The sequence below is a fragment of the Streptomyces longisporus genome, assembly GCF_039532765.1.
Classification (GTDB): domain Bacteria; phylum Actinomycetota; class Actinomycetes; order Streptomycetales; family Streptomycetaceae; genus Streptomyces; species Streptomyces longisporus.
Window position 1 is genome coordinate 396,468 of record NZ_BAAASG010000012.1, and the last position, 56,575, is coordinate 453,042.

A 56,575-nucleotide genomic window follows, 5' to 3' on the forward strand; every position below is an offset into this window, starting at 1 on the left:
GCCGTCGAGTCCGAAGGCGATCGTTTCCGCCGCTTCCGAGCCGTCGATGTCGTCAAAGAGAGTGACCACGACCTTCTGCGCCACGAATAATCGGTCCCTTCGTGCGGCACGCTGACAATTCATTTGTACAGTGCCCGACAATGCAATGTGAAGCCCGACTAAATCCTCCCGCGTGTCCGAGCGCAATAGGTTTCGTATGTCGATCCGGGATCTTTCCCGGAAATTTTCTGGAGGGACCCGCCGCCGCGGCGGATCGTGACAGGCGTCACGTAGATTCCTACAAGTCGACGCGCGTAGAAATTTTGTGCAGGTAGTCTGAAACCACTGCAGGAACCTGCTCCGCACCACACCACCGGGAGTGCACGTGGCACGCGTCGTAGTCGACGTCATGCTCAAGCCGGAGATCCTCGACCCCCAGGGCCAGGCGGTGCAGCGCGCACTGCCGCGTCTGGGTTTCGACGGCATCTCCGACGTACGTCAGGGAAAGCGATTCGAACTGGAAGTTGACGGGCCGGTCGACGAGGCCGCCCTCGCCCGCATCCACGATCTTGCGGAATCCTTCCTCGCCAACACCGTGATCGAGGACTTCACCGTCAAGGTGGAGGAAGTCGCGGAGGCCGCGAAGTGACCGCTCGTATTGGCGTCGTCACTTTCCCGGGCAGCCTCGACGACCGGGACACCCAGCGCGCGATCCGTCTCGCGGGCGCGGAACCGGTCGCCCTCTGGCACAAGGACAAGGACCTCCACCAGGTGGACGCGGTCGTCCTCCCCGGCGGTTTTTCCTACGGCGACTATCTGCGGGCCGGCGCCATCTCCCGCTTCTCGCCGGTGATGGAGACAGTCATCGAGCAGGCCAAGGCCGGCCTTCCGGTCCTCGGTATCTGCAACGGCTTCCAGATCCTCACGGAGGCCCACCTCCTCCCGGGCGGCATGCTCGGCAACGACCACCTGCACTTCATCTGCCGCGACCAGAAGCTGCGGGTGGAGAACGCGGACACCGCCTGGACCGTCGACTACGAGCAGGGCCAGGAGATCCACATCCCGCTCAAGAACATGGACGGCCGGTACGTCGCCGACGAGTACACCCTCGACAAGCTCGAGGCCGAGGGCCGTGTCGCCTTCCGGTACGTCGACTTCAACCCCAACGGCTCGCTCCGCGACATCGCCGGCATCACCAACGAGGCCGGCAACGTCGTAGGCCTCATGCCGCACCCCGAGCACGCCGTCGAGCCCCTCATCGGCTCCGGCCGTACCGACGGGCTCCCCTTCTTCACCTCGATCCTCAAGAAGCTGGTCAACGCATGAGCCGGACGCCTCTGGACACGGTCGAGCACGCGGCCGCGACCCCCGACGTCGAGCTGCCCTGGGCCGAACTCGGTCTGAAGAAGGACGAGTACGAGCGCGTGGTCGAGATCCTCGGCCGCCGGCCCACCGGTGCCGAGCTCGCCATGTACTCCGTCATGTGGTCCGAGCACTGCTCGTACAAGAGCAGCAAGGTGCACCTGCGCCAGTTCGGCGAGAAGGCGCCCCAGTCGGACGCCCTTCTCGTCGGCATCGGTGAGAACGCGGGCGTGGTCGACGTCGGCCAGGGCTACGCGGTCACCTTCAAGGTCGAGTCGCACAACCACCCGTCGTACGTCGAGCCCTACCAGGGCGCGGCCACCGGCGTCGGCGGCATCGTGCGCGACATCATCGCGATGGGCGCCCGCCCGGTCGCGGTCGTGGACCCGCTGCGCTTCGGTGCGGCCGACCACCCGGACACCAAGCGCGTCCTGCCGGGCGTGGTCGCCGGTATCGGCGGCTACGGCAACTGCCTGGGTCTGCCGAACATCGGCGGTGAGGTCGTCTTCGACGCCTGCTACCAGGGAAACCCGCTGGTCAACGCCGGTGCCATCGGTGTGATGCGGCACGAGGACATCCATCTGGCGAAGGCGTCCGGCGCGGGCAACAAGGTCATCCTGTACGGGGCCCGTACGGGTGGTGACGGCATCGGCGGTGCGTCGATCCTGGCCTCGGAGACCTTCGACGACGCCAAGCCGTCGAAGCGTCCCGCCGTGCAGGTCGGCGACCCCTTCCAGGAGAAGCTCCTCATCGAGTGCACCCTGGAGGCGTTCAAGGAGAAGCTGGTCGTCGGCATCCAGGACCTGGGCGCGGCGGGTCTGTCCTGCGCCACGTCCGAGCTGGCCTCCAACGGCTCCGGCGGCATGCGCGTCACGCTCGACGACGTACCCCTGCGCGACTCCACGCTCTCGCCCGAGGAAATCCTCATGAGCGAGTCGCAGGAACGCATGTGCGCGGTCGTCGAGCCGGAGAAGGTCGACCGGTTCCTGGAGATCTGCGACAAGTGGGACGTCATCGCCACCGTCATCGGTGAGGTCACGGACGGCGACCGCCTGGAGATCTACTGGCACGGCGGCAAGATCGTCGACGTCGACCCGCGGACCGTGGCGCACGAGGGCCCGACCTACGAGCGGCCGTACGCGCGCCCGGAGTGGCAGGACGCCCTGCAGGCGGACGACGCGGGCAAGCTCGCGCGGCCCGCGACCTCGGCGGAGCTGAAGGACCAGGTCCTGAAGCTGGTGGCCTCCCCCAACCAGGCCTCCAAGAAGTGGATCACCTCGCAGTACGACCACTTCGTGCAGGGCAACACGGTGCTGGCCCAGCCCGAGGACTCGGGCATGATCCGCATCGACGAGGAGTCCGGCCTCGGTGTCGCGATCGCGACGGACGGCAACGGCCGGTACGCCAAGCTCGACCCGTACGCGGGCGCGCAGCTGGCCCTCGCGGAGGCGTACCGCAATGTCGCCACGACCGGCGCCAAGCCCCTCGCGGTCTCCGACTGCCTGAACTTCGGCTCGCCCGAGGACCCGGCCGTCATGTGGCAGTTCGCAGAGGCCATCCGCGGCCTCGCCGACGCCTGCCAGCAGCTGGGCACCCCGGTGACCGGCGGCAACGTCTCGCTCTACAACCAGACGGGCGAGGCGGCCATCCACCCGACTCCCGTGGTCGCGGTACTGGGCGTGATCGACGACGTCGCCCGCCGCACGCCGGTCGCCTTCCAGGAGGAGGGGCAGCTGCTGTACCTCCTCGGCGACACCCGTGAGGAGTTCGGCGGTTCGGCCTGGTCGCAGGTGATCCACGACCACCTCGGCGGTCTGCCCCCGAAGGTCGACCTGGAGCGTGAGCGCCTGCTGGCCGAGATCCTGATCTCCGCCTCCCGCGACGGCATGATCGACTCCGCGCACGACCTGTCCGACGGCGGTCTGATCCAGGCGGTCGTGGAGTCGGCGCTGCTCGGCGGCAAGGGCGCGCGCCTGGTCGTACCCGACGGGCTGGACGCGTTCACCTTCCTCTTCTCCGAGTCGGCGGGGCGCGCGGTCGTCGCCGTGCCGCGCTCCGAGGAGGTCCGCTTCAACGACATGTGCGGTGCGCGGGGTCTGCCCGTCACGCGCATCGGTGTCGTGGACGGCGACAGCGTCGAGCTGCAGGGCGAGTTCGAACTGTCCCTGGAGGAGCTGCGCGAGGCCCACGAGGGGACGATCCCGGCGCTGCTCGCGTAGGCAGTGGTACGACGGTGAAGGCCCCGCCCGGATCATCCGGGCGGGGCCATCTCGGCTGGTCGGGCGTTCAGCGGACGTAGTTCTTGAGGATCTCCGTGTCGAGTTCGATGTCCATGGGGCCGGGTACGGACACCTTCTCGCCGAACTTCGAGGTCTGGATGGTGCGGTAGCCGCCGACCTGCCGGTCCGGGTTGCTGTGCACCGTGACCGTGCAGGAGTCCCTGTCGATCAGGAGGTACAGGGGGATCCCGGCCTGCCCGTACGCGGTCGGCTTCTCGTGCCGGTCCCGCCGGTCGGTGTCCGAGTCGTACGAGGTGACCTCGACGACCATGAGCGCGCCGTCCGGGTCGGCCCACTCACCCTGTCCCGCGAAGTGGGCCTCCGGCACGAGCACCGCATCCGGTTTCACCCTGCCTTCCCGATACGCCTCTACCCTGAGCCCTCGACCCTGGTACAGGTCCAGGTCAGGCCTGGTCTGCATACAGCGCCGGGCCAGCCAGGTGACGATGGTGTCGTGGTCTCCGTCCGCCACCTTCTTGACTCCGATCCGTCCGTTGATGAACTCCAACGTGACGGTCTCGGGGGCGGCGGAAGCGATCGTTTCGAACTCCTCCACCGACATCTGAGACGTGCGCTCGGCCATAACCGTCATGTTGCACCCCCTTCCAGGCGAAGGCGAGCATTGCCCGGTCCCCACGGAGCAGGGGCGGGTATCACCCGGTGATCACTCGCACGGGTGATCGGCTCCCTTTAGGCTCGCTGTCATGCCACCGGCCAAGAAACGCGCCCGTACGTACGACCCCGTCAAGATCCGCAAGGCCGTACTGGCCCAGTTCGGGAACGTACGGGCAGCCGTACGGACGCTGTCCCCCGAACAGCTCGCGCTCCCGACGGGGCTCGGCGAGTGGACGGTACGCGACCTCGCCGCGCACGTGACCATGGCTGTGGAGACCGTGAGCCGCAACCTCGGGCGCGACGAGCCGGCCAAGGCGGAACTCACCCTTGTGGACTGGCCGTTCGCCACGGCCGCCCGTGCCGCCGACATCGCCGACGGCACCCGCGACCTCGCCGGGGCCAACCCCGACCTGGACGCTCTCTACGCCCGCACCGCCGAGCGGTTCACCGAGGCCGTGGCCGGCGCCCCCGACACCCGCCTCCTCGCCGCCCGCACCGGCGTCATGACCCTCGCCGACTACCTGGTCACCCGCACCGTCGAACTCGTCGTCCACACCGACGACCTCAACGCCGCCGTACCGGGACTCGAGGTGCCGTACGACCGCCAGGCCCTCGCCGCCTGCACCCGGCTGCTCGCCGACGCCCTGGCCGCGAAGGCGCCCGGCGGTTCCACCGAGGTGCGGATCCCGCCGTACGCCGTCGTGCAGTGCATCGAGGGCCCCCGGCACACCCGTGGCACCCCGCCGAACGTCGTCGAGACCGACCCGCTGACCTGGATCCGGCTCGCGACCGGGCGGGTGACCTGGGCGGATGCCGTCCAGGAGGCCAAGGTCAGCGCCAGTGGCGAGCGGGCGGACCTGGGCGGGCTGCTGCCGCTGATGAAGTGAACGGGGGGAACCGGTCTTCCGTCCCTTTCGTCCCATCGGCATGGACAAACAGCGACTCACCCTCGCCGTCCTGACCGTCCTTCCGCTGGTCATGGCGTGCGGAAGCGACACGGGCAGCACCTCCGCCGCCTCCCAGGTGTCCGGCGTCCACTGGAAGGTCGACAGCGTCACCGTGGGCGGCACCACCCGGCGCGCGCCCGCCGACGCCGACCTCCGGATCCGCGCGGACGGAACCGCCGTGGGTGACTACGGCTGCAACGAGTTCGGCGCGAAAGCCGCCTTCAAGGACCACCGGGTCGAACTGACGAACGCCCGCCAGACCCTGATGGCCTGCGAGCCCCGGCGCATGGCCTTCGAGCGGGCCCTCGCCGCCACCCTCATCGACCACTCGCTCACGGTCGCGACCAAGGGCGACGGCCTGACGCTCACCACCCACGACGGCGACCGCATCCGGCTGACCAAGGAGAAGGACGCCCCGCTGTACGGGACGAAGTGGACGATCACCGCACTCGGCGACTCCAACGGCACGGCGGCCGGCCTGCCGCGGCAGCAGACGGAGTCCGCGTACCTCACCTTCGACAAGAAGTCCGGCAAGGTCACCGGCCGCCTCGGCTGCAACCACGTCACCGCGAACGCCACGGTCCGCGACGGACATATCACCCTCGGCGCCCCGTCCACCACACGAATGATGTGCGACACCTCACTCATGCATACGGAGAAGGGCCTCCTGCGCCTCTTCGGCGGCACCGTGAGCTACGGGTTGGATCAGCAAACCCTCACGCTGACCAGCGCAAACGGAGAAACCGCCAAGGCGGTCGCCGGGCGGTGATCCATCAGGGGCAGCTGTCCCCAATTCGGACCAGTGGTCGATCTCGCCTACACTCGGTGGCGTGCCACGTGGTGACGGTCGACTCAATCATGATCTGCTCCCCGGTGAGAAGGGCCCCCAGGACGCGTGCGGCGTCTTCGGAGTCTGGGCTCCCGGTGAAGAGGTCGCCAAGCTCACTTACTTCGGGCTCTACGCCCTCCAGCATCGGGGCCAGGAATCCGCGGGAATCGCGGTCAGCAACGGCTCCCAGATCCTCGTCTTCAAGGACATGGGCCTCGTCTCCCAGGTCTTCGACGAGACCTCGCTCGGTTCGCTCCAGGGTCATATCGCGGTCGGTCACGCCCGCTACTCGACCACCGGCGCCTCCGTGTGGGAGAACGCCCAGCCGACGTTCCGCGCCACCGCGCACGGCTCCATCGCGCTCGGCCACAACGGCAACCTGGTCAACACGGCGCAGCTCGCCGAGATGGTCGCCGACCTCCCGAAGAAGGAGGGCGGCCGTACGCCTCGCGTGGCGGCCACCAACGACACCGACCTCCTGACGGCCCTGCTCGCCGCCCAGGAGGACGCCGACGGCAAGCCGCTGACCATCGAGGAGGCCGCCCACACGGTCCTGCCGCAGGTCAAGGGCGCCTTCTCCCTCGTCTTCATGGACGAGCACACCCTGTACGCGGCCCGCGACCCGCAGGGCATCCGCCCGCTGGTCCTCGGCCGCCTGGAGCGCGGCTGGGTGGTCGCCTCCGAGTCCGCCGCCCTCGACATCTGTGGCGCCAGCTACGTCCGCGAGATCGAGCCGGGCGAGTTCGTGGCCATCGACGAGAACGGTCTGCGCACCTCCCGATTCGCGGAAGCGAAGCCCAAGGGCTGTGTCTTCGAGTACGTCTACCTGGCCCGTCCGGACACCGACATCGCCGGCCGGAACGTGTACCTCTCCCGCGTGGAGATGGGCCGCAAGCTCGCCAAGGAAGCCCCGGTCGAGGCCGACCTGGTCATAGCGACCCCGGAGTCCGGCACCCCGGCCGCCATCGGCTACGCGGAGGCCTCCGGCATCCCCTTCGGCGCGGGCCTCGTGAAGAACGCGTACGTCGGCCGGACCTTCATCCAGCCCTCGCAGACGATCCGCCAGCTCGGCATCCGTCTGAAGCTGAACCCGCTGAAGGAAGTCATCAAGGGCAAGCGCCTGGTGGTCGTCGACGACTCGATCGTGCGCGGCAACACCCAGCGGGCCCTGGTGCGCATGCTCCGCGAGGCGGGCGCGGCGGAGGTCCACATCCGGATCTCCTCGCCGCCCGTGAAGTGGCCCTGCTTCTTCGGCATCGACTTCGCCACCCGCGCCGAGCTCATCGCCAACGGCATGACCATCGACGAGATCGGCACCTCGCTGGGCGCCGACTCCCTGGCGTACATCTCCATCGACGGCATGATCGAGGCGACCACCATCGCCAAGCCGAACCTGTGCCGCGCCTGCTTCGACGGCGAGTACCCGATGGAGCTCCCGGACCCCGAGCTGCTCGGCAAGCAGCTCCTGGAGACCGAGCTGGCCGCGGGTCCCGCAGCCACGGCCGCGGCCGACGCGATCCGTCGCCCGTAAAGCCCGTCATACCTGCCGTACGACACGAAAGTTCTCACTAGCCATGTCTGAGACAACTGGTGCCAGCTACGCAGCCGCGGGCGTCGACATCGAAGCGGGCGACCGCGCGGTCGAGCTGATGAAGGAGTGGGTGAAGAAGACGCAGCGCCCCGAGGTCCTCGGCGGCCTCGGCGGTTTCGCCGGCCTCTTCGACGCCTCCGCCCTCAAGCGCTTCGAGCGTCCCCTCCTCGCCTCCGCCACCGACGGCGTGGGCACCAAGGTCGACATCGCGCGCCAGCTCGGTGTGTACGACACCATCGGCCACGACCTGGTCGCGATGGTCATGGACGACATCGTGGTGTGCGGCGCCGAGCCGCTGTTCATGACCGACTACATCTGCGTCGGCAAGGTCCACCCCGAGCGGGTGGCCGCGATCGTCAAGGGCATCGCGGAGGGCTGTGTGCTGGCCGGCTGCGCCCTGGTGGGCGGCGAGACGGCCGAACACCCGGGGCTGCTCGGCCCGGACGACTTCGACGTCGCCGGCGCCGGTACGGGCGCGGTGGAGGCCGACCGGCTGCTGGGCCCGGATCGCATCCGTACGGGTGACACGGTGATCGCCATGGCGGCCTCCGGGCTTCACTCGAACGGGTACTCGCTCGTCCGGCATGTCCTGCTGAACCAGGCGGGCCTGGCGCTGGACGCGCAGATCGAGGAGTTCGGCCGCACCCTCGGCGAGGAACTGCTGGAGCCCACCAAGATCTACTCGCTGGACTGCCTGGCCCTGACCCGTACCACCGAGGTGCACGCGTTCAGCCATGTCACGGGTGGCGGCCTCGCCGCGAACCTCGCCCGTGTCGTCCCCGACGACCTGCACGCGATCGTCGACCGCTCCACCTGGACCCCGGCCCCGGTCTTCGACCTCGTCGGCAGGACGGGCCAGGTCGAGCGCCTGGAGCTGGAGAAGACCCTCAACATGGGCGTGGGCATGATCGCCATCGTCCCCGAGGAGTCCACGGACGTGGCCCTGGCGACGCTGGCCGACCGCGGGGTCGAGGCATGGGTCGCCGGAGAGATCACCGAGCGCGGCGATCACAAGACCGGCGCGGCCCTCGTGGGGGACTACAGCGCCTGACGGTGGCGACAGCAGCGCAAAACCCGGTCCGGTGGTGTGGACCACTCCCGGACCGGGTCAAGCACAGCTCAGTGCGTCAAGCGCCGCGGCGATGTTGCGACGACGGACCGGACTGATCGTCCTCGTCCTCATCGTCGTCGTTGTAGAGATCCGCGTACTGGGCGTACGGGTCGTCTTCGTCTTCGTCGTCCTCGAACGGCTCGCCGTTCGGCGGCTGGCTCGAAGTCGAAGCGCCCAGCTCGCTGGCCAGACGCGACAGGTCAGTCCCGCCGCTGTTGTACTTCAGCTGGCGGGCGACCTTCGTCTGCTTGGCCTTGGCCCGGCCGCGCCCCATGGCTCGACCCCCTCGGTGACGGGGCTCGACGGCCCCAGAGTCTTGACACGCGTTCATGATCTGGAACGGGCTCTCCGCGGAGAGACCGGTCCGTAGGGCTTCCACGGTACCTGAGCCCGCGCCCATACGGTACGTCGCCCGCAGGACGGGCCCGGGTCCAGGACCCTCGGGGCGCCCCGTCCCCGCTGGTCAACCGCGATTTTAACCACTTCTCGGCAGGCGACCCGCCGACGAACGTGAGAGTTCTCTCTAAGTGTGCGCCGACGGGTACCGGCCAAACCTCCCGAAGGTCAGAGGCTGCGTCCTGCGGCCGCCTCGTGCATCCGCTGCTCGGCGATCCGGTCGGCCGCCGCGGCCGGCGGAATCCCGTCCGTCTTCGCACGTGCGAATATGGCCAGCGTGGTGTCGAAGATCTTCGCCGCCTTCGCCTTGCACCGGTCGAAGTCGAAGCCGTGCAGCTCGTCGGCGACCTGGATGACGCCGCCGGCGTTCACCACGTAGTCCGGCGCGTAGAGGATCCCGCGGTCGGCGAGGTCCTTCTCGACGCCCGGGTGGGCGAGCTGGTTGTTGGCGGCACCGCAGACGATCCTCGCGGTCAGCGCGGGCACGGTGTCGTCGTTCAGGGCACCGCCGAGCGCGCAGGGGGCGTAGATGTCCAGGCCCTCGACGCGGATCAGGGTCGCGGTGTCGGCGACGGCGCTCACGCCCTGCGGGTGTGCCGCGAGGATCCGCCCCACGGCCTCCTCGCGCACATCGGTGATGACGACCTCGGCGCCCTCGTCGCGCAGGTGCCGGACCAGGTGGTGGCCGACCTTGCCGACGCCCGCGATGCCCACCTTGCGGCCGCGCAGCGAGGGGTCGCCCCACAGGTGCTGGGCGCTGGCACGCATGCCCTGGTAGACGCCGAAGGCGGTGAGGACGGAGGAATCGCCCGCGCCGCCGTTCTCCGGGGACCGTCCGGTCGTCCAGCGGCACTCCCGGGCCACGACGTCCATGTCGGCGACGTACGTACCGACGTCGCACGCGGTCACGTAGCGGCCGCCGAGGGAGGCGACCATGCGCCCGTAGGCGAGCAGCAGCTCCTCGGTCTTGTCCCTCTCGGGGTCGCCGATGATCACGGCCTTGCCGCCGCCGTGGTCGAGACCGGCCATGGCGTTCTTGTACGACATCCCGCGCGCGAGGTTGAGCGCGTCGGCGACGGCCTCCGCCTCGTTCGCGTACGGGTAGAAGCGGGTACCGCCGAGGGCGGGGCCCAGCGCGGTGTTGTGGATGGCGATGACGGCCTTGAGACCGCTGGCGCGGTCCTGGCAGAGCACGACTTGCTCATGTCCGCCCTGGTCCGAGTGGAACAGGGTGTGCAGTACATCAGCAGGTGCGCCGGTTACGTCGGTCACTGTGGTGACTCCTGAAGTAGCTAGCGGCGGTTGGAGATCAGCTCCCTGGGGGTCCCCCCACGCTTTTGGCTGAGGGGGAGGGTGGCGGGTGCTGTGAGCATGAGATTAGAGCCTGGGCGCCCCCGTCACCGCGCAGTGCTCAGGATCACCCACTCCCGGAGTACGTCCGTGCGACGATTTGCATAGATTTCCCGCCGGTTTGTGAGCGGGTTCCGCAGGTTTTCCCGGTGGTGGGCGGGGGAGGGAGCAGGCGTGCCCAAGGTGTCCTCGGTGATCGTCCCGTACGCGACGTATCTGCGCGTGTACGAGCCACTGGCCGCCTTCCCCGAGCCGGAGCGCAGCCACTGGGCGCGCTACGCCCGGCGCGCCGACCGTCCCTCGTACCAGGACGAACTGCGCCGCTCCCTGGCCGACTTGGTGCCCACCCCGCCGGTCCCGGTGCCGGTGCACGAGAGCAGCGACGCCTTCGTGCTGCAGGCCGACGGGGTGCTGTGCGTGTGCCCCTGGCGGACCCGGCTGCGCGGCTGGCAGGCCCTTCAGGAGCTCCCCGAGGAGCTGCCGAAGCCGGTCCTGGACGCGGTGCTCCCTGAGGTCGTACGACGCCAGGCGACCCAGGACTACGAGCGCTGGCTGGTGCGCAACCCGGACGCCCGCCCCTGGATCCGCACGGCGACCTGGCAGGTGCCGTTGCACTGGTTCGTGCTGGTGGCGGACGAGGAGCGGCGCTTCGACAAGGGCTCCGGCGAGATCCCTCCGATGCTGCGCTACCAGACGCCGATGGTGCAGGCGCGGCGGCGGGTGGCACGGGCGCTGCGGGCCCTGAAGGACGGCATCGACGAGGGGCCGCTGATCGACGGCCTGGTGGACGTGGGGCGCTGGCTGGAGGAGTTCCACCCGCGCTCGACGGTGGAGCTGGACTACGGCGGCCTGGTGCACACGCTGCCGGCCGGCGAGCTCGAGGACGATCACTCCGCGGCGGACGTCGCCGAGGGCATCGAGGCACTGCGGCAGGGCGACGGGGCGGCCGCGGGGACGGCGTACGCGCGGCTGGTGGAGCGCTGGCGGGCGGTCCGGGACCGGCGCTCGGCCAACTGAGAGCCACCTCAGGTAACGAACTGACGTTTGACGAATCGCCCGTTTTGGGGTTTCGTCCTCGCACCGAAGTGTGCTCTGAGTTTCCTGAGGTTTCGTCAACATGGGACGTAGGTCCCGATCCGGGCGTTCATCTCAAGCTGTGCCAAGCGTGACGGACCGCACTTACGCGGCCCTTGCGTCCCTTGCCCCTCCTCGTGCCAAAATAGGACAAGGAGTCCGGGGAGGGCTCTGTCCGTCCCAGTGCGTACCACTGTGGGCGGAATCTCAGCATTGCACGCTTTGGGGGGTCTCGTGGCTCCTGATTGTCCTGTGACTGATCGTCACAGTGACGTGACTGTCCGCTATGGCATGGTCCATCGGCTTCCGTCGCTGATGAACACCTGGAGGGGCAATTCCATCGGTTTGGCCGACGCGGCTGGACAGATGGTGTAGTTGTAGTGCCGAGGACAAGCCGTTCGTCCTATAACCGACTCGACTCGTGTGCGCCATTTCGGGCAACGCGGGTCAAGGTGCAGAATTTAGAGGAAAGAACCGAGAAGGTTCGGTTCTCCCGAGGAGGCCGCTCATGACCGCTCGCACCCCTGATGCCGAGCCGCTGCTGACCCCGGCTGAGGTCGCCACGATGTTCCGCGTGGACCCGAAGACGGTCACGCGGTGGGCGAAGGCCGGCAAGCTCACTTCGATCCGTACGCTCGGCGGGCACCGCCGCTACCGCGAGGCGGAGGTCCGTGCACTGCTCGCGGGCATCCCGCAGCAGCGCAGCGAGGCCTGAACAACTGCATAACCGGGCAAACCGGCAGGTCCCCCACTTGCCGCGGCGCCCGAACCCTGGCTCCAAGCGACGCGGGGTCTGCCCCAACAGGCTCCACGCCCACGCTCTTCAGAGCTTTCCAAGCAAGTAACAGGGTGCGTCGTCGATCGCGCTGGACTCCGCCGGGTCCAGCGCGATCTTTTTTGTGCGTGCGGCGCACCTGGCCGGGTGGCCTGTGAGCGGCCTTGTCGGAGTCTGGGGGCGGGTGTCGGATCGCCTGTGGGGCGCGGCTGGGGGGCGCTGTGCGGCGGCCTCCCGGAGGGGGCCCCGAGTGGTGCAATTGCACATATAAAATTGACCACTTGTAGGCGGGGTGTAAGTACCGCGGTTTCAGAAACTCATGCGGTGACACCCGTCACATGCCGCGGTCCTTGTTGCTGTCGGCGTCCGTGCGTTAAAGGAGCCGTGCGGTCCAGATTCCCTTGGCGGGGCGGGTGTTGGGGCGGTCGGCCGTCATGCGCCGGCGGCGCTTTCGTCCTCGACGACCTCGTCCGGGGTCTCGGCGCCCCTCGGCGAGTCCAGCGCCAGCCGCAGCAGGTGGTGGCATATCGGGCAGTGGCGGGTCAGGTGGCCGTACGAGGAAGCGGCCGACAGATGCGCACGGAGCAGGGCCCGCGTCTCGTGCCTGACCGACGCCGCCATACGCCACCTCCACGGGGCCGAACGGGGAACGGGCCCTGTCTTCTGGGTACCGATGGAATGTGACGCCGTCAAGACGGCATGGGGCTCCGTCGAACGTCTGAGCACGGGGTGACGCACGCCGCCGCGACCGCTCCGCCGGGGGCTGCGCCCCAGACCCCCGCTCCGGCCTGAACGGCCTCGCCCTCAAACGCCGGCCGGCCTGAAATGCCGCGACCGGCAGGAGAAAGGGCCCGCACCTTGCCGGTGCGGGCCCTCTCACTGCGGTCCTGGCGGGATTTGCTGTACCTGATTGCGGCTGCGCCGCGGGCGCGGGCTCCGCCTGGGCAGGGTGGCGGGTGATGGATGTGTTCGGGGACGAAGAGGGGCCCGCACCTTGCCGGTGCGGGTCCTCTCACTGCGGTCCTGGCGGGATTTGCTGTACCTGATTGCGGCTGCGCCGCGGGCGCGGCCTCCGCCTTGGCAGGGTGGCGGGATGGGTGTGTTTGGGCACGAAGAAGGCCCGCACCTTGTCGGTGCGGGCCCCTCTCACTTCACTGCGGTCCTGACGGGATTTGAACCCGCGGCCTCCACCTTGACAGGGTGGCGAGCACTCCAAACTGCTCCACAGGACCAGGTTTCGCGGCGCCATTCGTGCGTTGCGCTGCGAGAAGAGACTGTACAGGAGGGTGAGCCCGCTGGTCGAACTCACCCAGTGTGTGCGGGCGGTTACGGGACGGCCGCGTCGATCGCCTTCACGATCCGCTTGTCGGAGACCGGGTAGGCCGTGCCCAGCGCGTGGGCGAAATAGCTGACCCTCAGCTCCTCGATCATCCAGCGGATGTCCGTGACGGAGGACGGGACCGGGCGGCCCTGCGGCAGCTGCTCCAGCAGCCAGGCGTACTCGTCCTGCATCTCGTGGACCTTCTCCATGCGCGTCGTGTCCCGTTGGACACCCGTCGGCATCTGCTGGAGCCGGCGGTCCGCGGCCACCAGGTAGCGCATCAGGTCCGGCAGGCGGCGAAGGCCCGTCTCCGTCACGAAGCCGGGCTTCACGAGGGCGTCCAGCTGCCCCCGGACGTCCTGGAGGTTCGGGAGCAGCGCGGGGCTGCGTACGGCCTTCAGACGGCGCTCACAGGCCTGCCAGGCGGCCAGCACCTGCTGCACCTGCCCCACCGTACGGACCGTGGTGTCCACGATCTCCGCGCGCACCTTGTCGTACAGCTTCCGGTACGACTCCTCGTCCCACGCCGGGCCCCCGAAGTCCCCGATCAGCCTGTCCGCCGCCGCCATCGCACAGTCGTCGAACAGGCCCTGGATCGAGCCGTGCGGATTGGCGGACAGGGCGAGCTTCTGGGCGTTCGTCAGCTTCTCGGACGCGAACTTCGCGGGGTTGACCGGGATGTTGCGCAGGATCAGCCTGCGCGTGCCCTTCCACATCGCCTCCGCCTGTTCCGCCTCCGTGTCGAAGAGGCGGACCGAGACCGTGTCGCCGTCGTCGACCAGCGCCGGGTACGCCTTCACCGGCTGGCCCGCCCGGCGCGTCTCGAACACGCGGGTCAGCGAGCCGATCGTCCAGTCCGTCAGGCCCTTGCGCTCCAGGGACTGGCCGCCCTCACGCGAGGCGGTGGCCGCAGCGGCCTGGGAAAGGGCCTTGCGGGCCTTCGGCTTCAGCTGGAGCCGAAGCGCCTCCAGGTCCTTGTCCTCGGCGAGCTTGCGCCGCCGCTCGTCGACGATGCGGAAGGTGATGCGCAGATGGTCCGGGACCTTCGACCAGTCGAAGTCGGAGGCTTCGAAGGGGACCCCGACCATGCGCTTCAGCTCACGCGCCATCGTCACCGTCAAGGGCTCCTGCAAGGGGACGGCCGTATCCAGGAAGCGCTTGGCGAAGTTCGGTGCCGGCACGTAGTTGCGGCGGATCGGCTTCGGGAGCGAGCGGATCAGCTCGGTGACGAGCTCCTCCCGCAGGCCCGGGATCTGCCAGTCGAAGCCCTCGTCCGTGACCTGGTTGAGGACCTGGAGCGGCACATGCACCGTCACACCGTCGGCGTCCGCGCCCGGCTCGAACTGGTACGTCACCCGGAACTTCAGCGGCCCCTGCCGCCAGGAGTCCGGATAGTCGGCCTTGGTGACCGCCTCCGCCGACTCCCGGATGAGCATCTCCCGCTCGAAGTCCAGGAACTCCGGCTGCTCCTGCCGCTTCCGCTTCCACCAGGAGTCGAAGTGGGCGCCGGAGACGACGTGTTCGGGCACCTTCTGGTCGTAGAAGTCGAACAGCGTGTCGTCGTCGACGACGATGTCCCGGCGGCGGGCGCGGTGCTCCAGCTCCTCGACCTCGCTGAGGAGTCTGCGGTTGTCGGCGAAGAACTTGTGGTGCGTGCGCCAGTCGCCCTCGACGAGCGCGTTGCGGATGAACAGCTCCCGGCTGACTTCGGGGTCGATCCGGCCGTAGTTCACCTTGCGCTGGGCGACGATCGGGACGCCGTACAGCGTGACCTTCTCGTACGCCATCACGGCCGCCTGGTCCTTCTCCCAGTGCGGTTCGCTGTACGTCCGCTTCAGCAAATGCTCCGCGAGCGGCTCGACCCACTCCGGCTCGATCTTCGCGTTGACGCGGGCCCACAGCCGGGACGTCTCCACCAGCTCCGCGGACATCACGAACCGCGGCGGCTTCTTGAAGAGCGCCGAGCCCGGGAAGATCGCGAACTTGGCGTTGCGGGCGCCCAGATACTCGTTCTTCGCGCCGTCCTTCACGTCCTTCATGCCGATGTGCGAGAGCAGGCCGGCGAGGAGGGACACATGGATGCGGTCGCCGGGGGCGTCCTCCTCGTTGAGGTGGATGCCCATCTGCTTGGCGACCGTCCTCAACTGCGTGTAGATGTCCTGCCATTCGCGAATGCGCAGGAAGTTGAGGTACTCCTGCTTGCACATACGGCGGAAGGCGCTCGAACCCCGCTCCTTCTGCTGCTCGCGGATGTACCGCCACAGGTTCAGATAGGCGAGGAAGTCACTCGTCTCGTCCTTGAAGCGGGCGTGCTGCTGGTCGGCCTGCGCCTGCTTGTCCGCGGGGCGCTCGCGCGGGTCCTGGATGGACAGTGCGGCGGCTATGACCATGACCTCGCGGACACAGCCGTTCTTGTCGGCCTCCAGGACCATGCGGGCCAGGCGAGGGTCGACGGGCAGCTGGGCGAGCCTGCGGCCGGTCGGGGTGAGCCGCTTGCGTACGTCCTTCTCCGCCGGGTCCAGCGCGTGCAGCTCCTGGAGCAGCTGCACGCCGTCGCGGATGTTGCGGTGGTCCGGCGGGTCGATGAAGGGGAACTTCTCGATGTCGCCGAGGCCGGCCGCGGTCATCTGCAGGATGACGGACGCCAGGTTCGTACGGAGGATCTCCGCGTCCGTGAACTCCGGGCGGGCGAGGAAGTCGTCCTCGGAGTAGAGACGGATGCAGATGCCGTCGGACGTACGGCCGCAGCGGCCCTTGCGCTGGTTGGCGCTGGCCTGCGAGATCGGCTCGATGGGCAGGCGCTGGACCTTGGTGCGGTGGCTGTAGCGGCTGATCCGGGCGAAGCCCGGGTCGATGACGTACTTGATGCCCGGGACGGTCAGCGAGGTCTCGGCGACGTTCGTCGCCAGAACGATCCTGCGGCCCGTGTGCGGCTGGAACACGCGGTGCTGCTCGGCATGCGAGAGCCGGGCGTAGAGGGGCAGGACCTCGGTGAACCGGTAGTTCTTCTTGACCAGCGCATCCGCCGTGTCGCGGATCTCCCGCTCCCCGGAGAGGAACACGAGGATGTCGCCCTTGCCCTCCCCCTGCAGCTCCTCCACCGCATCGCAGATCGCGGTGATCTGGTCGCGGTCGGAGTCCTCGGAGTCCTCTTCGAGGAGGGGCCGGTAACGCACCTCGACCGGATACGTACGGCCGCTGACCTCGATGATCGGGGCGTCGCCGAAGTGCCGGGAGAACCGCTCGGGGTCGATGGTCGCGGAGGTGATCACGACCTTGAGATCGGGCCGCTTCGGCAGCAGCTGCGCGAGATAACCGAGCAGGAAGTCGATGTTGAGGGACCGCTCGTGGGCCTCGTCGATGATGATCGTGTCGTAGGCGCGCAGCTCGCGGTCGGTCTGGATCTCTGCGAGCAGGATGCCGTCCGTCATCAGCTTGATGAAGGTCGAGTCCTGGTTCACCTGGTCGGTGAAGCGCACCTTCCAGCCGACGGCCTCGCCGAGCGGGGTGTCCATCTCCTCGGCCACGCGCTCGGCGACCGTACGGGCGGCGATACGACGGGGCTGGGTGTGCCCGATCATCCCCCTGACCCCACGCCCGAGCTCCAGACAGATCTTGGGGATCTGGGTCGTCTTTCCGGATCCGGTCTCACCGGCGACGATGACGACCTGGTGATCGCGGATGGCCTCCGCGATGACGTCCTTCTTCTGGCTGACCGGCAGCTGCTCGGGATAGGAGACGGCGGGGACCCGGCCGCGCCGCTCGCCCATCCGCTCCTCGGCCTTCGCGATCTCCGCCTCGATCTCGGCGAGGACGGCGGCCTGGGCCTCGGGCTTACGGATCTTGCGCGCGCCTTCGAGCCTGCGCCCGAGCCGGTGCGCATCGCGCAGGGACAGCTCGGTCAGGCGGGGGGCGAGGGTGCCGAGGGCCGGGGTGGCGGGGGCAGGGTGCGTAGACATACGCGATCCAGGATCTCATCCCGGGGAAATCCGTGGCGAACGAATTGTCGCCCGGCGGCCCGGCGGGGGCGGCTCAGCCGGTCCGCTGCGACGGAGGCGGGGCGGGCGCGGGCGGCTGCTGCTGCCGCGGGCCGCCGTCGCCCAGCGCGATGGACCTGGCGGTGTTGGAGACGGCCTTGATCCCCAGATAGGCGGTGGTCATGCTGCTCACCGCGGTGAAGGCGGCCGTGAGCACGCCCACGATCACCGACTTGTCCCCGTCGAGCCGCCACACCCCGAAGACCGCCACTCCCGCGATCGCGAGATTGCTGATCACCACGGCCAGCAGCCCGTACCGGGCCCGGTCCTTCTCCAGCTCGACATCCCGGATGGCCCTGGCCTCGTCCCGGCTCATCGTCCCCCGCCCCCCTTGGCCCTACGCCGACCAGCCAGAACGTAGCGCTGCCACGGATCGCTGCCAAGCCGCCTGACTGCCGTCCTCAGCCGGCCCGCAGTTCGGCGATGCGGGCGTCGACCTGCCCCCGGTCGTAGCCGCGGCGGGCGAGGTCGAAGGCGGGGGGTGTGTCGGGGGCCGCGCCCGCGGCCAGCTGGGCGAGATAGGCGTCGACCTGGGCGCGGTCGTAACCACGCCGGACGATCGCGAAACCGTGGAACTCGTCAGTCATCGACATCCCCCATCAACACGGTTCTCTGTGCGTGGGCACCACGAACAACCGTGCCCTCGCTCGTACCTTGGCGTGATTCAACATGACATACAACGAGGCCCCGATCCGGAGATCGGGGCCTCTGCTGTGGCTGGGGCCGGGGTCGAACCGGCGACCTATCGCTTTTCAGGCGATCGCTCGTACCAACTGAGCTACCCAGCCACGAAGCTTCCAGAGAAGCTTCAGCGGTCCTGACGGGATTTGAACCCGCGGCCTCCACCTTGACAGGGTGGCGAGCACTCCAAACTGCTCCACAGGACCAAGCTGTGTGGGCGACCACCAGTGTCGCACACGGTTTTGCGTGCCCCCAACGGGATTCGAACCCGTGCTACCGCCTTGAAAGGGCGGCGTCCTAGGCCGCTAGACGATGAGGGCTATCGGCCCGCCTGGGCGCCTCTCGGCGCGTCGGGGACGTGAGAAGCATATGGGATGGCGGGAGGTATCGCCAAAACGGTTTACGGGGCGGAGCGGGAAGGTGCTGAAGGGGCCGGAGTGGAGGGGGTGGCTCCCGGTTGCCCGCGGCGGAGCCGCTGATCGATTCAGCCCTTGGGGAGGTGGCGGGTGACCTCCGCCGTCGTCTCGCCCAGGCCGCCCAGTTTGATCGCGTCCCAGGCCTGCAGGCGGCGGGTGTCACGGTCGAAGTAGAGGATCGAGGCCTCGATGGGGGCCGGGTACTTGTGCTCCAGGGCGCGCAGGCCGCTGCCCCCCGTCGAGCCCTCCATGCGCAGCCGGGTGCCGCGCGGGAGGATCTCGTCGCCCTCGTGGTGCAGGTGCCCGCACAGCACCAGCGGTACCTCGCCGTCGACCTCACGCGCCGCCGACGGCTCGTGGACCATGGCCACGTCGACGGGGGTGCCCGCGCTCTTCTGGTCGCTCAGGGCCGTCGCCAGGCGGGCGCCGGCCAGTTCCTCCGACTGGGCGGCCCCCAGTGCCTTCGAGCGGTCGGGGGTGAACTGCGGATCGCCCGTGCCCGCGAAGCGCAGGCCTCCGATCGTCTCGGCCCGGCCGCCGTCCAGCACGTGGACGTTCTTCATGCGCTGCAGATAGCGCTGCGTGACGTTCGAGTCGTGGTTGCCGCGGACCCAGACGTACGGCGCTCCCAGGTCGGCGATCGGGTCGAGGAAGCCGTTCTCCGCCGCCGAGCCGTGGTCCATCGTGTCGCCGGTGTCGACGATCACGTTCACCTTGTACTGGTCCACCAGTGACGCGATGATCTTCCAACTCGCGGGGTTGAGATGGATGTCCGAGACGTGCAGGACGCGGATGGTGGACGGGTCCGGCTGGTAGGCGGGGAGCGTGGACGTGACGTCGTAGAGCTTCGTCACGTTGGTCACCAGGCGGGCCAACTCCTTCTGGTAGACGTTGAATTCGGTGACGATGTTGCGGGCGTTGCCGACCAGCGAGGGCGCGGAGGAGAGCAGGCCCGAGTACTTCGGTTCGAGGACGGACTCGGGGTTCCAGGTCGCGTACACCGAGGCTCCGCAGGCCATGAGGAGGGCCAGGGCGGTGCCGCCGGCGGCGAGGGCGCGGCGGGGGCGGCGGTAGACCGCGAGGCCCAGGGCGGTGGCTCCGGACACCACGGCGATGCAGGAGCGCAGGGCCACGTCGAGGGTGCCGTGCTCCACGTCGTGGGCGACCTCGTCCTGGAGGCCGGCGAGGCGTTCGGGGTGGTCCACCAGGGCCTGGGCGCGGACCGGGTCGAGCTGGTCGACGTTCACGTCCAGGCGGAGCGGCGCATGGTGGCTGTTCAGCTGCAGGGCGCCGAGCGGCGAGATGTTGATCTTCGTGCCGCCGCTGAGGGACGGCCGCAGGGTCATCGTCGTGTCCATGGGGCCGACCGGGACCCGTACGTTCCCGACGATCAGCAGGCCCAGCCAGGCACCGAGCAGGACGACGGCGGCCAGGCCCAGGGCGCGGGACCAGGGGTGCGGCTGCCGGACCAGCTCGAGGGTGGGGTGGGGGCGGCGGGCGCGGTAGTGGCGGGCGAGGGTGCGCGGGGACTTGCGTACCCGGTTCAGGACGGTGGCGGCGATGGCGGGGACGCGGGCCATTGGTCCCGTATGCCCAAGTGCGGGCGTGGATATGCGAGTGGGTCCATGACTCTCGTACGGACGGGCCGTGGCCGACAATGGGCCTGTGCTGGAGATGACGCGCGAGGAGTTCGAGGAACTGGTCGCCGAGGCGCTCGACCGGATCCCGCCGGAGCTGACGCGACTGATGGACAACGTCGCGGTGTTCGTCGAGGACGAGCCGCCGGCGGACGATCCCGAGCTGCTCGGGCTCTACGAGGGCACTCCGCTGACGGACCGGGGTGAGTGGTACGCCGGGGTGCTGCCGGACCGCATCACCGTCTACCGGGGCCCGACGCTCAGGATGTGCCGGTCGCGGGAGGACGTCGTCGCGGAGACCGAGGTGACCGTCGTGCACGAGATCGCGCACCACTTCGGGATCGACGACGCGCGGCTGCACGCCCTGGGATACGGATGACCGGGGCGCGTGTCCTCTTGTGGGCGGCGGGAGTTGGGCAGGTTGACTCCTTCCCCCGCCTCGGAGGTGGCTTTCCGTGCGCCGCTTGTACGTACCCGTCCGTCTGGCCGCCACGGTCATGGCCGTCGCCGCTGCCGCCGGCTGCATGAGCGTGGGCGAGGACGGGGGCGGCGGCGCGAAGCCGTCGCACTCCGCGGGTCAGCGGGGCGGTGAGGCGCCCGACGGCGGGTCGGGCGTGTCCGGCAGGGGGTTCGGCGTCGGCGCGGCCGACGGCAAGCACAGGGGCGGCAAGCGGGAGAAGGAGAAGGACGGGGCGTCGGCGTCCCCCTCGGCCTCGCCGTCCGCGGGGGACGGCCGGTCCGCCCCTCCGGCGGGCAAGCCCGGGAACGGGAAGAGCGAGAAGCCCGGGGTGCCCGCGCCGACCGTCGCGTCGCCGACCCCGACGCACACGGCCGAGCCGCAGCCGACGCCGACCGAGCAGCCGACCCCCGCCTCGCCGGAGCCGACGGTCGCCGAGCCGTCCTCGTCGGCGCACGAGGAGACGGGGCCGCAGATGGCGGAGCGGGAGCCGGCGCCGACGGCGGGATCACCCGCGTAGGGACGTGACGAGCGTCTCGGTGGTTCGGTTTGCCTTGGGGTGTGCAGGGTGCGTATGGTGGTAGATCGTTTGATCCCATTGCCCGGCGCCATTGCAGAGAGCGCCGCGTGGCGCGTTCTCTCCCTTGCCGTGGCTGACCGCATAGAGGCGGTCGTGATGCGAAATCACGGAGTTGACGGGCGCGTGCCGACGAGACTCCGGAAGGTTTCGCTTACGCATGTCCATTTCCAGTACTGATCACGTCGTCGTGCCCGAGAACGAGGGCTCCGAGGACGCTGTCGAGGTCACCTTCGCGGACCTAGGCCTCCCCGAGGGCGTCGTGCGCAAGCTCGCCCAGAACGGCGTGACCACCCCCTTCCCGATCCAGGCCGCGACCATCCCGGACGCCCTGGCCGGCAAGGACATCCTCGGCCGTGGCCGCACCGGCTCCGGCAAGACCCTCTCCTTCGGTCTGCCGACCCTGGCGCGCCTCGCCGGCGGCCGCACAGAGAAGCACAAGCCGCGCGCCGTCATCCTCACCCCGACCCGCGAGCTCGCGATGCAGGTCGCGGACGCCCTCCAGCCCTACGGCGACGTCGTCGGCCTCAAGATGAAGGTCGTCTGCGGCGGTACGTCGATGGGCAACCAGATCTACGCCCTGGAGCGCGGCGTCGACATCCTCGTCGCCACCCCGGGCCGACTGCGCGACATCATCAACCGCGGCGCCTGCTCCCTGGAGAACGTCGAGGTCGCCGTCCTCGACGAGGCCGACCAGATGTCCGACCTGGGCTTCCTGCCCGAGGTCACCGAGCTGCTCGACCAGGTCCCGGCCGGCGGTCAGCGGATGCTGTTCTCCGCGACCATGGAGAACGAGATCTCCACGCTGGTCAAGCGCTACCTGGTCGACCCGGTCTCGCACGAGGTCGACAGCGCCCAGGGCAACGTCACGACCATGTCGCACCACATCCTGATCGTGAAGCCCAAGGACAAGGCGCCGGTCACGGCCGCGATCGCCTCCCGCAAGGGCCGCACCATCATCTTCGTCCGCACCCAGCTGGGCGCCGACCGTATCGCCGAGCAGCTGCGCGAGGCCGGTGTGAAGGCCGACGCGCTGCACGGCGGCATGACCCAGGGCGCGCGTACCCGCACGCTGGCCGATTTCAAGGACGGTTACGTCAACGCGCTCGTCGCCACGGACGTCGCCGCCCGCGGTATCCACGTCGACGGCATCGACCTCGTGCTGAACGTCGACCCTGCCGGCGACCACAAGGACTACCTGCACCGCGCCGGCCGTACCGCTCGCGCGGGCCGCACCGGCACGGTCGTCTCCCTGTCCCTGCCGCACCAGCGCCGCCAGATCTTCCGGCTGATGGAGGACGCGGGCGTCGACGCCGGACGTCACATCATCAACTCCGGTACGGCCTTCGAGCCCGAGGTCGCCGAGATCACCGGCGCCCGTTCGATGACCGAGGTCCAGGCCGAGTCCGCGGGCAACGCGGCGCAGCAGGCCGAGCGCGAGGTCGCGCACCTCACCAAGCAGCTGGAGCGGGCGCAGCGGCGCGCGACCGAGCTGCGCGAGGAGGCCGACCGCCTGGTCGCCCGGGTCGCCCGCGAGCGTGGCGAGGACCCGGAGGCCGCGGTGGCCGAGGCGCAGGCGGCGGTGGCCGAGGCCGCCGTCGAGGCTGCCGAGGTGGCGGTGCCCGAGCAGCCCGCCGCGCAGGACGTGGACCGGGCGCAGGCGCCGTCGTCGTACGAGCGTCGTGAGCGTCGGGACAACGACCGTGGCGGCTTCCGTCGCGATGACCGTCGGGACGACCGTGGTGGCCGTTCCTTCGAGCGCCGTGACAACGACCGGGGCGACCGGGGCGGGTTCAACCGCGACCGCGACCGTGGTTTCGAGCGTCGGGACAACGACCGTGGCGGGTTCCGCCGTGACGACCGTCGGGACGACCGTGGTGGCCGTTCCTTCGAGCGCCGTGACGACCGTGGTGGCCGTGGCTTCGAGCGTCGGGACAACGACCGTGGCGGGTTCCGTCGCGACGACCGTCGGGACGACCGTGGTGGCCGTTCCTTCGAGCGCCGTGACGACCGTGGTGGCCGTGGCTTCGAGCGCCGGGACAACGACCGCGGTGGCTTCCGCCGTGACGACCGTCCGGCCGGCCGCTCCTTCGAGCGCCGTGACGAGCGCGGCGGTCACCGTGGCAGCGACCGCCCGTTCAACCGCGACCGCCAGGGCGACCGTCCGGGCTTCCGCTCCGGCGGCCACGAGCGCCCCTACGGCCGCCGTGACGACCACCGCGGCACCGGCACCGGCGGCTCCTCCTTCGGCCGCCGCGACGACAAGCCGCGCTGGAAGCGCAACGGCTGACGCCGCGTGAACTGAGTGAGGGCCCGTACGACTTCGGTCGTACGGGCCCTTCGCATGTCCCGGACGCCTGAGGCCGGTGCAAAGGTCTACGGCGGCCGGGGCGTGGCCCACGAGACGGTCGTCGGCGTCGGCGAGAGCGCCGGTGACGGGAAGAACGAGCTGGTCGTACGGGGCAGCGCGGGGCGCCTTCAGCGCAACGGCGGCAGGGGCAATGGTTCCTGCGGCGGGCGGGCGCGCAACGGGGGCGTCGGGCAGGCCGGAAGGGGCATTTTTTGGCCATGCTGTGATGCATGTCACGCCTCTGGCGAGGGAATCGCTGGGGGCATGACAGATGACGCCATAGCGAGCGGGAAGTCGGGACCCTCCGACTCGGGGTTGTCCGACGAAGAACGGCTTGCCCAGCTCGGCTACACGCAGGTCCTTGCCCGCCGCATGTCGGCGTTCTCGAACTACGCGGTCTCCTTCACGATCATCTCGGTCCTCTCCGGCTGCCTCACCCTCTATCTGTTCGGCATGAACACGGGCGGTCCTTCGGTGATCACCTGGGGCTGGGTCGCCGTAGGCCTGATGACACTGTTCGTCGGCCTGTCGATGGCCGAGATCTGTTCGGCGTACCCGACTTCCGCGGGCCTGTACTTCTGGGCCCACCGGCTGGCGCCTCCGCGGACGGCCGCCGCCTGGGCGTGGTTCACGGGGTGGTTCAACGTGCTGGGCCAGGTGGCGGTGACGGCCGGCATCGACTTCGGCGCCGCCTCCTTCCTGGGGGCGTATCTGAACCTGCAGTTCGACTTCAAGGTCACACCGGGTCGTACGGTCCTGCTCTTCGCGGCGATCCTGCTGCTGCACGGCCTCCTGAACACCTTCGGCGTGAAGATCGTCGCGCTGCTCAACGACATCAGCGTGTGGTGGCATGTGCTCGGCGTCGGTGTCATCGTCGGCGCGCTGGCCTTCGTACCGGACCACCACCAGTCCGCTTCCTTCGTGTTCACCAAGTTCGTGAACAACACGGGCTGGGGCAGCGGCGTGTACGTGGTGCTCCTCGGACTGCTGATGGCGCAGTACACCTTCACCGGTTACGACGCCTCCGCCCATATGACCGAGGAGACGCACGACGCGTCGACGGCCGGCCCGAAGGGCATCGTCCAGTCCATCTGGACCTCGTGGATAGCGGGCTTCGTGCTGCTGCTCGGCTTCACGTTCGCCATCCAGTCCTACGACAAGGAGCTCGCGTCCCCCACGGGGGCGCCGCCGGCCCAGATCCTGCTGGACGCCCTGGGCGCAACGGCCGGCAAACTCCTGCTCCTGGTCGTCATCGGCGCCCAGCTGTTCTGCGGCATGGCTTCGGTCACGGCCAACAGCCGCATGATCTACGCCTTTTCACGTGACGGCGCGCTGCCCTTCTCGCACGTGTGGCACACGGTGAGCCCGCGGACCCGGACGCCCGTGGCCGCCGTATGGCTGGCGGCGGCCGGAGCGCTGGTGCTGGGACTGCCGTATCTGATCAATGTGACGGCGTATGCGGCGGTGACGTCGATCGCCGTCATCGGCCTCTACATCGCGTACGTCATCCCGACGCTGCTGCGGGTGCGCAAGGGCGACGACTTCGTGCGGGGGCCGTGGCACCTGGGCCGCTGGTCGCGTCCGGTCGGCATCGTCTCGGTGGTGTGGGTGGGCGTGATCACGGTCCTCTTCATGCTGCCTCAGGTCTCGCCCGTCACCTGGGAGAGCTTCAACTACGCCCCGGTCGCCGTCCTGGTCGTCCTCGGCTTCGCGGCGGCGTGGTGGGGCGCGTCGGCCCGGCACTGGTTCCTCAACCCGGGCCACGAACGCACGCTCGCCCGGGAGGCGTCCCGCGCGGCGGTCTCCGGGGACGCTTCCGCGGGTGCCCCCGAAAAGGTAGATCCCTGACACTCCGGCTGGATCTTCACCCACGGCACGGCCGTGTCCCCGATACCCGATCGGAGACGCGGCCGTGTCCGGCTATGCTCGTGGAGGCAACATCGCCAGGGGCCCTTAGCTCAATTGGCAGAGCAGTGGACTTTTAATCCATTGGTTGTGGGTTCGAGTCCCACAGGGCCTACCGGTGGTGGTCGGGGAATATGCCCTCTGACCTGCTACGCAGCGCCTGAGTCGGCTTCGGTCGGGTCGGGCGCTGCTGCGTTTTCGAGCCACTGCGTGAGCGATGCGTGAGCGGATGTGGCCGTGGCCTGCGGATCGGCTGCCGTTTGGGCGGACGGTTCGGCAGCCGCCTGACGCGACCGGGGGATCAGCTTCGCTGCCTTCTCGGCGATTTCACGGTCCAGCTCAGGGAGCAGGCTCGTGTACGTGTCCGAGGCCAGCGTGATGGTGGAGTGCCGGAGGGTCTCCTTCACCGTGTGGATGTCGCCGCCGCTCCGTGCGTGAGCGTCGCGGCGACGTTGTCCGTCTTGCCCAGCCACTGCCGGCCCACGTGCGCGGTCGCCCGCTGCTCGCGCAGCAGTTCAAGGGGCTCGGTCGTTGACCTGCTCGGCCTCCCAGGAGGACTCGGGCAGGAAGAACTGCAGCCGCTGCACCCCCGGCATCCCCGCACCGGTCACCGGCTCTGCCCCGGCCAGGCAGGTGATCGTCTTGTTCCGCTTCCGCGGCGCCAGCAGCCCGGCCAGGCACTCGCGAAGACCTCGCCGCTGGGCCAGGCTGAAGAAGAAGTCATCGAACCGGGCCGCGTACTCGTCCCAACGGACCCGGCGCAGGCGGACACGGACGGCGAGCGGTCATCTTCAGCCACCGGCAAGGTAGTTGACTCCTGCCACCGCCCCGCGACCAACCCGATCCGCCGTCAACCCACACCACCGCCAATTAAACGAACCACCAGCACCGTTTCGGATCATTCGGATCAATGGACATGAACGAGGTCAGGACTTCGCCCGCTGCCTCAAGGCGCTCGGTGGCCGGCTCGTCCTGGTCGCACACGGTTTCGTCTGGCCGCTCCTTTTCCGGCGATTCCCGGGTGCAGGTTTCTGCAGTTGCCACCTGCATCAAGTTGCAGCGGAAATCCTTGCACGCCCGATGGTCTCTCTGGAAACATTCAAGACGTCAGAAGCCGCGGTCCGGGGGGAAAAGTGGACTACTCAATATTGGTGCCGTTCCTGCCGCGCCGCACAGAGCAGGTTCTTCCCTTTGCGGCGCTGGTCGAATGGACGGGGGCGGCCAGGCTCTGGCAGGGGCAAAGCGTGCTGATGGAACCCTTCCAGACGTTTTCCGCGGTTGCGGGCGCGGGCTTTCGGGTACCGACTGGGCTCGGAGTGACCCTGATGCCGCTGCGGCATCCGTTCGAGGCGGCTCACAAGGTCAAGACCCTGGCGATGGCGACCGGCAAGGACGTGGTGGCCGGCTTCGGGCCGGGTGCAAAAACGTTTCAGCAGAGCTTGCTCGGTGCCCCGTACCGCAGCCAGCTCACGGCGGTCCGTGAATACATGACGGTGGTTCGAGGGCTGCTCAGCGGCGACCCGGTCGACTTCGACGGTGAGTACTACTCCTGTCATGCGGGGATGGGCCCGGTCATGTCGCCTCCCGTGCGCCTTGGACTTGGAGTGCTGCGCCCCGGCATGGCCCGTCTCGCGGGCGAGGTCGCCGATGTGGCGGTTACCTGGCTCACGCCGGCGGCCTACCTCGACGGTGTCGTTCGCCCCGCGATGCGGGAGGGGGCGGACACCGCAGGCCGGCCCGTGCCCCGGATCACCGCGATGGTGCCTGTGGCTCTGGAGCGCTCCGACCGGATCGATCGGGATGTCTCCGATTTCGTGCTGGCGAGCAATTCCGCACACATGCAGGCGCCGCACTATCTTGACATGCTCGGAAAGGCGGGCATTGATTTCTCTGATCTCGACCCGCGAGCGGCTGCACGCCTCATGGCAGAATCCGGTGCATTCCTATACGGAAATCTCGATGAGATCGTAAAGCGTCTTGATGAGTATCGTGACGCCGGAGTCAATGAAATCGTGCTGAACCTTACGGGCGTATGCCGGCTCTACGGCGCGAATGCCGCAATGGACGACTTGAAGCAGATTCTCGCCGCCGTAGGCGCGGATCGGAGGGAATCCGGTGAATGAGGAACTGATCACCCGGGTGGGGCGCCATCTGCGCTCCTGGGTCACCGGACGCCCGTCGGCCGATGACACGCCGGGGCCGGAGAGCGCCACCGTTGTGCTGGAGGACTCGGCCTTTCTGGATGCACTGCTCGGCTCCGATGCCGTGGGGCCGCGGACGCTCGTCCTCGCCCCGGCGGCACGGGACGGCCAGGACGGAAGGTCCGGTGCCACTGTCGTCGGGTACGAGGGATCGCTGAGCGGGTCGGAGGGCGATGCGTCGGTCGGTGACGTTCTGTTCCTCCAGACCCAGGACTACGGCGTCAGCCCTTACATGTCGCTGCTCGGCACGACGCTCGTGCGGGTGGCCGGCGACACAGACTTCGAGTTGTTCCTCGCGGACGCCGACGCCGCCAGGGCGGAGGGCAGGTTTGCTCCCTTCGCGGTCAGCCCGGCTGTGCAGATCGCCGATCTTTCCGCACTCGGAGCCCATGTCCCGGGCGACGGACCGGGCACCAGGCTCTACGTGGACCGGGATGGAGGCGTCTCCGTCTCGCCACAGGGACTGCGGCTGGGGACCGCCGGGGATTCAGCCGGGGCCCTGCACTCGGCATGGCAGCGCCTGAACGCGGCAAGCGATACGGGTGGTGCGGTGCCGCTCGGAGCGGCCGTGCCGGAAGAGGTACGCGGCCCCGCCGTACGCCGAAGGCCCTGGCTCGCCCGCTATCTGGCCGCGCTGGATCTGCTGCGAGACCTCCAGACGCGCGGGATCACCGAGCCCAGAGTCTCGGGCTTCGGCCGCCGGCTTGTGCCCGGGCTCGATGCCGTCGACGGGGCCCTGGACGCCGACGATCCAAAGGCGCCGTTCCTGTGCTGGACGTCGGACAAGGCGTACGTCAGGGTCGCGGGTGCCGACCGGACCTTCCAGCTCGGTCGACGCGCGGCGGAGATCACGGAGATGCTGCTGGTCCTCGGCAGCGCCGAAGCCGTGGCGGAGCACGCGGAGAGCGGGTCGGTGGACCGGGCTGCGATCGAGCGGGTGCTCGCGTTCTTCGCCGACAAGGGCGTCTCGCTGATTCCGGGCGTCCCCGTGCTGGAGATGACCGTATGACGACGACGGACGCCGCGGCTGTCCCGGGACTGGCCGGCCAGATCCTGGCCGGATACGGAGACCGGGTCAGCGTGCACGATCTGTACGACGAGGCGGGTGCTTCGGTCTATCACGACCTGGCGGCCGCCGATACCACCGAGATCAGGGAACTGCTGCGGTCGGTCCGTGCCGTTCCCGGTCCGGTGCTGGAACTCGCTGCCGGATCCGGCCGGCTGACGCTGCCACTGCTCGCGTCGGGCCGTCAGGTCACGGCTCTGGAGCTCAAGGAGAGCATGGTGGCCCTGCTCCATGAGCGGCTCGCCGAGGCCCCGGCGGGTATCGGGGGACGGTGCACCGTTGTGCAGGGCGACATGTCCGCATTCGAGCTCGGCAGCACCTACGCCGTTGTGGTGCTCGGCACCACGTCCGTCTCCCTGCTCGACGCCGAGGGCAGGGCCGGACTCTACGCGGCCGTGCGGGCTCATCTCAGGCCCGGCGGAAGGTTCTTGCTTTCCACCGTCGACCTGACAGACGCCGACGGGGACGACCTGGACCTTGAGGCCGTGGGTGCCAGCGGACGCCGCTATCGGATGATCGAACACTGGCGGGCCGGCCAGGAAGTCCGCAAGGTCACCATCCTGCCACCGCAGCGGGATATGCCGGAGGACGGATCGGTGGTGGTGCTCACCACGTCCATCCGGGTCCTCCCCCCGGACGACCTGGCGCGGGAACTGGCTTCCGCGGGACTGCGCGTCGTGGCACATCATCCGCTGCCCGCCGCCTCCCCCCGCCATACCGGTGTGCTGCTCGAGGCGGAGGCCGTCTGATGCCCACCGAACTCTGGCCGTCGCTGCTCGAACCCCGCCTGCACGGAGCCGACGAACTGTGCGCCGTGTCGGCCGACGGAGTCAGGATCCGCTTCCAGGATGGCCGTGAACTGCTGTGCGGCACAAGCGGCCTGTGGAACGCGAACCTCGGCTACGGCAACGAGGCGATCGCCCGGGCCTGTGCGGATGCCTTGCGTGACGCCTCCTATCTGTCGGTGTTCCGCTACGAGAACGTCTACGCCAGGCGTGCCGCGCGCGCACTGATTGAAGCGGCAGGGGCGGAACACTACGGCCGGGTGGTCTTCTCGACCTCCGGCGGGGCCGCAAACGACTTGGTGATGAAGCTGGCCAGGCACTACCACGCGCTGCGCGGCGAAGGCATGCGCAAGCTCGTGGTGGGCCTGCGAGACAGCTATCACGGGCTGACCTTCGGTGGGTTCGCCCTCACCGGCGAGAATCTCGGTCAAGCCGTCTACGGCGTCGACCAGCGGTTGGTCAGGCATGTGACGCCCAACGCGGGCGACGAGATCGCCCAGTTGGCGGCCCAGCAGGGAAGCCGGATCGCGGCAGTGGTGGTGGAACCCGTGCTTGGCAGCGGGGCGGTGCCGCTCACCCCGGAGTACGTGCAGACGCTGCTTGAACTCCGGGACCGCCACGGTTTCCTCCTCGTCGCCGACGAGGTCGCCACCGGTTTCGGCCGTACCGGTGACTTCTTCGCCTCACAGCGGTGGCAGGCGCCACCTGATCTGCTGATCACGTCGAAGGGGCTGACCAACGGCACGCACGCCGCGGCGGCCGTGCTGATGCCCCAGGCGCTCGCCGAGCCCTTTGACGCGGCGGGTGACGTGTTCGTCCATGGGGAGACCCAGGCCGGGACGCCCGTCACCTGCGCGGCGATCCTCGCCACGGTGCAGGAGATGCGGCGGCTCGACGTGGTCGCCTCGGCGCGACGCCTGTCAGTCCTTCTGGACAAGGCACTGGAGGATCTGGTCGCCACCGAACCGCTGGTCTCGGCCACTACGGGCATCGGCTGTTTCCGGTCCATCCGGTTGCGCACGCCTGCGGGAGACCCACTGCCGCAGCAGGAGGTGCCGGAGGTCGTCGCCGCGATCCGCAGGGCCGGCGCGGTGGTCCACCCCAGCGTCAACGGGGTGCAGATCCTCCCGTCGCTGATCTACACCGACGACGAACTCGCCGAGCTCCTGGACTGCCTGCGCCTCGGGGTGAGGGCGCACGCCCGGTACCGGGCCGGGCTCGGCAGTGACACCGAGGCGGCCTGAATGGATGCGGTGTGGAATCTGAGCAGCCGACGCCTGACCCAGGTGGCCTACGGGATCAGCGGACTGGCCAAGTGGCTGCCCCTCCACGAGGGACGGACCCTGACCCTGCTCGCGGACCCGGCCGTCGCCGACTCGGAGGCCGTGGATCAGGTGTCTGAGTGTGCGGCCTGGGCGGGTCGGTCGGTGGAGCGGCTGGTACCGGTCGGCCCCGGCACGCTGGAGAGCGTGACGGCACTGGCCGAGCGGCTCCGTGACAGCGAACTCGTCCTGGCGGTCGGCGGGGGAACACTGCTCGACCAGGCCAAGTTGGCCGTGCTGATGAGCGCAGCCCCCGTGGTGCGGGACAGACTGTCAGTGCGGCACCGAAGCGGTCTGGTGCTGCTCCCGGCCGAGGCGGAACCCAGGATCCCCTTGATCACCGTGCCCACCACGGTGGGCACCGGCAGTGAGCTGAGCGGCGGCGCCTGCCTCGCCGGCCCGCATGGCAAACGCCTGGTGCTCGGTAACGGGCTGCAGCCGGATGTGGCGGTGCTCGACCCTGTCGCCACCCGGACACTGCCCGTGGAACTCCTTGCGGAAGGCGTCCTGGAAGTCTTCTTCCGGGTGGCAGGTATGTACGTGGGGGATCCGCAGGACCTCCCCTCGGAGGACGCCTTCGCCTTGACGCTCGTCGAGCGAATGGTGGTTCTGGGCGCCGAGCTGGCGTCCGTCCGGCGGGCAGGCGAAGCCCCTGGCGACCTGCTTCGCCTGGAGATCGCCAAGCTCAGCGGGGCGAGCCACAGCCAGTGGTTCAATCTCGGCCGCGATCCGTGCGCCTGCAAGGGCTGGTACCTGGCCAACGAGCTCTCAACGGGGCTGGGCCTGCGAAAGATGACGGCCGCGGCCGCGGTGCTGCCACCCCTGTGGCAGCGGGTCGTGGAAGGCGACGCCCGTTGGGGGTCCGCCCGTCGGTTGCGGCGGCTCTGGAAGGCCGTTGCCTCGGCCCACCGGCCGGCACTGCCCGCGGACCCGGTCGAGGGCGTCGCGGCTTTGATGGACGCCTGGCGGATCGAGCGCGGCATCGACGCGACCGTGGAGCGGACGGACCTGATCGCCCGGGCCACGATGCGCGCGTGGGGGGACGGCCTGCCCACCCTGGGTGCCCTCACTCTTGCCGATGTCCGGCGGGTGCTGGCCGAGGCCATCAGGCAGCCACAGCCCGCGGCGCGGTGACAGCGCACCGAGAGGGCGTCATCACACACCACAGACTTCCGCCGGCGTCCGCCGGCGGACGGCCCGCGACACCACGGGAGGGGGAAAAACACAATGCAGACTGCAAACAAGAACAGCGTGTCCGCACCTCTGGAACTGGCTCTGCAGGAGCTGGAGGCCCAGCAGCTGGACATGCAGGAGCTCGAGGCGCTCGACGCTCCGGACTTCAGCTGGAGCGAGGCGCTGAGCGCCATCGGCGGCCTGAGCGCAGGAGGCGTCATCTCGTACGTCTCCATCGTCACGCTGGCGACCTGATCCGGAGGGCCGCGGCTGAGCGTCGGAGGCCCTTCGGAAGCGGATCTTGAAGATCCCTTAGATCCCTTAGATCCCTTGAAGGAGGTGAAAGGAAATGAACGAGAACGTCAACCCCGCTCTGGAGCTGGCCATGCAGGAGCTGGCCATGGAGGAGCTGGAGGGCATGGACGCGCCTGACTGGTGGAACAGCTTCCTCGCGAGCGCTGCCATCTCGGCCGGCGTCAGTGCTGCCTACAGCACCATCGCCGTCACCTCCGTCATCGCGACCTGACCGGTCGGACGCCTGACGGACGAAGCCCTGTTCCGGATGCTGGCCATTAGCATCCGGAACAGGGCCGCACCGACGAATATACGTGCGGCCCCGCGCCGCAGAGGAGAGATACCTGATGCCTCAAGCAGCTTCTCGCGGCCATGTCTGGTTCCTCATGGCCTTCGGGCTCGTCACTGTCGTGGCAGCCCCGGGCGTGGTCTATGCCCTCACCCAGGGTCCGGCCCGCACCAGAGGGCTGCTCATCTGCGTCGGGGTGGAGCTGGTGCTCATCGTCTGCGTCGGCCTGTACCTCCGTGCGAGGGGGAGGGCCGGAGCGTGACCGACATCGTCGACATCGTGGGACTCACCAAGCGGTACGGCGAACTGACCGCGGTCGAGGACGTGTCCTTCACTGTCCGGTCGGGCCGGGTGGTGGGACTCCTTGGGCGTAACGGGGCCGGAAAGACGACTTGCCTGCGGATGCTGCTGGGTCTCGCGCGTCCGACCTCCGGCCGCGCCACTATCTTCGGTCACCCGTATGCACAACTGCCCCGTGCGGCGCACCGGGTGGGGGTCAGCATGGACGGAATCGGCCCTTCCGGCGCGGGCTCCGGACGAACCGACCTGCGGATCTGGGCAAAGGCCCTCGGCCTTTCTCGTACGAGGGTGGACGACGTCCTCGAGCAGGTAGGGCTCGCCGCGGACGCCCACCGCAAAGTCCGCGACTATTCGCAGGGCATGCGGCAGCGGCACGCCCTGGCGACCTCGTTGCTCGCCGACCCCGAACTGCTCATCCTGGACGAACCTGCCAACGGACTCGACCCCGACGGTATTCGCTGGCTCCGGGAGCTCCTGCGGTCCCTCGCAGATGAAGGGCGCACCGTGCTGGTCTCCAGTCACATCCTGGCGGAGGTCGAGCAGATGGCCGACGACATCGTCATCCTTCAGCAGACGCTGCGCTACAGCGGCACGGCCGCCGACCTGACACAGAACGGTGCTGTCAGCCTGGAGAGCCGCTTCTTCGAACTGGTGGGACCCGTGGCGAAGGAGAACTCCCATGCGTGACCTGATCGGAGCCGAGTGGCGCAAGATCTGGACCGGGCGCGCATGGTGGTGCGTGGTCGCCGCGGCCGTGTTGATGTGTGCGATGGCCGACGCCGGCCTCCTGCAGCAGAAGCTCGCCAAGACTCCGGAGGGCAGCAGCACCAGCGAGATCACATCCACCCTGGTGCAAGGCTGGTTCATGGTCGAACTCGCCGCCGCGGTGATCGCCATGGTCGCGGTGACCAGGGAGTTCGGAAACGGTGCCATCAGCCGGTCGGTTCTGCTGAGCGGGGGGAGAGGCCGGCTGCTCGCGGCCAAGCTGATCGCCGTCGCCGGCTGCGGCACCGTGTTTGCCCTGGGGGCCGGTGTGCTGGCCGCCGCCAGCCCGTGGGTGTTCCTGGCGGGGCGCACGCAGAAGCCCGAGTGGACCGCGACCACCACCTGGACGCTGCTCGGGGTGATGCTGGTCATCGTGGTGGGCGCCGTGTGGGGTGCACTGCTCGGGCTGCTCATCAGGCAGCAGGTCGCCGCCATTCTCGTGCTGCTGATCAGCACCTGGCTGGTGGGTGAGGGCCTGCTGCGGCTGGTCCCGGAGATCGGCAGGTTCACCATCGACGAGGCCATGGCGTCCGTGTACCGGGGCGGCAATGCGGATCTGCTGTCGATCCCGTGGGCACTGGCGGTTCTCGCGGTTTGGATCGTCGCGGGCACGATCGCCGCCCGGACGCTGTTCCTGCGCAGGGACCTGCCGTGAGACTGACCCTGAACCGGCCACAGGCAGACACGACTGAGGCACCCCTGCCCGAGTGTCCGCGCCTGGCGCCGGACGTGCGGGTTCACGAGCCGATCGAGGACGGCGCCCCCTGGCTCGTCCAGTCCGGCGCGCAGCGCTACCTGCGGGTGACCGCCGGCATGGCCAAGCTCCTGAGTCTCGCCGACGGCACTCGCAACTCCGAGGACATGGCCAGGGAGCTCGGCGATCCCTGGACCGTCGAGCTGGTGGGCGAGGGCCTGTTGCGTGCTCAGCGCACCCAGCTCCTTGAGGACGCGGCGCGCAAACCGCGCAAGGACCGAAGAATCACCTTCGTCCAGCCGCTCACCGTCCAGTTCACCCTGGTGCGTCCCGAACGCATGCTGAGCAGGTTCCGTCCGCTCACCGTACGTCTCGCCAACCGTGGTGGGGCGCTCATGGCCGCGGTCCTTGCCGCGGCAGGGCTGCTGTGTCTCGTCGCCCAGGCCCAGGCGACCATGGATGCCCTGGCCGAGCCGATCTCCATGCCCATGCTGATCGCGCTGGTGGTCGTCACGTACTGCGGCACCATGCTGCACGAGCTGGCGCACGGTGTGGTGCTGAGCCACTACGGTGGCCGGCCCAGCCGTATGGGTTTCATGCTTTTCTACCTGACGCCCGCGTTCTTCTGTGACGTGTCCGACGGGTGGCGGCTGCCGAAGAACCGCCAGCGCGTACGTGTCGCACTGGCCGGCATCGCCATCCAGGCCGTCCTGGCCGGCCTCGCCGGCGTCGGCTCCGTCGCCGTGGCGGCGGTAGGCGGCAGCCCTGCGCTGCGGGATTTTCTGCTGCTCCTCACGGTGACCAACTACGTTTCCGGGTTCTTCAACGCCATCCCGTTCGTCAAGCTGGACGGCTACCTGGCACTGATGAGCCACCTGGACATCTCCCACCTGCGGGACCGGTCCATTACGGACGCGCGTCGGCTCGTCGCCAGGCTGCTGTTCGGCGGCCGCCACGAGCGGGCGCTGCCGGGGGTCGACTGGGCGCCTCTGTTCGGTCTGGCGTGCATGCTGTTTCCGCTGTACGTCGTGAGCATGGCCTTCACGCTGTGGGGTTCGATCCTTGCGGGCGCGGGCCTGGTCGGCGCCGTCATGGCCTCCGTCGCGCTCGGGTATCTGATGCTGCGCGTCTACGTCGGCGCCCTCAAGCTGGATGCGGAGGCCCGGACCGCCGGAGCGCCCCTTTGGCGGCGCGTCATCGTCTCTGCGCTGGGGATCGCGGCTGTGGCGGCAGTCATGCTGGGGGTCTCCGTTCCGTACACCGTCACCGGCGGCTTCGTCGTGGAGCAGGGCCGGACGGTGCTCGTGTCAACCGGGACGACCGACCGTAGCGCCATCGAGCCCGGCGCCTCGGTGCGTTTGCTGAGCGGCGGTGTCGTGCTCCAGAAGCAGTTGGGCACCGCTGCGGTGACGTCCACCGATTTCACCGACATGTCGGCACCGATCTCCGCCTTCGTCCCCGTGAGGGGGCTCGACTCGGTACGGGTGCCGGCCTCCGGAATCGCCCTCGACGGCGGACGGCTGGCCCCGGGAACCACAGGCCAAGCCGTGGTGAGCGCAGGCGAGCGGCGCCTGGGCGACTGGCTCTATCTGGAGTATCTGGCGCCCTTCTGGCGCTGATGCCCACCCGCCACTTCTGACCTCTCCGTACTCCCGAAGGCGGTTGAACCTGTCATGGATCCTTCTCGGCGTGTGATGTTCCTGGCGCCAGGCACGCCCTTCTTCGACCGGGACGAGGCCGGCACCGGCGACACGGACGACGATTTCCGTGCCGTGACGTCCCAGACGCCTGACGATTGGTCGTGCCATACGGGGCCCGACTGGACCATGCTGGCTCCGCACGGGTTCCGGATGCCGCCGCAGGGCTGGAAGATCCATGTGTCGGCCACTTCGGAGAATGCGCAGAGCATCCTCGCCCGGTCCTGGGAGTACCTGGTGGACCGCCGCATCGCGTTCAAGTTCATCCGCAGCAGGCAGGTGCTGCTGCGGCGCAACGGCAAGTACGGCGATCGCGGAGCCAGCGGCAAGTTCATCACCGTCTATCCCGAGGACGAGAACCGCCTGGCCTCCGTGCTGAATGAGCTGGGAGCCATCCTCGACGGGGAGCAGGGCCCCTACATCCTCAGTGACCTCAGATGGCGTTCCGGCCCCCTCTACGTGCGCTACGGCGGGTTCGTCGCGCGCACGATGAAGTCGGAGAAGGGGGAGACGGTCCCCTGCATCGAGGATCCCGAGGGCAGGCTGGTACCGGATCTGCGCGGTCCGTCGTTCCGGCCCCCGGAGTGGGTGACCATTCCCGACTGTCTGACGGAAGCGGTTCAGGCGCGCAATGCGGGCACCCTGCGCGACTTCCCCTACCGCGCAGAACAGGCCCTGCACTTCTCCAACGGTGGGGGCGTCTACCGCGGAACCGACCTGCGCACGGGCGAGCCCGTCCTGCTCCGGGAGGCGAGACCGCTCGCCGGGATCGACCGCAACGGTGAGGACGCGGTCGCCCGACTCCTCCGGGAGCGCGACTGCCTGCGCAAGCTCGCCGGCCTCAAGTGGGTGCCGGAACTCATCGATGCCCGTGTGGGACACGAACACCACTTCCTCGTGCGGGAGTACGTGGAGGGCGAGACGCTCGGGGTGCGGACCACCAGGGACAACCCGTCCTCTCCGAACGCTGATCCGGACAGGACCGCCGCCTACACCCGATGGGCGCTCGACGTGCTCGACCAGATCGAGCAGGGAGTGCGGGCCATGCACGAGCGGGGCGTCGTCTTCGGCGACCTGCACCCCGGCAACGTCCTGGTCCGCCCGGACGGCTCGGTGGCGTTCATCGACCTGGAGACGGCGTCGACCGACCTCACCGCGCACCAGATCCACGCAGCGCCGGGCTTCACCGCGCCCTCCACCCACCGGGGCAAGGACATCGACAGATACGCCCTGGGCTGCCTGCGCATCGCCCTGTTCGCCCCGTTCACCAGTCTCCTGCCGTGGGACGCCGGCAAGCTGGACCAGCTGATCGAACTCGTGGAGTCCCGGTACCCGGTCCCGGAAGACTACGGAGCCAAGGTCCGTGCCGACCTCGCGCCCCTCACGACCCTCGACGGTACGGGCGAGCAGGACGGCCGCGCGGAGGAGGTGTCCGGCGATCTGCCCACCGATTCTGCCCGGCATCTCGCCGCAGGCCGACGGGGCCTGACCGCCGTGGGCCAGGGCATTCTCGCGACAGCCACGCCCCGACGCGAGGACCGCCTCTTTCCCGGTGACACGGCCCAGTTCCTCCTGCCGGAGGGCGGAGCCTGCCTCGCCTACGGAGCCGCAGGGGTGCTGTGGGCCCTCAGCGAGGCGGGGACAGAGGTACCCGCTGCCCACATCGACTGGCTGGAGGAGTCGGCGCGCCGGTTCACCAACCCGTCCCCGGGGCTCTACACCGGTACATCCGGTGTCGCATGTGCCCTGCAGCGCCTCGGCCGTACCGATGCCGCCGCGGCTCTGCTGCAGGAGGCGTCCGGGGCGGAACCCGCAAACGACAGCCTCCTGGACGGCCGGGCCGGGCTTGGGCTCGCCCATCTGTACATGGCACGAGCCACGGGGGACGACGCCGCCCTGAAGCACGCGACGGTCCTGGCGGAGCAGTTGGTCGAGAGCGCGGCGTCCCGGCCTCCGCGCCGCGGCGAGGCCGGTCTGATGCGCGGCAGGTCCGGTGGCGCGCTGCTGCTGCTGCGTCTGCACGCCCACACGCCCGACACCGGCCTGCTCGACGGGGCCCGTGACTTGCTCGACACCGATCTGCGCGCCCTTGGGTGGACGGTGGAGGCGGGCGCGGTCCGTGCCGAGGTGGGGGAAGGCTGGGCGGAAGGTGCCGTCGGCGTACGTCCCACGTTCGCCGCCGGCAGTGGCGGCACCGCCATGGTTCTGAGCGAGTACCTCGCCCGGCGCCACGAACCGCGCTTCGCCCTGGCCTGCGAAACCGTCCTGCGGGGTGCCCTGGACTGCATTCCCCACACGGCGGGGCTCTTCCATGGCTTTGCCGGCGTGCTGCTGGCGGCCACTCGTCTGGCCGGCCCGGCGGAAGCTGCCGTGGTCGAGCGACGTGCCGCCACTCTCGGCTTGTACGAGGTCACCCACGAGGGCAGGCCGGCGTTCCTGGGCCTGGAGAACGTGCGTCTCACGACGGACCTGGCGACCGGAGCCGCAGGCGTGCTGCTTGCCCTGAACGCCGCGAACACCACTCCGGGCACTGTGGCGTTCCTGTGAACCGGGCCGACGACGGAGGACATGAAGGGCCATGAACGGCAACGGCACAGTGGCGGTGTCCGTGATCTGTCCGACCTACAACAGGTCATGGAAGATCACGGAGACCATCGACTCCGTCCGCGCGCAGACCCTTCAGGAGTGGGAACTGCTCGTGGTCTCGGACGGGTGCGACGACGACACCGAGGACTGGGTGCGCCGCTCCGCGCGGCAGGATTCTCGCGTCAGGCTCCACCGCATCGAGCGAAACGGTCACCCCAGCGGGCCGCGCAACGCAGGCCTGGCCCTTGCCCGTGGCGAGTTCATCGCCTACCTGGATCATGACGACGTCTGGCGGCCCGATCACCTTCGTGTCCTGCTCGGCATGCTGCGGGCGGACGCGGACCTCGCGGTGACGGGCTGCACGTACCACGACGCCGAAGGCAAGGAGGCCGCCGAGTTCTCGCCACTGTCGGCCTTCTGGCACCCTCAACTCCAATTGTTCGGACCGATGTTCGAGCCGTCCAGGGTGGGACATCGCCGCGGCGTCGTGGAGCAGGTCGGGGGCTGGCGCGCCGGTGCGGGCCTGGAGGACTGGGATCTGTGGCTGCGGATGGCCGACGCGGGCCATACGTTCCGCACGGTCGTGGAACCGACTGCGGCCCTTTTGATGGACAACGGCACGCGCAGGAACCGGATGTCGCGCCCTCACCGGCTGCCCCTGGTCGTTCTCGACGACGCGAGAACCGCCCATGCGCTGCTGTGCGAACTCCGGGCCGGTCGGCACGACGAGTCGTTCCGCGCCGCCGTCCTCGCGGACATGAGGGACTGGTACCGGCAGATGGACGACTCCGGCGCGCTGGTACGGCCCCTCGACTGGAGCGGGGACCTTGACGAGGAGATCGAACGCGTGGTCTCGGGTGAGGTGAAGCTCTTCGACGAGCTCGTGTTGGTGCCCGAACAGGGACGGTACGCCATCGCGCGGAACCTGCTCTGTTCCCGCGTCGAGCACGCCCGCCGCGCCGCCCGGCTGATGCCCTGCGTCCAGCCGCGTGTGCTCCGGCTGGTGAGGGATCTGGCCGAGGGCGGACTCGGCGGGCGAGCACACCGGTCAGATGAGTCCCTTCTCCTTGGCCCGTAGTGCCGCTTGGAAGCGGTTGGCGGCGTGGAGGTGCTTCAGCAGCTCCGCGACCCGCCCTCGGTAGGTGCGTACGGATATGCCCAGTTGACGTGCTCCGACCTCGTCCTTGTCGGCGCGCGCCATGACCTGGAGCACTTTCAGCTGCATCTCGTCCAACGGGGCGGGGCCACGCCCCGGCAGGAGCAGCGTCGAGGCGTCGAGCGCTTGGGACCAGCAGCGGTCGAAGAACGACAGGAGTGTGCCGACCAGCGCTCCCTGCTCCACCAGCATTGTGCTCGGTGAGGTGCTCCGCTCGGCCCGCACCAGGGCGGTCTCCCGGTCGGTGATCAGCACACGCTCGAACCCGCCGTCGAGGAGGCGGATATGCGCACCGTCCTGGATCAGCTCGGTGAGGAGTGCGGACGTGGCCTCATCCTCCAGAGCCCGTTTGTGCATCAGGGCTTTCACGGTCACCCCGCGTCGCAGGCAGGTCACGCCGACGCGACGCATGGCCAGGATCGTCTGTGGAGTCAGGGTCGGGTTCGGCTGCATCGTCAGCACTTCGCGCCGGGCATGGACCGTGAGTTCCTCGGCCCGGTCGCACATGTCCTTGTCGTCCCTCTGAAGGTGTCCGGGAGAACGCCAAGCGCCGGACTGGCGAATCAGCGAGTAACCGAACGACAGAAATTCCTGCTGCTCTGCGTGCAGCCTTTTCAGCCGCTCTTCCAGGAGTCGCCCGATACTTTCGTCAGCGCTGAGAGCGGTCGGCTCGCCGTGTTTGTCCAAGCGGACCATGCCTTCATCGGCGAGTCTTCGCAGCGAGGCGCGGATGTCCTCCTCGGCACAGCCGAGGACCACGCACAGGCCGGATACCCCCAATCCCGTTTCCCGCAAAAGGGTTTTGTACACGGATTCGTCGAAACTCGAAATGCCCAATTGGGTCAAGGTCATTTCCCCCATAACCCTATTCGAACACCTGTTCATGCCCCTGTCAACGACAAGAACCGAGGGGCGAATAGGCCACCCTGTCCGGCGGGCGGACCGAGGCATCGGCTGGTCCGCCGATGCCTCGGGCGGCGCCTTTCCTACAGAGCGGACGAGGCGATGACCGCCGTCAGAGCAGCGACCGTGGTGCGGATCGTGTCTCCGAGTGCTGCGGCCGGGCCCTGGCCCTCGGCGATCGCGATCAGACGGTTCTCCGGTGCCTCCGCCCGGGGGCCCTGCGTGAGGGCGGTCTTCAGGCCCGCGTGGTGCAGCACGGTGATCAGCGCCGCCGTGCGCTCATCGGGGTCCTGGCCCTGCGCGAGGACAGCTGTCAGGCGTCCTCGCAGCGCCACGAGTTCCGACAGGCCCGTGACCGGGTGCTTCACCGATCCGAAGGCGCCGAGGACCCGTCGTCCCTCCTCCCGGACCAGCCCCTTCTCCAACAGCCCCTGGTACGCAGTGTCGAGTGCCTGCTCGCGTACGGCCAGCAGCCACTCCCTGGGCGTCTCCTCGGGATGGCTCTGGATGTGCCCGGCGACGGCCGCGGCCGCCGGATCCGCAGGTGTCGTAGCTCCAGCGACGACGAGTGTGCCGTCATGCTCCGCCAAGTACCCGGAGAAACTCAGCTCCAGCAAGGCGGCCGCCGAAACGGCCAGGGACACCCGCAGCGGCGCCTCGCGCAGGGTGCCCGTCTCTTCGTCCAGTGTGAGCAGCACAATCTGCTCGCCGATCGTCAGATCCTTGGTCATGGGATCCCCCTTCCGGGAGTAGGACGATGAACTGGAAGGTGGCGTTCCAGCCACGTGTCGGGAAGTCGGGTGATCGGTCCGGGCCTGTGGCCAGTTCCTCAGGCCGACCTCTCTGAACAGAGAGAATGAGGGCTCCTAGACCTTCATGGCGTGTCCTCAAGGGGTGCGGTGCACCGGTTGAGACGGATGGAGAGGACCGTGTGGACGTGCTCCACGCCGAGCGGGGAGAGGACCAACTCCCGTTACGCTGCGCGCGGTAGGTGGTGGTCGGGCGCGAGCATGAGGCGGACACCCGCGCCGGGCGGATTGACGGGGCGCGGGTCGGTGGCGTCAGTGGCCCCTCAGACCGCTCGGACGGCAAGAGTCGCCGACAGGTGCGAACACACTCCGTGGAGCCGCCGCCGAGCATCGTGCCAGCGCTGCGTCACTACATGGAGCACTTCGGGCTTGTCTTCGTCGGCTTTCGACTTCTGCGTGGCCGAGGACGGGCACTGGTGGTTCCTGGAGTGCAACCCCTCCGGTCAGTGGTACTGGCTGGAACCTGAAACGGGTCTGCCCGTGTGCGCAGCCCTGGCCGACCTCTTGGAGAGGAAGACCACGACGTGACCGACGACGACAAGGGCATCCGCCTCGCGCTCGCCGAGCGTCTGGCCGACAGTGGCCACTGCGCACCGCCCCATGGCGGGCCGCCGTCGAAGCCGTGCCCCGGCACGAGCTCCTGCGCGGCGGCTACTTCGAACGGGCCGACAGCCCCGGCCCCACCGCGTGGCGGCCGGTCCTGCCCGATGACTCCGGATGGCTGGGCGGCTGCTACCAAGACGCCTCCCTCGTCACCCAGATCGCCGGGACCATCGCCCCACGGGACATCCGCGGCGAGATCCTGCGCGAGCCCACCTCGTCGAGCACCCTGCCCGGCCTCGTCGTACGGATGCTCGAAGACCTCCAGGTCGAGGACGGCAACCGCGTGTTGGAGATCGGCACGGGCACCGGATACTCCACCAGCCTGCTCTGCCAGCGACTCGGCGAAGACCTCGTGACGTCCATCGAGGTGGACCCCGGAGGTTTCCACCCGGGCCCGCGCCGCGCTCGGGCACGCCGGGTACGCGCCGTTCCTGATCACAGGCGACGGGCTCGCCGGACACCCCGACGGCGCCCGCTACGACCGGCTGATCGCGACGTGCGGCGTCACCGAACTCCCCTATGCGTGGGTGGAGCAGACCCGGCCCGGCGGCATCATCCTGGCCACCCTGTCCGGCTGGCTCTACTCCTCCGAACTCGCCCGGCTCACCGTGGGCGACGACGGCACCGCACGAGGCCGACTCCTCGGTGGGCAAGTTTCCTTCATGATCGCCCGCCCCCAGCTCCCGCCCCCGCTCGGCCTTCTGCCGGACATCGACGACGGTGAGGAGCGCACCACCGGGCTCGCCGCGGACGCCTTGGACGACTGGAACACGCGCTTCGTCGCCCAACTCGCCGCCCCCCACGCGCTGCGACTCACCCTCAACCGGGACGGCCGAACCGAACACCTCCTGATCGACGTGGACGCCGGCGCCTGGGCCGCCGCCGTTCAGGACGGCGAGACCTGGACCGTCCGCCAGGGCAGACCCGCTCGCCTGTGGGACGACATCGAGGAGACCGTCACCCGATGGCGTGCCGACGGCGCCCCGGGCCTGAACCACTTCGAGGTCACCGTCACCCCCGACGGGCAGAGCGTGACCTGGTCTAGGGTCTGACGGCAACGAGCACCGGGAGGCGCGGACGATGCCGGAAGAGGAGCCCCTGCACGAGTGGGCCGCCCGACGCGACCGGCGCCGGGCTGCGGAACGGGAGATGACCGGCACCCGCCGCGCCGTCCCCCCAGCCGACGGAGCCCGCGCTTCCCACGTCGCCCCCAGCGCGCCGCGGTGGCCACGAGGTTCGACAAGCGCGCTTATGTCTTTCACGGCACGGTCACCGCGGCTTCAATCCGTCTTTGCTCAAGCCATGATCACTTGGCCTTCGTGACAGGATCTGGGCGTGACGACGTTGTTCCTGACAGTCGGCCTGCCCGGGGCTGGAAAGAGCACGAGAGCTCGACAGCTGGCCGCGGAGCACAACGCGCTGCGACTGACGCCGGATGAGTGGATGCGACCGTTGTTTGGCGATCCGCAGCCGGCCGGCAAGCGCGATGTGCTGGAAGGGCGGCTGCTCTGGCTGGGTCTGGAGGCGCTGAAGCTGGGAACGAGCGTGGTCCTGGATTTCGGATGCTGGTCTCGTGACGAGAGGTCCGCGATCCGCTGGCTGGTGATGTCTGTGGGCGCGTCCTGTCAGCTCGTGTACGTGCCAGTGGACCATGAGACCCAGCGTGCTCGGATCGCGCATCGCCAAGCGACCACCCCTGATCAGACCTTTGTGATGAGCGAGACGGACCTCTTGCACTGGAGGACGCTGTTCGAGGAGCCCGACGCCACGGAACTCGATGGAGATGAGGTAGGAGGTCCGCCTCCTGGGTGGTCAGGATGGTGTGAGTGGGCCGCCGACCGGTGGCCATCGCTCGCGTGACTGTCCGACCAGCTTTTGGTGCCGCCCAGTAACGCAGCCGTGCCAGGACCGCCGAGTCCGGAAAGATCCGCCGGACAGGCCCTAGCCAGGCGGCTCCGCCGGAGCCTCTGGCACCCGCCTCTTGAAGCCAGGAGCGCAGGCACAGGCGGTTCCATATCTCGTTCTCGACATATGGTCGGCGCGGCGCTTCACTGGTGACATGGCGTCAATTCGACTCACCACAACAACGATTCGAGTCCTCCAAGCCCTCCTGGCCGCCACGTCGGACCAGCCCGCTTGGGGCCTGTCGATCTGCCAGGACGCCGACCTTGGCTCCGGCACCGTCTATCCCATCCTCGAACGCCTCCTCGCCCATGGCTGGATCACCGCTCGGGAGGAGACCGGCGATCACCCCGGCCGGCCGCCGCGTCGCTACTACGAACTCACCGCCGCTGGCCGTGCCTCCGCGCATGCGGCGCTCGAAGCCCGCAGGGCTCGTCGGTCCTCCTCCAGTGCCCGCTGGGCTGGAGGGACGGCATGACGACGGCCCATGCACCTGTTCATGCGGCGATCGTTCGCATGAAAGTACCGGCGCTGTGCATCGCCGTCCTGCTCCTGGTGGCCGGTGCCGGATACGGGATCGCCTGGGGCTCCACAGTCGTTTTCATCGCGCTGTTCAAGGCCCTGCCGCAGAGTTGGGTCTATACGTTCGGCGTGTTCGTCCAGCGGTTCGTTGGGACCAAAGACCACCCAAAGCCTCTGTTCCTGGTGCTGTTTTTTGCAGGCATGCTGATTGCCGTCGTGGTACAGGAATTGGTACAGGAACCGGAGGTGCGCAGGCGTGTGGGATCGGCGATGCGGGCGCGACTGCACTCCGCCGAAGCCGCCTTGGCGGCGCTGGTGGCCGGAAAGCGCCATGCTCATCTGCGATCCGAATGGACGGCGCACCTGGCGGGCCCTTCGGATTCCGGCACGGAACTCTCGGCCCGAGAGCGCGACGCCTATGCCGTGGGGTTCCTCGTCGCTGCCGTCAGGATTCGCCTGAGCGACGCCACCCGGCCGTTGTGGCGCCCAGTGGACTGGGTGTTGCGCTCGGACGGTCGGGTCAACGCCGTCGTGGCCTCCTGTTGCGGAGCCGTGGCCGGGTACCTCATCGACTGCGACGGCCCGCGAGCCTTCCTGAGCACCGACTGTGTCGGTGTCGGTGTGATCGGCACCGGTGCCTTCGCCTTCCTGCGCTGGCTGCGGGCAAAGCGTGGCATCGAACTGGCCCAGCTCGCCAAGCGCGGCCAGACGCCGCGCGCCCGCTGACACGAAGTTGCCCGACGAGGCCGACATCGCTAGGGCGCTTGGGCCCGACCCTCCAGGGACCACTACGAGGACGGCACGGTTCCCTCACCCAAGAAGGCCATCGAATGGCCGCCCTCATCCATGGGCATCAGCCCGGCGAGATGAATCAGCCGCTCTTGCCCATGGGGGAAGCAAAGCCACACCTTCTGACCATGCTCTGCGGCAGAACCCACCCGCACCGGCACCCCCAGCAGGACGCCGCCCCATTCACGCTCCGCAGGAGCGAACCTCGCCAACACAACCGTGACTGTGATCTGCTCCCCGCCCACGCGGAGCACAGCCTGTGACAAGGGACCAGCCACACCCTCAGCGTGCCCCCGGCCCGGTGCCTCCGCCAGCCCGATGCGGGCCCACCGGAAGTGACCCGTCCGCGACGGCGCTGAGCACCACGACGAACCCCGTCACTGACTCGATGCAGGCCGAAGGCAATGCCGCGGTAGCACGTGGAGCCGCGCCAGTCCACCCGGAAGGGTGGGAGTTGCTCCGCCTTGCCTCATGGGCGACGGGGCCACCCGGTACGGGGGATGTCTGATGGGTCCGGTCCTGTGCAGTGTGGGGTTATGCCTGGCGGAAGTGCGGCACGTAGATACGAGTTTCGTGTCGTCGGCCCCGCCCCGGAGGACGTCGCTGCAGCGTTCCCGGAGCTGGTAGCCCTGATGATGGGCAGCCAGACGGTGTTCTACGGTGACGTCATCGACGAGGCGCATCTGTTCGGCCTGCTGGCGCGCTTCCGGAGGCTCAATCTGCTGGTCTTGGAGATGCGACCGCTCCCCCTCAGCTTGAGAGCCAGTGGCGCGCGATCATGTGCAGGGCGCGGCGGGTGAGCCAGGCGCTGGCCAGGCCGATGGCGGCGCCGGCGGCGACGTCGCTGGGGTAGTGGGCGCCGCTTTGCACCCGCCCGAAAGACACCATGACGGCCGGTACGGCACACGCGGCGCCGGCGGCCGGCCATGCCGGTGCCACGGCGGCCGTGAAGGCGACCGCGGCGGCGGTATGTCCAGAGGGGAAGGAGGAGGAGTCGGGGCAGTCGTCGGCCTCGTCGTGGGGGAACCATTCCTTCGGTGGCCGCGGCCGGTCGTTCAGCTGCTTGCACAGGCCGTTCGAGATGAGCTGCGCCATCGCCAGGGCGGCCAGCCCCGTGGCCGCCGCCCTTTGGCCACGCCACCCGCCCACACACGCCATCGCGGCCGCGGCACCGCACCACAGCTTCGTGCCCTCGGCGCTCTCCTCCACCGCTGACAGCGCCTTCCCCACGCGAAGCGGGATGCGGGAAGCCACGCGTTCGGTCAGCACCCGATCAGCCTCGTGCAACCCCGCCAGAAGCCTCATGACAGGAAAGTATCCCGAGGTCACCGGCCTACACCCATGATCACATGAGGACGGTCACACGTCGCCGAGGCGGCGGCGGTCCTCCTCGGTCCACTTCCGGGTGTCGCGGGGCTGGGTGTAGGGCTCGGTCTCGGGTGGATGCCCGCCGGCGACGGCCCGCTGCCGTACGGTCTCGGCGTCGAACTCCAGGCCCAGCAGGATGGCCAGATTGGTGATCCACAGCCACAGGAGGAAGACGATGACGCCGGCCATGCTGCCGTAGGTCTTGTTGTACGAGGCGAAGTTGGCGACGTAGACCGCGAAGGCGGCGGAGGCGATCATCCAGATCACCAGGGCCAGGACGCTGCCCGGGGTGATCCACCTAAAGCCCTTCACCCGGGCGTTGGGTGTCGCCCAGTACAGAATCGCGATCATCACCGTCACCAGGACCACGAGCACCGGCCACTTGGCGATCGACCACACCGTCAAGGCGGTGTCCCCGATCCCGAGCACCTTCCCCGCCTGGCGGGCCAGGCTGCCGGTGAAGACCACGATCAGCGCGCTGATCACCGCCAGCACCATCAGCACGACCGTCACCCCGACCCGCACGGGAAGGACCTTCCACACCGGCCGGCCCTCGGGCATGTCGTAGACGGCGTTCGCGGCGCGGATGAAGGCGGCGACGTAGCCGGAGGCCGACCACACCGCCAGTACCAGGCCCACGATCGCCATGATGGAGCCGATACCGGCATTTCCCTGGAGCTGGTGCACGGCGTTGGTGATGATGTCGCGGGCGGAGCCGGGGGCGAACTGCCGGATGTTCTTCAGCACCGTGTCGGTGGTCGACTTCCCGGCCAGGCCCAGCACGGAGACGAGCACCAACAGTGCCGGGAACAGCGCCAGGATTCCGTAGTAGGTCAGCGCTGCCGCCCGGTCGCTCAGCTCGTCGTCCTTGAACTCCCGCAGGGAGCCCTTGAGCACCGCGCCCCATGACCCTTTCGGCAGTTTGGTCGGCGCGTCCGGCGCCCGGCGTTCCACCTCCGGCCCGGGCCCGGCCTCGTCCGGTGCGGGTGCCTCATCGCGGACGTGGTGGTCTTTTCGCCCTGGAAGATGCAACTTTGTCATGCTGGCCGGGTACCCGGCTTGCCCACTCCCAGCGCTGTACGGCTGGACCGCGACCGCGGGCTCAGATCTCGGTCCCGCCTCTCTCGGCAAGCGTCCTGCAAGCGTCAGGCCGCGTCCGCATGTCGCCCAGCGGTGCGGCGATCAGCAGACGACGGGCTCACGCCATGGACCAGGCGCAGACGGTGTACGCGAGCGGGGCGGGTCTCCCGCGGCTCGCCCAATAACCGATCCTCCAGGCGGTCCATCCCATACAGCAGCAATCCCAGCATCGGCAGCAGCAGCACAGCCACGACGATCACAACACGCAGCCCCCTCCTGGATGGCAAGCACCTCTGCCGGGTGCCCGCCACACGTCACAAACCGGCGGCACTTTGTGAAGGTCTGGTGACCGCATGCGCCTGGACAGAAGTGCCCGGGTTGTGGGTACTCGCACGACCGGCAGAGACGCTCGGTCGGCCGTCATGGCGCGGCCCGGTTCGCGCGAACAAAGCAGATGGGAGGTGAGAGCCGTGTCGCACACACCACCGCAGTACGCCTCTACCGGCAAGGACACCCGTGGATCGGATACGGAGCCGGTGAGTGAGCTGGTGCAGCGGGCCTCGCAGCAGCTGACGGAGCTGGTGCGCGGAGAGCTGAGGCTGGCGCAGGCGGAGATGAAGGAGAAGGGCAAGCGTTACGGCAAGGGCGGCGGCCTGTTCGGCGGCGCCGGACTGGTCGGCTTCCTGATGCTGCAGGCGATGGTGGCCACCGCGATCGCCGCGCTGGCCGTGCCGCTGCCGGTGTGGGCCGCGGCGCTGATCGTGACCGCGATGCTGGGTGTGATCGCCGCGGTGATGGCCCTGACCGGAAAGAAGCAGGTCGACCAGGCCGGATCACCCACACCCGAGCAGACGATCGACAGCGTCAAGGCCGACGTGGCCGAGATCAAGGGGAGTACACAGCGATGACCCAGCCGCACGACGAGCAGAACTCCAGCCCCGAAGAGCTGCGCGAGCAGGTCGAGAAGACCCGCGAGGAACTCGGGGAGACCGTCCAGGCGCTCGCGGGCAAGACCGACGTCAAAACCCGCGCCCAGGAGAAGGCCACCGAGGTCCGCCACCAGGCCGCCGCCAAGGCCGGCCAGCTGAAGACCAAGGCCGCGGACGTCGCGCACCAGGTGCAGGACAAGCTGCCCGACCCGGTCAAGGACAAGGCCGCCCACGCCGCCGAGCAGGCCCGCACCAGGGCCACCCAGGCCAGTCACCTCCTCCAGGAGAACGCGCCCGAACCCGTGCGGCACAAGGCGGCCCAGGGTGCGCAGGCCGCGCGGGACAACCGCACCCTGCTGCTGGCAGCGGCAGCCGGCGCCGCCCTGGTGTGGCTGGCGTGCCGCCGCAGGAAGGAGTGAGCCGATGAAAGCCTCGAAAATCGCCTACAAGCCGGTCGGTCTGGCCCTGGGAGCCGTCAGCGGCATGCTCGCCGGAGCCTTGTTCAAGCAGGCGTGGAAGATGCTCGGCCACGACCAGGACGCCCCCGACGCCACCGACGAAGAGCGCACCTGGAACGAGGTGCTGCTCGCCGCCACCCTGCAAGGCGCGATCTTCGCCGCGGTCAAAGCCACCGTCGACCGCGCGGGCGCCACCGCCACCCGCAGTCTGACCGGCACCTGGCCCGGCTGACCGCCGCCCGGTACGAGCGCGGGGCCCGCCTCGCCACATGGGGACACAGGATGCCGCCAGCCCTGCCCGTAAGCCCCATCACCTGGTCGGAGGAGGCCCCTCGCCCAGGAAGGCCACGTTCAAGCGTCCCCATCGCGGCCGCGACCCCGTTCCGGCGCAGCCCGCAGGAGCCCGCCCCACTGCGGAACCTCGGCAGGCGTCAGCTCACCGAACTCCACGTCGACCGGGATGTGCTCGTTTTCCACCAGCACAGCACGGCGGACAAAGAGAAGGGCGACACACCTTCAGCCTGCCCCAGGGCGATGGCGTCTGCGCGGAGCCACTGCGGCATGTCGATAGCCCCTGGCCTTCGAGGGGAAGACCAGGGGCCACCTGCCATGACAGGACGGTCACCGGAAACATGATGCGGTCCCGAGCACCACGCCGGCGAGAACTGGGAACCGCCCGACACTCCGATGCACACGGGTGTCTTCCCGCTCAACGTATACCGCCCGGCATGGTAACGGCCGCGCCCTCAACCTCCGGCGGCCCGGAGCCGCCTCCCGCGGGGGGAGCCGCTGCAGCCCCGGCCCTCGTCCCGCGACCGGTTCGCGACGAGGCGCGCTTCCGCTCGCCCCACGGCCGCAAGGACCGCCCTGCAGAAGGCCCGCACCGGGGGACAATGCGCGGGCCTCCTACATGCCCGCCCCGCTGTCGAGGGGGGCAGTCACCCCTTCACTGTCCCAAGGCCCCTGACGCCTGCACCCTGCCGTCGCCCACAAACTCCACGCGACTCGCCCGATCCTGTCCACCGCCGGGAAACCCACACGACGACATGGGGCGGGGAAGGGCCGCTTCGACCTCCCCAGGTGTGGACGGCCCTTCCCCGGACAAGCAGAGCCCGGCTACCCGGACGGCGGCCGTTCACGCTCCGCCTGCGATATCTGCAGGGCTGTCGCCAGATGGTCCTTCAGATCCGCGGGCATCGGTGCCCGGTCGCCCCACGAGGATCAGGAACGTTTCGCCGACCGGCACCAGCAGGCGGCCTCACCTGCACCTCTACGGTTTCACGGTCAACCTGCATCGCATGCCCGGTTTGCGCGAGGAACACAATCAGTGCGTGACGCAGAGCCGAGCGCATGCCTCCATGCTCTGCATGACGCACCCGAGAATCGAGAGGTGACCTCTTACCGCGGGAGCTCTGTCAGCCCCTGAACTGCATCGATCACGTTGTCCGCCACCTCGGGCACCGGCTTGGATGCATTGATGATCGTCGCGCCACGGCTTTCGTAGATCGCTCGCATCTGAGGATTCCACTTCAGGGCTGCTGCGAGCTCTTCGGGATGTTGACCGAATGTGTTCGTAGTGCGGGTTGCGAGCCGGTGGCGGAGGGTGTCCTCGTCGATCACCAGGCACACGATGAAGTCGAAAAGATCGCGTACGTCTGCCTCGTTCTCCACCGACCCACACAAGAACGCGACTCGGAAACGAGACTCCTCGACGAGGGCCTCAACGCGCTCACGGACGATCACCCACCCGTATCGGTCGAGCCAGCCCCCAGGAACCGGATACGGAGGATCCACCACAACCTCGCCGTTGGCTCGGTCGATCCAGCGGCTGAAGCCGTCCTCGTCGGCGTCGAGCGCAACATAGCCCCGCTCTCGCAACACCCCGCAGACCGTGGACTTACCAGTCCCCGAATTGCCTGTCACCCACACCAATGGCACGCCGCCAGCGTAGACATGCACCAGGGGGTAGCGCTGTGACCGCGCAGGTTCGCCAGCCTGCGGTCCTGTTCAGCTCGGGTTTTGCGGACACTCGTGGCGCTTGTCGGAACCGACGGCCCCTGGACTCTCGTGGCAGATCGGAGAAGAACCTGCAGGGACTGAGGCAAGTGCCACGGCTCGTTGGGCTCGCCGGGTTACTGTGCGCTGGCCGGGCACGTAGCGGGCCTGCGTGCCCGGCAACAACTCCCGAACACGGGCAGGGGCGATCTACGCGGCAGCATGCGAGTGGCTGAGGTGCCCGATGGCTATGGCGAGCCATCGGGACAGGAGAGTATTCCGCAGACCGATGGGGAGTTGGTCGAGTGAGGCGAAGCAAGAACCGTCCCGAGTCACAGGCTCGCAGCAACTTCACTCAACCACCTAGCGGCGCAGCGGCAGCACGTGTGCCCGGTTCGGAGCCAACCGCCGCGCCAACAGCGGGCGGCCGTCGTTTCTCTCCTCGCAACTGGCCGGTCCGGGCTCGGCTGAACGCGATCCTGCTCTTACCCGTGATCGTCGGCCTGGTGATGGGCGGCTTTCAGGTGAAGAGCTCGATCGACAGTTGGCAGGAGGCCGAGGACGCGGAGAACACCTCGCGTCTGGTGCGCGTGTCCTTGAACTACGTCGACGCGCTGAGCAACGAGCGCGACATCACCGCCGCACCCCTTCTCAAGGGTGACAGCACTAAAGAGGACGAGATCATCATCGGTGCGGCCCGCAAGGCCACCGACGAGGCTGCGGACGCCTTTGGTGAAGCGGTCCAAGACATGCCTCGGACGGCCAGCTTGGAGCGCCGACTCAAGTTGTTCCGTGCTGAGGAGCCCAACCTCAAGACGCTGCGCACGCAGGCGTACACCAGCAAGCTCCCTGGTGTGGACACCGAGGAGGGCTATACCGAGATCACCAACCCCCTGATGGAGTTCGCTAGCGAACTCAGTCTGAGTACCGGCGACATCACGAGTTATGGCCGGATCCTCTACGCGATCTCGCTTACCAAGACTGCCCTGTCACTGGAACGCGCCATCGGCATGCACCTGTTGGTCAAACCGGGCCCTGGTGATGGCAGCCTGGCCAGCCAGCGCGAGGCCCTTTCCTCGTACGCGCGCTTGGAGGGCGTCGCCGTCGACCAATACATCAACGGTGGTGCCGAGGCTGATGCAAAGAAGATCGAGGACGTCAAGAAAGAGATTCAGGCGGACATCGCCACAATGGCCAAGCAGGCCAAGGCCAAGGACCCGGACTATGTGGCACCGCCGTCTGACCTCAGGACCATGGTCAGGCTCCTTGCGGGCCTGAAGTCTGTGGCCCCGGCAGACCGTGCTGTGCTTGCCCGGCAGGGCGTCACGCCGAAGAACTGGTGGACGGTCACCACCGTCAAGTACAACGCCTACCGCCAACTCGAGAAGAGCAAGGCCGACACCGCGGTGCACGAGGCCGCGACGATCGCCGACAACGCCAAGCGTGACGCCCTCATCACGGGTGCCGTCGTCGTCGTCGCCCTGCTCCTGGCGTTCATCCTGGCCGGTGCCGTGACCCGCCAGATGTCCCGCTCGATGCGCCAGCTGCGCAACGCCGCCTTCGGCATCGCCGAGCAGCGGCTGCCGATGCTGGTCGACCAGCTCTCGCGCACCGACCCGGGCCGGGTGGACACCCGCGTGCAGCCCATCCCGATCAACACCCGCGACGAGATCGGCGAGGTCGCCCGCGCCTTCGACCAGGTCCACGGCGAGGCGGTCCGGCTCGCCGCCGAGCAGGCCCTGCTGCGGGGCAACATCAACGCGATCTTCACCAACCTCTCGCGGCGCAACCAGTCGCTGATCGAGGGCCAGCTGACCCTGATCGCCGACCTGGAGAGCAACGAGGCCGATCCGGGCCAGCTGGAGAACCTCTTCCGTCTGGACCACTTCGCGACCCGTATGCGCCGCAACGGCGAGAACCTCCTGGTCCTCGCCGGCGAGGAGCCCGGCCGCCGGTGGGACATGCCGGTCCCGCTGGTGGACGTGCTGCGTGCCGCCTCCTCCGAGGTGGAGCAGTATGGGCGCATCCAGCTCTCCAATGTCCCGAGGGCCGAGATCCACGGCCGTGCGGTCACCGACCTCGTGCACCTGCTGGCCGAGCTGCTGGAGAACGCGACGGCGTTCTCCTCCCCGCAGACCAAGGTCCGCGTCACCGCGTCCGGGCTGCCCGACGGCCGCATCATGATCGAGATCGACGACGAGGGCATCGGCCTGACCGCCGAGGACTTCGCGGACATCAACCACAAGCTCGCGAACCCGCCCACCGTCGACGCGGCGATATCCCAGCGCATGGGCCTGTTCGTGGTCGGCCGGCTGTCCGACCGGCACGGCATCCGCGTCCAGCTGCGCCCCTCCGGCGAGTCGGCCGGCACCACAGCTCTGGTGATGCTGCCGGTTGCGATCACCCACGGCGGTGGCGGCGAGCGGCGGCTCAACCGCGACGAGTTCACAGTCTCGCGGGCAATCACGGACCAGAACTATCAGGATGAGGACTTCAACTCCTCTGTGGGCGCGGCCGCGGAACTCGGCTTCGACGACACCCGCTACGCCGACACCCTGGACGACATACGCGAGTTGGACCCCGTCGGCCGCTCGCTGATGCGCGAGGAGCGCCGTGCGGCCCTGGAGGTCCAGGCCGAGGACCAGCCGGCCCAGGAGTCCTCCGAGACCCGGTACGGCGACTCCTTCGATGCGTCGCCGTCGGCGCCAAACGACACCCAAGACGCTGCCCGACAGGGGCTTGAGGTGTTGCCGCCGGCGCTGGGTCCTGGGGAGGGACGTACACCGCTGTACGACACGTTGGAGACCAGTTGGTTCCACGGCAGTCAGCCGGTCGGCGGCCCCGGTCCGAGCCAGGAGTCACCTCAGGCTGCGTCGGCTCCGGACGCGCCCCAAGGTTCGGACGCCGCGCCGGCCTCGACTGGTTGGCGCACCTCACCCAACGACGATCTCGTCCGGCAGGCGGAGCGAGTCAGGCAGCCGGCGGCGGGCGGCATCACCACCTCCGGCCTGCCGCGCCGCGTGCCCCGGGCGAACCTTGTTCCGGGCACGGCTCAGCAGCGACAGGACCAAGGCGGTCCGCAGGTCTCGCGTGCGCCTGACGACGTACGCGGCCGGCTGACCAACCTCCGTCGAGGCATCGCCCAGGGTCGCCAAGCCGGTACCGGCCAGACCGGCAGCCCCATGATCCCCAGTCTCCAGCAGGGACGCGTGCCGGTCGGCAACGCGGGATCGCCGGCAGGTGATCGTCTCTCGTCTGAGGGATCAGAGCCTCCACGGTCTGAGCGCGGTGGCGGTACCTCCGGCCAGGGGCGACACGAGGTGTCCTCTGCGACGTCACCGCCGGTGCCTCCCGTGAGCCCTGCACCGTCTGCCTACGAAGGGAGCTCTCCCCGCCACCTCGTCGTCGAGGTGGCGGAGCAGGCGGCTCTGGACCGTGAGATCCCACTGCACGTGCAGATCACACGAGAGGCTGGTCAGGTCAGCACACGCATGAGGCCGTTTGCGGTGCCCCAGGAGGGCGCGCAGTTGACCATCACCGTCCAGGCGCCCGGTCTGCGTGCTCTTGGTGATCTCCAGCAGCGGCTCATCGTGTACCCGGGGGCCGATTCCGAGGTGCTCCATTTCCCTCTGCGCACGGTGGCCCCGGGACTGCACTGGGTGACGGTACGAGCGTTCCGTGAGGGTACGTACCTGGGTGAGGTGCGGTGCCAGATTTCGGTGACAGGAGGCGGGGTAACCCGTGACGGACGGAAACACGTCGGGATGCTGCAAAGCACCGCCGTCGAGCCGGGCGAGGTTACGCTCCAAGTCCATCGAAACTTCGATGAGTCGTACAGCTTCCAGTTGATGAGTGGGACCTTCTATGCACCGGAGGAGTTCCGCTTCCACGGTGGTGATCCACGCAGGGTCGCGGACCAGATCGCCAATGAGGTGCGTGAGCTCGCCCGGCTGACGGTACCCAAGGCCGCCGGCGCGGCCGCGCACACCCACCGGGTGTACGAGCGCTTGAAGAACCAGGGCGTGGAGCTGTGGAGATCGGCCGTGCCAGAGGCGATACAGCAACAGTTTTGGGAACAGACCAATCGCATCACATCGTTGACGGTTCTTGGGGTGCACAACGTCGTACCGTGGGAACTGCTCTACCCACTTGATTCGCAGCGCGACCGCGGTTTCCTGGCCGAACAGCTGCCCGTCGTGCGTCGGGTCTTCAACCAGGATCGCGTGCAACGCATCGCCCTCCCCGGCGCCACCTTCGTCGTACCGCCTGGTTCGCCGCCAGAAGCAAAACAAGAGATTGCCTCCCTGCGTAGGCTGCTGGGGCCGGGAGCGGCGCAGGCCGAGGTGATCACCGAACGCGACGTACTGACCGCTCTGATCCGTGGTGGTGACGTCGGGCTGTTGCACTTCGCCTGCCACAACACCTTCTCTCGTTCCGGATCGCGTATGAACATGGACGACGGGCCCTTCGATCCCATCGACCTATCGTCTGCCGCCCAGATCGGCAGCCTTCAGGCCCAGCGTCCGATGGTCTTTCTCAACGCGTGTCGCAGCGCAGGGGAGATTGATTGGTGGACGAAAGCCCTCGGCTGGCCGGAAAAATTTCTGGAAGCCGGGGCGGGAGCCTTCATCGGCACGCTGTGGTCGGTGCGCTCCGACTCGGCGCTGCTGTTTGCCGAGACCTTCTACGACCAGTTCCTGGACAGAGGCGAGCCCCTGGGCCGGGCCTCACTCGTTGCCAGGCAGGCCGTCCGCGACCAGCACGGCGATCCCACTTGGCTCGCATACGCCGTCTATGGCAGCCCCGCCGCCGAGGCGTCGCGGTCGGGCGATCCCGAATCGGCATGACGTTTCGTCAGCGAGAAAGGCGGCTGGCGGTGCCTACGCCGACCAGTCGACTGCCGACCGACTGCGGTAATGCGGTCATGCGACCAACAGCCTGCTCCAACCTGTAAGCCGTACAGCCGAATCAGAAGCAAGCCAGCGAAGGAGTTCTCCTGTGACGGACCCGGTCTTCGTCGTCCACGGCGTCGCCAACCGCGACCTCGACGGCTTCACCGCTGCCGTTGAGGCCCTCCAGTCAGCTACAGGGCTCTCGATGGAGCCGGTGTACTGGGGTGACCTGGGCGCCGAGGATCGCTTCCTCACCGCGGCCCTGCCCGCCCGCCATACGGCATCCGTGTCCGTAACAGGACTGGACA

At 68.8% G+C, this 56,575-nt stretch carries 49 protein-coding genes, 5 tRNA genes and 7 pseudogenes (2 of these 61 only partly in view); 41 read left to right on the top strand and 20 right to left on the bottom strand.

The features are described from left to right. Window positions 1-84: the start of a histone-like nucleoid-structuring protein Lsr2 gene (locus tag ABD355_RS27535; RefSeq protein ID WP_099929933.1), read on the bottom strand. Its footprint begins 234 nt before the window's first position; the window shows 84 of its 318 coding nt (coding positions 1-84); it begins with the start codon at window positions 82-84; the stop codon falls past the left edge of the window. A gap of 280 nt (window positions 85-364) precedes the next feature. Here ABD355_RS27535 and purS point away from each other — a divergent pair, with 280 nt between their 5' ends. Genes purS through purL form a run of 3 tightly spaced genes read left to right on the top strand, consistent with a single transcriptional unit; the run spans window position 365 to window position 3,560 of the window. Then, the gene (gene purS, locus ABD355_RS27540) at window positions 365-628 is read left to right on the top strand and encodes a phosphoribosylformylglycinamidine synthase subunit PurS (protein ID WP_007383088.1); all 264 of its coding nucleotides are present in this window, start codon (window positions 365-367) and stop codon (window positions 626-628) included. Then, complete coding sequence (purQ, locus tag ABD355_RS27545) at window positions 625-1,305, top strand: phosphoribosylformylglycinamidine synthase subunit PurQ (RefSeq protein ID WP_344403373.1); 681 nt, start codon at window positions 625-627, stop codon at window positions 1,303-1,305. Before purS ends, purQ begins: the two co-directional genes overlap by 4 nt. Next, window positions 1,302-3,560: a phosphoribosylformylglycinamidine synthase subunit PurL gene (purL, locus tag ABD355_RS27550; RefSeq protein ID WP_344403374.1), complete on the top strand. Its 2,259-nt coding sequence runs from the start codon at window positions 1,302-1,304 to the stop codon at window positions 3,558-3,560. Before purQ ends, purL begins: the two co-directional genes overlap by 4 nt. Before the next feature lie 67 nt (window positions 3,561-3,627). Here the strand turns inward: purL and ABD355_RS27555 are convergent, their stop codons facing one another. Continuing rightward, window positions 3,628-4,212, bottom strand: a complete 585-nt coding sequence (locus tag ABD355_RS27555) for a Uma2 family endonuclease (RefSeq protein WP_344403375.1) — start codon at window positions 4,210-4,212, stop codon at window positions 3,628-3,630. 112 nt (window positions 4,213-4,324) lie between these two features. Between ABD355_RS27555 and ABD355_RS27560 the strand changes: the two genes are divergently transcribed. The 4 genes from ABD355_RS27560 (at window position 4,325) to purM (ending at window position 8,653) form a co-directional block, all read left to right on the top strand. Further along, a complete protein-coding gene (locus tag ABD355_RS27560) occupies window positions 4,325-5,122 on the top strand; it encodes a maleylpyruvate isomerase family mycothiol-dependent enzyme (RefSeq protein ID WP_344403376.1) in 798 nt (265 codons plus the stop codon). A gap of 40 nt (window positions 5,123-5,162) precedes the next feature. Next, window positions 5,163-5,951, top strand: coding sequence for an META domain-containing protein (locus ABD355_RS27565; protein WP_344403377.1), 789 nt, complete (start codon window positions 5,163-5,165; stop codon window positions 5,949-5,951). A 61-nt stretch (window positions 5,952-6,012) separates the two neighbouring features. Beyond that, entirely contained in the window at window positions 6,013-7,542 is a 1,530-nt protein-coding gene (purF, locus tag ABD355_RS27570) for an amidophosphoribosyltransferase (protein WP_266957334.1), read from the top strand. A gap of 43 nt (window positions 7,543-7,585) precedes the next feature. Then, on the top strand, window positions 7,586-8,653 hold the full coding sequence (gene purM, locus ABD355_RS27575; protein ID WP_344403379.1) for a phosphoribosylformylglycinamidine cyclo-ligase: 1,068 nt from the start codon (window positions 7,586-7,588) through the stop codon (window positions 8,651-8,653). A gap of 76 nt (window positions 8,654-8,729) precedes the next feature. Here purM and ABD355_RS27580 read toward each other — a convergent pair whose 3' ends face one another. Then, on the bottom strand, window positions 8,730-8,987 hold the full coding sequence (locus tag ABD355_RS27580) for a DUF3073 family protein (protein WP_115907239.1): 258 nt from the start codon (window positions 8,985-8,987) through the stop codon (window positions 8,730-8,732). A gap of 290 nt (window positions 8,988-9,277) precedes the next feature. Beyond that, window positions 9,278-10,381, bottom strand: a complete 1,104-nt coding sequence (locus ABD355_RS27585) for a Leu/Phe/Val dehydrogenase (RefSeq protein ID WP_344403380.1) — start codon at window positions 10,379-10,381, stop codon at window positions 9,278-9,280. A 252-nt stretch (window positions 10,382-10,633) separates the two neighbouring features. On the opposite strand from ABD355_RS27585, the gene ABD355_RS27590 reads away from it, so the two are divergent. Both ABD355_RS27590 and bldC read left to right on the top strand, forming a co-directional pair. Beyond that, window positions 10,634-11,476 (top strand): DUF8083 family protein, encoded by an 843-nt coding sequence (locus ABD355_RS27590; RefSeq protein ID WP_344403382.1) that lies wholly within the window; start codon window positions 10,634-10,636, stop codon window positions 11,474-11,476. Window positions 11,477-12,041: 565 nt separating this feature from the next. Further along, window positions 12,042-12,248, top strand: coding sequence for a developmental transcriptional regulator BldC (gene bldC / locus ABD355_RS27595; protein ID WP_003949541.1), 207 nt, complete (start codon window positions 12,042-12,044; stop codon window positions 12,246-12,248). 492 nt (window positions 12,249-12,740) lie between these two features. Here the strand turns inward: bldC and ABD355_RS27600 are convergent, their stop codons facing one another. The 9 genes and pseudogenes from ABD355_RS27600 to ABD355_RS27640 all read right to left on the bottom strand — a co-directional run bounded on the left by ABD355_RS27600 (window position 12,741) and on the right by ABD355_RS27640 (window position 20,343). Continuing rightward, window positions 12,741-12,929, bottom strand: coding sequence for a DUF6274 family protein (locus tag ABD355_RS27600; protein ID WP_344403383.1), 189 nt, complete (start codon window positions 12,927-12,929; stop codon window positions 12,741-12,743). A 536-nt stretch (window positions 12,930-13,465) separates the two neighbouring features. After that, window positions 13,466-13,540: transfer RNA gene (locus ABD355_RS27605), tRNA-Asp, on the bottom strand. A 94-nt stretch (window positions 13,541-13,634) separates the two neighbouring features. Continuing rightward, complete coding sequence (hrpA, locus tag ABD355_RS27610) at window positions 13,635-17,588, bottom strand: ATP-dependent RNA helicase HrpA (RefSeq protein ID WP_344403384.1); 3,954 nt, start codon at window positions 17,586-17,588, stop codon at window positions 13,635-13,637. A 73-nt stretch (window positions 17,589-17,661) separates the two neighbouring features. After that, window positions 17,662-17,982 carry a hypothetical protein gene (locus tag ABD355_RS27615; RefSeq protein WP_344403385.1) on the bottom strand — a complete coding sequence of 107 codons (321 nt, stop codon included), beginning with the start codon at window positions 17,980-17,982 and terminating at the stop codon, window positions 17,662-17,664. Between the two features lie 85 nt (window positions 17,983-18,067). Next, window positions 18,068-18,253 (bottom strand): DivIVA domain-containing protein, encoded by a 186-nt coding sequence (locus ABD355_RS27620; RefSeq protein WP_344403387.1) that lies wholly within the window; start codon window positions 18,251-18,253, stop codon window positions 18,068-18,070. 127 nt (window positions 18,254-18,380) lie between these two features. Continuing rightward, window positions 18,381-18,454, bottom strand: a tRNA-Phe gene (locus ABD355_RS27625). A gap of 24 nt (window positions 18,455-18,478) precedes the next feature. Then, window positions 18,479-18,553: transfer RNA gene (locus ABD355_RS27630), tRNA-Asp, on the bottom strand. A 41-nt stretch (window positions 18,554-18,594) separates the two neighbouring features. After that, window positions 18,595-18,667 (bottom strand) — tRNA-Glu (locus tag ABD355_RS27635). 80 nt (window positions 18,668-18,747) lie between these two features. Further along, a pseudogene (locus ABD355_RS27640) lies at window positions 18,748-20,343 on the bottom strand (metallophosphoesterase family protein). An 85-nt stretch (window positions 20,344-20,428) separates the two neighbouring features. Between ABD355_RS27640 and ABD355_RS27645 the strand changes: the two are divergent. The 5 genes from ABD355_RS27645 (at window position 20,429) to ABD355_RS27665 (ending at window position 25,804) form a co-directional block, all read left to right on the top strand. After that, entirely contained in the window at window positions 20,429-20,779 is a 351-nt protein-coding gene (locus ABD355_RS27645; RefSeq protein ID WP_344403389.1) for a metallopeptidase family protein, read from the top strand. Between the two features lie 76 nt (window positions 20,780-20,855). Further along, a complete protein-coding gene (locus ABD355_RS27650; RefSeq protein ID WP_344403390.1) occupies window positions 20,856-21,377 on the top strand; it encodes a hypothetical protein in 522 nt (173 codons plus the stop codon). A gap of 217 nt (window positions 21,378-21,594) precedes the next feature. Further along, on the top strand, window positions 21,595-23,724 hold the full coding sequence (locus ABD355_RS27655; RefSeq protein WP_344403391.1) for a DEAD/DEAH box helicase: 2,130 nt from the start codon (window positions 21,595-21,597) through the stop codon (window positions 23,722-23,724). A 324-nt stretch (window positions 23,725-24,048) separates the two neighbouring features. Beyond that, the gene (locus ABD355_RS27660) at window positions 24,049-25,632 is read left to right on the top strand and encodes an amino acid permease (RefSeq protein ID WP_344403392.1); all 1,584 of its coding nucleotides are present in this window, start codon (window positions 24,049-24,051) and stop codon (window positions 25,630-25,632) included. Between the two features lie 99 nt (window positions 25,633-25,731). Then, a tRNA-Lys gene (locus tag ABD355_RS27665) sits at window positions 25,732-25,804 on the top strand. Window positions 25,805-25,838: 34 nt separating this feature from the next. Here ABD355_RS27665 and ABD355_RS27670 read toward each other — a convergent pair. Both ABD355_RS27670 and ABD355_RS44735 read right to left on the bottom strand, forming a co-directional pair. After that, window positions 25,839-26,143: pseudogene (locus tag ABD355_RS27670) on the bottom strand (site-specific integrase); the annotation flags it as partial. Beyond that, a pseudogene (locus ABD355_RS44735) lies at window positions 26,123-26,478 on the bottom strand (IS701 family transposase); the annotation flags it as partial. The pseudogenes ABD355_RS44735 and ABD355_RS27670, both read right to left, overlap by 21 nt. Before the next feature lie 344 nt (window positions 26,479-26,822). On the opposite strand from ABD355_RS44735, the gene ABD355_RS27675 reads away from it, so the two are divergent. The 13 genes from ABD355_RS27675 (at window position 26,823) to ABD355_RS27735 (ending at window position 39,939) form a co-directional block, all read left to right on the top strand. Continuing rightward, window positions 26,823-27,812 (top strand): LLM class flavin-dependent oxidoreductase, encoded by a 990-nt coding sequence (locus tag ABD355_RS27675; RefSeq protein ID WP_344403395.1) that lies wholly within the window; start codon window positions 26,823-26,825, stop codon window positions 27,810-27,812. Beyond that, complete coding sequence (mpaB, locus tag ABD355_RS27680; protein ID WP_344403396.1) at window positions 27,805-28,899, top strand: daptide biosynthesis RiPP recognition protein; 1,095 nt, start codon at window positions 27,805-27,807, stop codon at window positions 28,897-28,899. The genes ABD355_RS27675 and mpaB overlap by 8 nt, the downstream gene beginning before the upstream one ends. Beyond that, window positions 28,896-29,705: a daptide-type RiPP biosynthesis methyltransferase gene (gene mpaM, locus ABD355_RS27685; protein ID WP_344403397.1), complete on the top strand. Its 810-nt coding sequence runs from the start codon at window positions 28,896-28,898 to the stop codon at window positions 29,703-29,705. Before mpaB ends, mpaM begins: the two co-directional genes overlap by 4 nt. Then, window positions 29,705-30,985 carry a daptide-type RiPP biosynthesis aminotransferase gene (mpaD, locus tag ABD355_RS27690; protein WP_344403399.1) on the top strand — a complete coding sequence of 427 codons (1,281 nt, stop codon included), beginning with the start codon at window positions 29,705-29,707 and terminating at the stop codon, window positions 30,983-30,985. The genes mpaM and mpaD overlap by 1 nt, the downstream gene beginning before the upstream one ends. Then, window positions 30,986-32,197, top strand: a complete 1,212-nt coding sequence (mpaC, locus tag ABD355_RS27695) for a daptide-type RiPP biosynthesis dehydogenase (protein WP_344403401.1) — start codon at window positions 30,986-30,988, stop codon at window positions 32,195-32,197. Between the two features lie 93 nt (window positions 32,198-32,290). Then, a complete protein-coding gene (locus ABD355_RS27700) occupies window positions 32,291-32,491 on the top strand; it encodes a daptide-type RiPP (RefSeq protein ID WP_344403402.1) in 201 nt (66 codons plus the stop codon). Between the two features lie 94 nt (window positions 32,492-32,585). After that, window positions 32,586-32,762: a daptide-type RiPP gene (locus tag ABD355_RS27705; RefSeq protein ID WP_344403403.1), complete on the top strand. Its 177-nt coding sequence runs from the start codon at window positions 32,586-32,588 to the stop codon at window positions 32,760-32,762. Window positions 32,763-32,877: 115 nt separating this feature from the next. Next, on the top strand, window positions 32,878-33,081 hold the full coding sequence (locus ABD355_RS27710) for a hypothetical protein (protein WP_344403404.1): 204 nt from the start codon (window positions 32,878-32,880) through the stop codon (window positions 33,079-33,081). Then, window positions 33,078-33,806 (top strand): ABC transporter ATP-binding protein, encoded by a 729-nt coding sequence (locus tag ABD355_RS27715; RefSeq protein ID WP_344403405.1) that lies wholly within the window; start codon window positions 33,078-33,080, stop codon window positions 33,804-33,806. The genes ABD355_RS27710 and ABD355_RS27715 overlap by 4 nt, the downstream gene beginning before the upstream one ends. Further along, window positions 33,799-34,539 (top strand): ABC transporter permease, encoded by a 741-nt coding sequence (locus ABD355_RS27720; protein WP_344403406.1) that lies wholly within the window; start codon window positions 33,799-33,801, stop codon window positions 34,537-34,539. The genes ABD355_RS27715 and ABD355_RS27720 overlap by 8 nt, the downstream gene beginning before the upstream one ends. Continuing rightward, a complete protein-coding gene (mpaP, locus tag ABD355_RS27725) occupies window positions 34,536-36,197 on the top strand; it encodes a daptide biosynthesis intramembrane metalloprotease (protein ID WP_344403408.1) in 1,662 nt (553 codons plus the stop codon). Before ABD355_RS27720 ends, mpaP begins: the two co-directional genes overlap by 4 nt. 54 nt (window positions 36,198-36,251) lie before the next feature. After that, on the top strand, window positions 36,252-38,822 hold the full coding sequence (gene lanKC, locus ABD355_RS27730; protein WP_344403409.1) for a class III lanthionine synthetase LanKC: 2,571 nt from the start codon (window positions 36,252-36,254) through the stop codon (window positions 38,820-38,822). Between the two features lie 31 nt (window positions 38,823-38,853). After that, the gene (locus ABD355_RS27735) at window positions 38,854-39,939 is read left to right on the top strand and encodes a glycosyltransferase family 2 protein (protein WP_344403410.1); all 1,086 of its coding nucleotides are present in this window, start codon (window positions 38,854-38,856) and stop codon (window positions 39,937-39,939) included. Here ABD355_RS27735 and ABD355_RS27740 read toward each other — a convergent pair. Continuing rightward, on the bottom strand, window positions 39,910-40,869 hold the full coding sequence (locus tag ABD355_RS27740; RefSeq protein WP_344403411.1) for a hypothetical protein: 960 nt from the start codon (window positions 40,867-40,869) through the stop codon (window positions 39,910-39,912). The genes ABD355_RS27735 and ABD355_RS27740 overlap by 30 nt on opposite strands. Window positions 40,870-41,003: 134 nt before the next feature. Then, window positions 41,004-41,651: a GOLPH3/VPS74 family protein gene (locus tag ABD355_RS27745; protein ID WP_344403412.1), complete on the bottom strand. Its 648-nt coding sequence runs from the start codon at window positions 41,649-41,651 to the stop codon at window positions 41,004-41,006. A gap of 447 nt (window positions 41,652-42,098) precedes the next feature. Between ABD355_RS27745 and ABD355_RS27750 the strand changes: the two genes are divergently transcribed. The 8 genes and pseudogenes from ABD355_RS27750 (at window position 42,099) to ABD355_RS27785 (ending at window position 46,345) form a co-directional block, all read left to right on the top strand. Further along, window positions 42,099-42,257: a hypothetical protein gene (locus ABD355_RS27750; protein WP_344403413.1), complete on the top strand. Its 159-nt coding sequence runs from the start codon at window positions 42,099-42,101 to the stop codon at window positions 42,255-42,257. Between the two features lie 322 nt (window positions 42,258-42,579). Then, window positions 42,580-42,642, top strand: a pseudogene (locus tag ABD355_RS27755) (hypothetical protein); the annotation flags it as partial. 124 nt (window positions 42,643-42,766) lie between these two features. Next, on the top strand, window positions 42,767-43,384 hold the full coding sequence (locus ABD355_RS27760; RefSeq protein ID WP_344403480.1) for a methyltransferase domain-containing protein: 618 nt from the start codon (window positions 42,767-42,769) through the stop codon (window positions 43,382-43,384). A 28-nt stretch (window positions 43,385-43,412) separates the two neighbouring features. Beyond that, a pseudogene (locus ABD355_RS27765) lies at window positions 43,413-43,496 on the top strand (hypothetical protein); the annotation flags it as partial. A 171-nt stretch (window positions 43,497-43,667) separates the two neighbouring features. Next, on the top strand, window positions 43,668-44,192 hold the full coding sequence (locus ABD355_RS27770; RefSeq protein WP_344403415.1) for a P-loop nucleotide/nucleoside kinase family protein: 525 nt from the start codon (window positions 43,668-43,670) through the stop codon (window positions 44,190-44,192). Window positions 44,193-44,391: 199 nt separating this feature from the next. Then, complete coding sequence (locus ABD355_RS27775; RefSeq protein ID WP_344403416.1) at window positions 44,392-44,712, top strand: PadR family transcriptional regulator; 321 nt, start codon at window positions 44,392-44,394, stop codon at window positions 44,710-44,712. Beyond that, the gene (locus tag ABD355_RS27780) at window positions 44,709-45,482 is read left to right on the top strand and encodes a hypothetical protein (RefSeq protein ID WP_344403417.1); all 774 of its coding nucleotides are present in this window, start codon (window positions 44,709-44,711) and stop codon (window positions 45,480-45,482) included. Before ABD355_RS27775 ends, ABD355_RS27780 begins: the two co-directional genes overlap by 4 nt. A gap of 599 nt (window positions 45,483-46,081) precedes the next feature. Continuing rightward, window positions 46,082-46,345 (top strand): hypothetical protein, encoded by a 264-nt coding sequence (locus ABD355_RS27785; protein WP_344403418.1) that lies wholly within the window; start codon window positions 46,082-46,084, stop codon window positions 46,343-46,345. Here the strand turns inward: ABD355_RS27785 and ABD355_RS27790 are convergent. Further along, window positions 46,296-46,850 carry a phosphatase PAP2 family protein gene (locus tag ABD355_RS27790; protein ID WP_344403420.1) on the bottom strand — a complete coding sequence of 185 codons (555 nt, stop codon included), beginning with the start codon at window positions 46,848-46,850 and terminating at the stop codon, window positions 46,296-46,298. The two genes, ABD355_RS27785 and ABD355_RS27790, sit on opposite strands and share 50 nt — an antisense overlap. A 54-nt stretch (window positions 46,851-46,904) precedes the next feature. Then, entirely contained in the window at window positions 46,905-47,954 is a 1,050-nt protein-coding gene (locus ABD355_RS27795; RefSeq protein WP_344403422.1) for a YihY/virulence factor BrkB family protein, read from the bottom strand. Between the two features lie 575 nt (window positions 47,955-48,529). On the opposite strand from ABD355_RS27795, the gene ABD355_RS27800 reads away from it, so the two are divergent. From ABD355_RS27800 to ABD355_RS27810, 3 genes are read left to right on the top strand one after another with little or no spacing between them, the layout of a single operon-like run. Continuing rightward, window positions 48,530-48,901 (top strand): phage holin family protein, encoded by a 372-nt coding sequence (locus ABD355_RS27800; protein ID WP_344403481.1) that lies wholly within the window; start codon window positions 48,530-48,532, stop codon window positions 48,899-48,901. Further along, window positions 48,898-49,341 carry a DUF3618 domain-containing protein gene (locus ABD355_RS27805; protein WP_344403423.1) on the top strand — a complete coding sequence of 148 codons (444 nt, stop codon included), beginning with the start codon at window positions 48,898-48,900 and terminating at the stop codon, window positions 49,339-49,341. The genes ABD355_RS27800 and ABD355_RS27805 overlap by 4 nt, the downstream gene beginning before the upstream one ends. A gap of 4 nt (window positions 49,342-49,345) precedes the next feature. Further along, window positions 49,346-49,612, top strand: coding sequence for a DUF4235 domain-containing protein (locus ABD355_RS27810; protein WP_344403424.1), 267 nt, complete (start codon window positions 49,346-49,348; stop codon window positions 49,610-49,612). A 1,166-nt stretch (window positions 49,613-50,778) separates the two neighbouring features. Here ABD355_RS27810 and ABD355_RS27815 read toward each other — a convergent pair. Beyond that, window positions 50,779-51,318, bottom strand: coding sequence for an AAA family ATPase (locus ABD355_RS27815; RefSeq protein ID WP_344403426.1), 540 nt, complete (start codon window positions 51,316-51,318; stop codon window positions 50,779-50,781). 362 nt (window positions 51,319-51,680) lie between these two features. Between ABD355_RS27815 and ABD355_RS27820 the strand changes: the two are divergent. The 3 genes and pseudogenes from ABD355_RS27820 to ABD355_RS27830 form a co-directional block, all read left to right on the top strand. Continuing rightward, window positions 51,681-54,500 (top strand): annotated as a pseudogene (locus tag ABD355_RS27820) (sensor histidine kinase); the annotation flags it as partial. A gap of 915 nt (window positions 54,501-55,415) precedes the next feature. After that, window positions 55,416-56,222, top strand: a pseudogene (locus ABD355_RS27825) (CHAT domain-containing protein); the annotation flags it as partial. 151 nt (window positions 56,223-56,373) lie between these two features. Continuing rightward, a protein-coding gene (locus tag ABD355_RS27830; RefSeq protein ID WP_344403427.1) for a hypothetical protein crosses the window boundary here: on the top strand, window positions 56,374-56,575 show its 5' portion. The gene runs 995 nt beyond the window's last position; 202 of the gene's 1,197 nt are visible here — the first part of the coding sequence; the start codon lies at window positions 56,374-56,376; the stop codon falls past the right edge of the window.

Excerpts from the sequence above, each read along its gene's own strand:
- purL (WP_344403374.1), top strand. The coding sequence starts at position 1,302 with ATGAGCCGGACGCCTCTGGACACGGTCGAGCACGCGGCCGCGACCCCC.
- ABD355_RS27555 (WP_344403375.1), bottom strand. The coding sequence starts at position 4,212 with ATGACGGTTATGGCCGAGCGCACGTCTCAGATGTCGGTGGAGGAGTTC.
- ABD355_RS27560 (WP_344403376.1), top strand. The coding sequence starts at position 4,325 with ATGCCACCGGCCAAGAAACGCGCCCGTACGTACGACCCCGTCAAGATC.
- ABD355_RS27565 (WP_344403377.1), top strand. The coding sequence starts at position 5,163 with ATGGACAAACAGCGACTCACCCTCGCCGTCCTGACCGTCCTTCCGCTG.
- purM (WP_344403379.1), top strand. The coding sequence starts at position 7,586 with ATGTCTGAGACAACTGGTGCCAGCTACGCAGCCGCGGGCGTCGACATC.
- ABD355_RS27580 (WP_115907239.1), bottom strand. The coding sequence starts at position 8,987 with ATGGGGCGCGGCCGGGCCAAGGCCAAGCAGACGAAGGTCGCCCGCCAG.
- bldC (WP_003949541.1), top strand. The coding sequence starts at position 12,042 with ATGACCGCTCGCACCCCTGATGCCGAGCCGCTGCTGACCCCGGCTGAG.
- ABD355_RS27600 (WP_344403383.1), bottom strand. The coding sequence starts at position 12,929 with ATGGCGGCGTCGGTCAGGCACGAGACGCGGGCCCTGCTCCGTGCGCAT.
- hrpA (WP_344403384.1), bottom strand. The coding sequence starts at position 17,588 with ATGTCTACGCACCCTGCCCCCGCCACCCCGGCCCTCGGCACCCTCGCC.
- ABD355_RS27615 (WP_344403385.1), bottom strand. The coding sequence starts at position 17,982 with ATGAGCCGGGACGAGGCCAGGGCCATCCGGGATGTCGAGCTGGAGAAG.
- ABD355_RS27620 (WP_344403387.1), bottom strand. The coding sequence starts at position 18,253 with ATGACTGACGAGTTCCACGGTTTCGCGATCGTCCGGCGTGGTTACGAC.
- ABD355_RS27655 (WP_344403391.1), top strand. The coding sequence starts at position 21,595 with ATGTCCATTTCCAGTACTGATCACGTCGTCGTGCCCGAGAACGAGGGC.
- ABD355_RS27660 (WP_344403392.1), top strand. The coding sequence starts at position 24,049 with ATGACAGATGACGCCATAGCGAGCGGGAAGTCGGGACCCTCCGACTCG.
- mpaM (WP_344403397.1), top strand. The coding sequence starts at position 28,896 with ATGACGACGACGGACGCCGCGGCTGTCCCGGGACTGGCCGGCCAGATC.
- mpaD (WP_344403399.1), top strand. The coding sequence starts at position 29,705 with ATGCCCACCGAACTCTGGCCGTCGCTGCTCGAACCCCGCCTGCACGGA.
- mpaC (WP_344403401.1), top strand. The coding sequence starts at position 30,986 with ATGGATGCGGTGTGGAATCTGAGCAGCCGACGCCTGACCCAGGTGGCC.
- ABD355_RS27700 (WP_344403402.1), top strand. The coding sequence starts at position 32,291 with ATGCAGACTGCAAACAAGAACAGCGTGTCCGCACCTCTGGAACTGGCT.
- ABD355_RS27705 (WP_344403403.1), top strand. The coding sequence starts at position 32,586 with ATGAACGAGAACGTCAACCCCGCTCTGGAGCTGGCCATGCAGGAGCTG.
- ABD355_RS27710 (WP_344403404.1), top strand. The coding sequence starts at position 32,878 with ATGCCTCAAGCAGCTTCTCGCGGCCATGTCTGGTTCCTCATGGCCTTC.
- ABD355_RS27720 (WP_344403406.1), top strand. The coding sequence starts at position 33,799 with ATGCGTGACCTGATCGGAGCCGAGTGGCGCAAGATCTGGACCGGGCGC.
- lanKC (WP_344403409.1), top strand. The coding sequence starts at position 36,252 with ATGGATCCTTCTCGGCGTGTGATGTTCCTGGCGCCAGGCACGCCCTTC.
- ABD355_RS27735 (WP_344403410.1), top strand. The coding sequence starts at position 38,854 with ATGAACGGCAACGGCACAGTGGCGGTGTCCGTGATCTGTCCGACCTAC.
- ABD355_RS27740 (WP_344403411.1), bottom strand. The coding sequence starts at position 40,869 with ATGACCTTGACCCAATTGGGCATTTCGAGTTTCGACGAATCCGTGTAC.
- ABD355_RS27745 (WP_344403412.1), bottom strand. The coding sequence starts at position 41,651 with ATGACCAAGGATCTGACGATCGGCGAGCAGATTGTGCTGCTCACACTG.
- ABD355_RS27775 (WP_344403416.1), top strand. The coding sequence starts at position 44,392 with ATGGCGTCAATTCGACTCACCACAACAACGATTCGAGTCCTCCAAGCC.
- ABD355_RS27780 (WP_344403417.1), top strand. The coding sequence starts at position 44,709 with ATGACGACGGCCCATGCACCTGTTCATGCGGCGATCGTTCGCATGAAA.
- ABD355_RS27785 (WP_344403418.1), top strand. The coding sequence starts at position 46,082 with ATGCCTGGCGGAAGTGCGGCACGTAGATACGAGTTTCGTGTCGTCGGC.
- ABD355_RS27790 (WP_344403420.1), bottom strand. The coding sequence starts at position 46,850 with ATGAGGCTTCTGGCGGGGTTGCACGAGGCTGATCGGGTGCTGACCGAA.
- ABD355_RS27795 (WP_344403422.1), bottom strand. The coding sequence starts at position 47,954 with ATGACAAAGTTGCATCTTCCAGGGCGAAAAGACCACCACGTCCGCGAT.
- ABD355_RS27805 (WP_344403423.1), top strand. The coding sequence starts at position 48,898 with ATGACCCAGCCGCACGACGAGCAGAACTCCAGCCCCGAAGAGCTGCGC.
- ABD355_RS27810 (WP_344403424.1), top strand. The coding sequence starts at position 49,346 with ATGAAAGCCTCGAAAATCGCCTACAAGCCGGTCGGTCTGGCCCTGGGA.